Consider the following 57,410-nt stretch of genomic DNA (forward strand, 5'->3'; position numbering starts at 1 on the left):
ATCGTTTAAATTACTAAAAAATCGCGCATAATTATACGCTTTAGTGCAAGATAAGCAATGCCGCCTCTTAGTGACGGCATTGTACATTAGGATAAATCTGATTCAGATCAACGAAGCAACTAAAGAGTTAACCTACGTAGCCCTTCATTAACCTGTGACTTATTTATACAAGGCTTTTACGCGCTATATAAAGTTTTAAAGCGGGTAAAATAGTCGGGGAAGGTTTTACGTGTACAACCCGGATCGTTTATTGTTACCGGAGTATCGCTTAACGCAACAAGCGAGAAGCACATGGCAATGCGATGGTCGTTATACGTGTCTATCTCAGCATGTTTTAGCGAGTCAGTCGGCCACACTTTAATATAGTCATTCCCTTCTTCCACTTTCGCACCCAACTTTTGAAGCTCGGTGGCCATAGCCGCAAGACGGTCTGTTTCCTTAACACGCCAGTTATAAATATTAGTCATGGTAGTTGGACCTTCAGCAAACAATGCCGTAGTCGCGATGGTCATGGCCGCATCTGGAATATGGTTCATATCCATGTTCACGCCTTTAAGCGGCGCACCCGTTATTTCAACATACTCATCGTTCCAAACCACCGTTGCACCCATGGCCTCAAGTACATCAGCAAAACGAATGTCACCTTGAATGCTGTTCTGGCCAATTCCGGTTACGCGTACCGTCCCACCTTTAATGGCACCGGCTGCAAGGAAGTAAGATGCTGACGATGCATCGCCTTCAACCATAAATTTACCCGGCGCAATATACTTAGCGTCACCAGAAATCGTGAACGTTTGGTAGTTATCATTTTTAACAGTAACGCCAAACTTCGCCATGGTATCTAACGTTATATCGATATAAGGCTTAGAAACCAACTCACCTTTTATGCGAATAGTCACATCACCAGAAAATAACGGCGCAGCCATTAAAAGGGCTGTTAAAAACTGGCTAGATACACTGCCGTCCACCGACATTTCGCCACCGTTTAAAGTTTTACCTTTAATTTGAAGCGGCGGGAAACCTTCGTTTTTGAGATAGGTTACTTCAGCATCAGCTTCGCGCAGCGCATCCACTAAATCACCAATTGGACGCTCTTCCATGCGTGGTTCACCGGTAAGTACTGTGTCGACATTACTAGCAGCAAGTGCCGCGCACAAAGGTCGCATTGCTGTACCGGCATTGCCTAGGAAAAGCTCTAAGGGTTCAGCTACGTTGAACGCGCCTCCGTTACCTTGTACAACGCATTGCGTTTTGTCTTCGCTCAAGCGATAGTTAATGCCTAATTTAGTGAGTGCATTAAGCATATGCTCAATATCTTCGCTATCAAGCAAGTTAGTTAATTCAGTTTCACCTTCAGCTAACGCGGCTAGTAGTAGTGCGCGGTTAGACAGACTTTTTGAGCCAGGTACATTGACCTCTCCCGATACTTTTGCAATCGGGTCTAATGTTAACTGCTCCATTTTATCCATTCACTCTTTCAAATTCGCGCATAAATTCAACTAGCGCAACAATGCCCTCTACTGGCATTGCATTATAAATACTGGCACGCATGCCCCCTACTGAACGATGCCCTTTAAGAGCAAGTAACCCTGCTTCTTGTGACTGTTTAAGGAACAATCCGTCAAGTTCAGAATTGGCTAAATGAAACGGCACGTTCATTTTTGAACGGTTGTCAGGGTGAACTTTACTTGAATAGAAGTCAGAGCTGTCGATGGCTGAATATAATAACGCCGCCTTTTCAGCATTGCGTTTAGCCATAGCGTCAACGCCGCCCATATCTTTAAGCCATTCAAATACAAGCCCCGCTAAGTACCATGAGAACGTTGGCGGTGTGTTGTACATAGAGTCAGACTTTGCCGCTAATGCATAATCGAAGATAGACGGCGTTTCTTTACGTGCTTTGCCAACCAGGTCTTCGCGAACAATAACAACTGATAAGCCGCTTGGGCCGATATTCTTTTGTGCCCCAGCGTATATAACGCCATGCTTTGCTACATCTAACGGCTGTGACAATAAAGTCGAAGACATATCAGAAACCAGCGGAACCTTGCCCGACTCTGGTAGCCAATCAAAAGCGATTCCATCAACGGTTTCATTTGGACAGAAATGGTAATACGCGGCAGATTGATCAATCTCGCTCAGCTGAGGCTGCGCAACGTAGTGACAGCCGTCTTTTTCAGACACTTCACCCACCACTTTGGCGTGGTTGTATTTGTTTGCTTCGTCAACGGCACCTTTAGACCAAGAACCGCTGACTAGGTGAAGACTGGTATCGTTAGCGTTGGATAAGTTGAGTGGTACAGCGGCAAATTGCCCACGCCCACCACCGTGCGTGAACAGCACATGGTAGTTGGAAGGAATGGACAATAAATCTCGCAAATCTTGCTCAGCTTTTGCCGCTATTTCAATGAAGTCTTTACCACGATGGCTTACTTCCATTACAGAGCAGCCTAGATCGCGCCAATTTGTAAATTCTGATTGTGCTTTTTCCATGACTTCTTTTGGAAGCATAGCCGGGCCAGCACTAAAATTAAAAACCTCTTTCATCGCGTTTTTCAACACCTGTAGATAATTACCGTTTAACTCGCTTTGTTTTGAACGTTTTGCGGGTCTATTAGGTAAACAAGCGGCTTAAGCCGCTTGTTTGAAAGAACACTGATAATGCGCAAGTATGAATACCTGCGCCTTATCCCTACTCTTCTGTCGTTGAGCCGTCACCGTCTTCTGCGGTGTTCTCTTGCTCTTGAACAGCAGTTTCTGCTTGTTCTGGCGCATCGTCTGAAATGATTAGGTTACCGTCTTCATCGAATTCTTGTAACTCTTCCACTTCTTCAATGCGTTGTAACCCTACAACGTGCTCACCTTCTACTGTACGTATTAAGCGAACGCCTTGTGTGTTACGGCCTACTACTGACACTTCACCTACACGGGTACGAACCAGTGTGCCTTGGTCACTAATAAGCATAATTTCATTGGTTTCGTCTACTTGAACCGCGCCAACCACTTTACCATTACGCTCAGACACCTTAATTGATACAACACCTTGTGTCGCACGGCTCTTAGCAGGGTAATCTTCAAGCGGAGTACGCTTACCGAAACCATTCTCTGTCGCTGTCAGGATTGGGCCGTCGCCTTTAGGAACAATAAGTGATACTACTTTTTGACCATCTTGCAGACGTATACCGCGAACACCTGTGGCTGTTCTTCCCATAGGACGAAGTGCCAGAAGCTCTTCACCTGTTTCTGGGTCGCGCTTAACTTCACCGGTTTCGCTGTCGCGAAGCTTCTCGTTGAAGCGAACCACTTTACCTGCATCAGAGAACAACATTATGTCGTCATCACCGTGAGTGATATCAACACCAATCAGCTCATCCCCTTCGTTCAGGTTAACGGCGATAATACCGCTTGAACGTGGGCGAGAATATAGGCTCAGGTCAGTCTTTTTAACCGTACCGTTTGCCGTCGCCATAAGTACAAACTTGCCTTCTTCAAACTCTTTAATAGGAAGAATAGCAGTAATACGTTCGTTTTCTTCAAGCGGTAGGATGTTAACAATTGGGCGTCCGCGCGCGTTACGGCTAGCAAACGGCAACTGATATACTTTCAACCAGTACAAGCGACCGCGGGTTGAGAAGCAAAGTATGTGATCGTGGGTATTCGCTACCAATAATCTTTCGATGAAATCTTCATCTTTCATCTTGGTTGCTGATTTACCACGGCCACCACGACGCTGTGCTTCGTAGTCTGTAAGTTTTTGATATTTCACATAACCTTCGCGAGAAAGCGTTACTACAACATCTTCTTGCTCTATAAGATCTTCAATATCAATATCGTGACTTGCTGCCGTAATTTCAGTACGACGCTCATCACCAAATTCATCACGTACTTTTTCAAGTTCTTCTTGAATCACTTCCATCAAGCGCTCTGGGCTATTTAGGATGTGAAGAAGTTCTGCGATGATCTCTAGAAGTTGCTTGTACTCTTCAAGGATCTTCTCGTGCTCAAGACCCGTTAGCTTGTGTAAGCGAAGGTCAAGAATAGCTTGCGCTTGCTGTTCTGTCAGGTAGTACTTGCCGTCGCGAATACCAAATTCTGGCATTAGCCAATCAGGGCGTGCAGCGTCATCGCCTGCACGCTCAAGCATTTGCGCTACATCACCTAAGTCCCAACCTTGTGCTACAAGCGATTTCTTGGCGTCTGCTGGGCTTTGTGACGCTTTAATCAACTCGATAATTGGGTCGATGTTCGCAAGCGCTATCGCCAAACCTTCAAGAATGTGAGCACGGTCACGGGCTTTACGTAATTCAAAAACAGTACGACGTGTTACTACTTCACGGCGGTGAAGAATAAAGCATTCTAGCGTTTCTTTGAGGTTGAATACCTTAGGCTGACCGTTATCAAGCGCAACCATGTTAATACCGAATACCGTTTGAAGCTGGGTATTCGCGTATAAATGATTAAGTAGGACTTCAGCAGATTCGTTGCGTTTAACTTCGATAACAATGCGCATACCGTCTTTATCAGACTCGTCTCGCAGTGCAGAAACGCCTTCGATGCGCTTTTCTTTTACCAGTTCAGCAATCTTTTCAATAAGACGCGCTTTGTTAACCTGGTAAGGGATCTCGTTAACAACAATGGTTTCTTTACCGTTGCTGTCAGTTTCAATTTCCGCCTTAGCACGAAGATAAATTTTACCGCGACCTGTGCGATACGCATCTTCAATTCCCTTGCGCCCACTGATCATAGCTGCCGTTGGGAAATCTGGACCTGGGATATGTGTCATCAAGTCGTCGATGGTAATAGACGGATCTTGAATTAACGCTACGCAGCCGTTGATCACTTCGGAAAGGTTATGTGGCGGAATATTCGTCGCCATACCAACCGCAATACCCGATGAGCCGTTAACAAGAAGGTTAGGCACCTTCGTTGGTAATACTTCAGGAATATGCTCTGTACCATCGTAGTTAGGTACGAAATCTACGGTCTCTTTATCTAAATCGGCAAGTAACTCGTGCGCAATTTTAGCCATGCGAACTTCGGTATAACGCATCGCAGCAGCAGAGTCGCCGTCTACCGATCCGAAGTTACCTTGACCGTCTACTAGCATATAGCGAAGTGAGAACGGTTGGGCCATACGAACAATAGTGTCGTAAACTGCAGAGTCACCGTGAGGGTGATATTTACCAATTACGTCACCTACCACACGGGCAGATTTTTTGTATGGCTTGTTAAAGTCGTTTTTCAGTTCGTTCATTGCGAACAGCACACGACGGTGCACTGGCTTCAAGCCATCTCTTACGTCAGGCAAGGCTCGCCCGACAATAACGCTCATCGCGTAATCAAGGTAAGAGTTCTTTAACTCTTCCTCAATATTAACGGGGAGGATTTCTTTAGCGTTATCAGACATAAACTGCTTAATCCCTTTATCTTGGTTTGTTCTGCGTTATCCAGCACTTCGCTTCACATCATTGTGAAAACAAGGCGTGGGAGCGCACTGTTATTATTATGTGGGTCATAATCGTGCTTCGAGTGTACCACTTGATGACAGAATTATGTAGCGCTTAATTACGCTTATTAATCAACTAAAAGGCAAGCGATTATTTTTCGTTCGACCCTTCTTATAATTTGTCTATTTCTGTTTAAAAACAGTGAAACATAACCTCGATTTACGATATCTTAAAAAGAGATAGATTAAGGATTGTTTTACTCATGACGAACGTCGATCAACAAGAAATCAATAAGTTCTCTGAACTCGCTTCACGCTGGTGGGATCCAGAAGGCGAATTTAAGCCATTGCACCTTATTAACCCACTTCGCTTAGACTTCATTAATCAACACAGTGAAGGCCTGTTTGACAAAAAAGTCGTCGATATTGGCTGTGGTGGCGGTATTTTAGCAGAGTCTATGGCGCGTGCAGGCGCGACGGTAACAGGTTTAGATATGGCAGAAGCCTCGTTAGAAGTAGCGAAGCTGCACGGTTTAGAATCAGGTGTAAAAGTTGACTACGTATGTTCAACTGCCGAAGCATTCGCAGAAGCAAATGCAGGACAGTTCGACGTGGTAACCTGTATGGAAATGTTAGAGCATGTACCCGACCCTGCTTCTGTTGTACTGGCCTGTGCTAAGTTGGTTAAGCCTGGTGGCCATGTTTTCTTTTCTACGCTTAACCGAAACCTAAAGTCGTATCTGATGGGGATCGTAGGAGCGGAATATATCCTTAAACTGGTTCCAAAAGGCACCCATGATCACAGTAAGTTCATCAAACCATCTGAACTTATGGCGATGACCGATCATGCTGGTTTGCTGCCTCGAGATATGACAGGTCTACACATGGACCCAATTTCTCAAGGCTTTTATCTCTCTGCGAATAATGTCGACGTTAACTACTTACTATATACAGTAGCGCAAAATTAATTTAACACTATATATTGGGTTGCGGCGATATTTTAAACACCATATATCGTGTTTATATAAAAACTATTTTCTAAGAATAAATTAATTTTTATGTCGAAGAAATAATTAAAAATGCTTGCAATCCAGATATTTTACGCTTGTAGAACGCTAAAAAGTTAGTTGTTACTAACATAAATTTCATGCCAGATTGAGTGCTTGAAATACCACCAGATATTGGGTTGCATTAAGACTAAAACCTCACTATCTTGTGTTTAATTCAGCACGTGATCCCAATGCAGATTTTCTGGGATCGCACAGATCGCTAACGAGATTATGGCAATGCCATATGCAGTGTGTGACATCAACCTCGCTGAAAATATAAATGCAGTGAAAAAATTAAATGAGCAGTCTCTACTTTGTACTTTCGGTATTGGTTTAGGCCGCTTTCGTGTGTGTTGTTATCTGGCGTGAGCCAATGGTGATAATCTCACTCACACTCAATAAATTAAAAATGAAAATGGGCATTACATAGCCCACGCATCAAGCGCTAACAGACAAACGGCCAGTAACATGAACAACAACTTATTAGTCACCAAACGCAACGGTGAAAAAGAGTCCATCGACTTAGAGAAAATCCACAAAGTCGTGACATGGGCAGCCAAAGGACTTAAAAACGTTTCAGTTTCACAAGTTGAAATCAAGGCACAAATCCAGTTTTATGACGGTATCAATACTAGCGAGATCCATGAAACCCTGATCAAATCAGCGGCAGATCTTATTTCTACCGATGCGCCAGATTATCAATACCTGGCTGCGCGCTTGGCCATTTTCCACCTTCGCAAAAAAGCCTATGGTCAATTTGAGCCGCCTGCCCTACTTGAGCATGTAGGTAAAATGGTTGATATGGGCAAATACGATAAGCACCTGCTTGAAGACTACACGCCTGAAGAATTCGCTGAAATGGACTCGTATATCGACCATTGGCGAGACATGAACTTCAGCTACGCTGCAGTTAAACAGCTCGAAGGTAAATACCTGGTTCAAAACCGAGTTACAGGTGAAATCTACGAAAGTGCTCAGTTCCTATATATCTTAGTGGCGGCATGCCTTTTCGCAAATTACGATAAAGCGACGCGTATGGACTACATCCGCCGCTTCTATGATGCCGCTTCAACATTCAAGCTGTCATTGCCTACACCTATTATGGCTGGCGTACGTACGCCTACTCGCCAGTTTAGCTCATGTGTACTTATCGAAACCGGCGACAGCTTAGATTCAATCAATGCAACGGCAAGTGCCATTGTTAAATACGTAAGCCAGCGCGCTGGTATCGGTGTAAATGCAGGCCGTATACGCGCACTAGGTAGCCCTATTCGCGGCGGTGAAGCATTCCATACGGGTTGTATTCCGTTCTACAAATACTTCCAAACAGCCGTTAAAAGCTGTTCACAAGGTGGTGTTCGTGGTGGCGCTGCTACGCTGTTCTACCCTATCTGGCATATGGAAGTTGAATCACTGTTAGTGCTTAAGAACAACCGTGGTGTTGAAGAAAACCGTGTACGTCACTTAGATTACGGCGTTCAGTTCAACAAACTAATGTACCAGCGCATGATGAAAGACGGCTATATCTCACTATTTAGCCCGTCTGACGTTCCAGGTCTTTACGATGCATTCTTCGCTGACCAAGAGAAGTTTGAAGAGCTATACGTTAAATACGAAAACGACGACAGCATCCGCAAAAAGCAAATTAAAGCCATGGAGCTATTCAGCTTGTTCATGCAAGAGCGTGCAAGCACAGGTCGTATTTATCTACAAAACGTTGACCACTGTAATACGCACAGCCCGTTTAACCCAGAAGTTGCACCAGTTCGTCAGAGCAACCTGTGCCTTGAAATTGCGCTACCTACTAAGCCGCTTCAGCACGTTAATGATGAGAACGGTGAAATTGCACTATGTACGCTGTCAGCGTTTAACTTAGGTGCGATTAAGTCACTGGACGAGTTTGAAGAGTTGTCTGACCTTGCAGTACGTGCGCTAGATAACCTGCTTGACTACCAGGACTACCCCGTTCCTGCTGCATATAATGCTACGATGGGACGTCGTACGCTAGGTGTTGGTGTTATCAACTTTGCATACTACCTTGCTAAAAATGGCGTTAAGTATTCTGATCACAGCGCGAACGGTCTAGTTCACCGCACGTTCGAAGCAATGCAGTACTATCTACTTAAAGCGTCGAACAATCTTGCGAAAGAAAAAGGTGCGTGTCCTAAGTTTAACGAAACCACCTATTCTCAAGGCATCATGCCAATTGATAGCTACAAGAAAGATCTTGATAGCGTATGTAATGAACCACTTCATTACGACTGGGATGCACTTCGTGAAGAAATCAAAACTCACGGTTTGCGTAACTCTACGCTGTCAGCATTAATGCCGTCAGAGACGTCTTCTCAGATTTCAAACGCGACAAACGGCATTGAGCCACCGCGTGGTTTTATCAGCATTAAGTCGAGTAAAGATGGTGTTCTTAAGCAAGTTGTACCTGAGTACGAAACGCTAAGAGACCAATACGAGCTACTTTGGGATATTCCTTCAAACGATGGTTACCTACAACTTGTTGGTATCATGCAGAAGTTTATCGACCAAACTATCTCAGCGAATACCAACTACGATCCAAGCCGTTACGAAGGTAACAAGGTACCAATGAAGCTTCTTCTTAAGGACCTTCTTACTACGTATAAACTGGGTGTTAAAACACTTTACTATCATAACACTCGCGACGGCGCGTCAGACACATCTGCTCTCGATGCTAAAGCGAGCGAGCCTATGCCACGTCAAGAAGAAGTGGTTGTAGAGGAAGATGATGATTGTGCAGGTGGTGCGTGTAAGATTTAGAACACGCCCCCTCTTTAAATGGCAAATGCATAAAAGGAGTTAACTGCATTTGCCATTAACGTTTCGCAGCAAGAACACAAACAATAATACGCGTTAATCATTAAGTTTTTAGTTAGGCCATCATGAAATACACTACGTTTAATCAGCAAAGTACTAATCCATTGATCGAGCCGATGTTTTTCGGTAACCCCGTAAACGTTGCACGCTACGACCAGCAAAAGCATGCCATATTCGAAAAGCTTATTGAGAAGCAAATTAGCTTTTTTTGGCGCCCTGAAGAAGTTGACGTTTCTCGCGACCGTGTTGATTTCCAAAAATTGACCGACCCAGAAAAGCACATCTTTATTTCAAACCTTAAGTACCAAACCCTGTTAGATTCGGTGCAAGGCCGTAGCCCGAACATCGCGTTCTTGCCTATTATTTCACTACCAGAGTTAGAAACTTGGGTTGAAACATGGTCTTTCTTCGAGACTATTCACTCACGTTCGTATACCCATATTTTGAGAAACTTGTTCTCAGACCCAAGCGAAATATTCGAAGATATCGTAGTGAATGACGAAATTAAGCGACGTGCTGCTGATATTTCTAAATATTACGATGATCTCATTTTCGCCACTCAGCTTTGGCAGACACAGGGTGAAGGCGTACATACAGTGAATGGTGTTGCACACACTATCAACATGTATGAGCTTAAGAAGAAGCTTTACCTATGCATGAACTCGGTGAACGCACTGGAAGCAATCCGTTTCTACGTGTCTTTTGCCTGCACATTCGCTTTCGCTGAACGGAAGCTGATGGAAGGTAATTCTAAGATTATTCGTTTGATTGCCCGTGACGAGAATCTACACTTATCTTCAACACAGCATATCCTTAATTTGTGGGCTAAGGGTAAAGATGACCCTGAAATGGCGCAAATTGCAGAAGAATGTAAAGAAGAAGCGCGTGCTATCTTCATGAACGCTGTCGAGCAAGAAAAGCAGTGGGCTGACTACTTGTTCCAAAACGGCTCAATGATTGGTTTGAATAAAGAAATTCTTTGCCAGTACGTTGAGTACATTGCGAATCAACGTATGTCTGCTATTGGTCTAGACACCCCGTTTGAGATAAGCAGTAATCCACTTCCATGGATGAATAACTATTTGAATTCAGACAACGTGCAAGTGGCACCTCAAGAGTCTGAAATCAGCTCTTATCTTGTTGGTCAAATCGACTCTGCCGTGAGCGAAGACGACTTTGCTGATTTTGAGCTGTAAAACTACAGCTTAATGAGCAGCAACGATAAATCACTCCGCATCGACGTTGTCGATGTGGGGGCGATTATTTCCCCTTCTGATTCCACTATCTTAAACGCCCTTGAAGCAGCGGACGTTCATATTCACTACCATTGTCGTGAAGGCTTTTGTGGTGCATGCCGCACAAAGCTAATTGAAGGCGAAGTTGAGTACACCACAGATCCCCTCGCCTTCATTGACGACGATGAAATTCTTCCTTGTTGTTGCGTGGCTAAATGCCCGCTAAAAATAAAAGTACCGCTGTAAAATTTTCATTCATCGCTCTCACTATCACTCTCACAGTGTTTCTGCGCGTTAGAGTAATCCACTTCAATAGTTTTACGTAGCAACTTAACACTAATCAAACGTAAGGATAATGTTATGAGCGAAGTTTCTGGAAAAGTTGTCATCATTACAGGTGCAAGTAGCGGGCTTGGAGAAGCAACGGCGAAAATGCTTACGGATAAAGGTGCTAAATTAGTGTTGGGCGCCCGCCGTGAAGACCGTCTTAAAAAACTTGTAGATGAAATTGAATCTTCAGGTGGCCAAGCTACTTATCAAACGGTAGATGTCACGAAAAAGGATGACGTCAAGGCGCTTGCGAAAGCGGCCATAGATGCCTATGGGCGTATTGACGTGCTCGTCAACAATGCTGGTCTTATGCCACTCGCTCCGCTTGACGAGATGAAAGTTGACGAGTGGGATCAGATGATAGATGTAAACATAAAAGGCGTTATGTATGGAGTAGCAGCTGTATTAGGACAAATGCGAGAGCAAAAAAGCGGGCATATTATCAATCTTTCCTCTGTGGCAGGTCATGTTGTGTTCCCTGGAGCAACGGTTTATTGCGCAACTAAATTCGCTGTTAAAGCAATAAGTGAAGGCATTCGCAGGGAGTCAAATGGTGAAATTCGCTCTACCAACATCTCACCTGGTGCAGTGGCGACAGAACTTACTGACCACATTTCTCACAAAGACTCAAAGCAAATGGCAGATGATATGTATGACGATGCTATCGATGCAGATGCTATTGCACGTGCAGTAACGTTTGCCATAGAGCAGCCTGGCGACGTAGACATAAACGAAATGATCATCAGACCTACCCGTCAGGAACTCTAATACAGCTCATTTCTAACGTAATGGTATTGATTGGCCATCTAATGATTAAGCCTGCAAATGCAGGCTTAATTTATTTCTCAATTTAAAGTACTTTTTCGATGGCATACAATTCTTCATCAATGACCTGTAAGCGAGATGCTACAACGGCTCTCGCGTCGTTTACGCCTTTATTATAAAACGATGCGCCCATTTCTTTACTAATGAAGTCCAGAAGAAATTCTCCGTCAAATTGACCAAGTTCCACGCTTAATTCATCATCAAAATATCGTTGCAGTTTAGCGACTAGCGCGTCTTTTTCCTCACGGGTAAATGCAATATCGCTCATTGTCATCCTTCATTCGTCACTTATAAAATGTCACGTTCTTTGTTTTAGACTCAACTATCGTTTTTCTTGCTCGTTAGCAATTATAAACGTTTTAACGTTAACACACCGCACGCCTAATTTTAGATTTTTTTAGCATGTAGACTCGGCCTGGTATGATTTTCGTATACACCTTGTAGACTTCTCTATTTTTAATTGCTGATTGTCTAAAAACAGTTATTTTAATGCAGAGTCTACATGCCCTTTTGTTCAAAGCACTATCGCAATAGTTTGCGTAGATAATTACATCAAAATGGGGCATCGCTTTCACGTAATTTGCGAGGTTAACAATGAAAGTTCTACCTATTATCGGAATAACAACCGTACTAGCAGCAAATAGTTTACCTGCTTGCGCCAACCCTAACCCTCATAAAGATAAATCACTCCCTCCGGGTATAGAGAAGAAGTATGAACGAACAGGTGAATTACCGCCGGGTTGGGAAAAAAAGCTAGCCGTTGGAAATCGTTTAGATCGTGATATTTACAACCATGCCCGCATCATTGTGCCTTTGGGAGGAGACGGGTTAGTAACAGTTCGCATTGAAAACAAAGTGGTACGCCTTATTCAAGCCACAAGGGAAATTGTAGAGATTTTAGATTAAGCCTGCTCATATCTGAAAGAGAGCTTCTGATATGGAGCTCTTAGCTCACTTTTACTTATGGCTTACTATCAACATTTGAAAATTGACTTGCCCTCACTCGACAGTAGTATCTAGAATCAACCATAGTTTTTTAGTTGGGTAGCCATCATGTTACTCCTGCAACACATCACGCAGGATATACTAGAGCCAGTTATTCTTTGTTGTACATCAAGACTCAACAATCCCCAACTTAATGACTTGTTTAACACTTCTATAATAATGGCGGCGTTTCATTTTCTATGATGAAAGTACAAACGGCCCCAATTGCAATAAAGAAATCAGGAACAAAAAATGGCAGCTAACGCACTGTTTAAGCCTTACTCAAAGGGCAACTTATCGTTAACCAACCGAATTGTTATGGCCCCCATGACTCGTCAATTTTCGCCTAACGGCGTACCTACCAACGATGTAGCTGGTTACTATAAACGCCGAGCTCAAGGTGGCACAGGTTTGATTATCACCGAGGGCACTACAGTAAACGATAAAGTCGCTACGATGGATGCAAATATCCCTCAATTCCATGGCGATGAAGCGCTAGCCGGTTGGAAAAATGTGGTAGATGAAGTTCACAGTGTCGGTGGGAAAATTATGCCTCAACTATGGCACGTGGGTATGGCGAGGGTAGCGGAAAAAGCGCCTTATCCTGAACTTCCAAGTGCAGGGCCTTCAGGTTTATTCAAACCAGGAAAACAGGGCGCTGAACCTATGACCGTTGAACACATTGAATCCGTGATTACTGCCTTTGCACAAGCAGCAGCAGATGCCAAAACTATCGGTATGGATGGAATTGAGATTCACGGTGCTCATGGTTATCTAATCGACCAGTTCTTCTGGGAAGGCACAAACCAGCGAACTGACAGTTGGGGCGGTAACATGGAAAATCGTGGACGATTTGCGGTTGAAATAATTAAAGCCATACGTGATGCAACCGGTCCCGATTTTCCGATCGTACTGCGCTATTCGCAGTGGAAACAACAAGATTACACCGCTCGTTTAGCGCACACGCCCCAAGAACTAGAACAGTTTCTTCTTCCGCTAAGTGAAGCTGGAGTAGATGTTTTTCATTGTTCTCAGCGCCGCTATTGGGAAAACGAATTTGAAGGCAGTGATTTAAACCTTGCAGGCTGGACGAAAAAATTAACTGGCAAGCCCACCATAACGGTAGGGTCAGTTGGGCTCAATGACGACTTCTTCGGCGCATTCAAAGGGCAAGATTCCAGCACTCGCTCAGTCGATGATTTACTTGAACGTTTAGACGCTGGCGAATTTGATCTGGTTGCTGTAGGAAGAGCGCTACTACAAGATCCGAACTGGGCAAACAAAATAAAAGAAAACCGCACCAACGAACTAGAGCAATACTCTGGTAAAGCGTTAGCAACGCTGTCTTAAGCCCGATTAAATTAAGCACTAGCGCGGCAAAGTTGCGCTAGTGCCTCTCCCAAAAGGACTCAAAGTCTGATTTGCTGAGCGGTTTTGCAATGAAATAACCCTGCGCATAATCACAGCCCATGCTTTTTAGAATATCGTATTGTTCTTGTGTCTCGACACCTTCCGCTACTACCTTTATTCCGAGTTTATTCGCCATCACAATAATAGCTTCGCACAGCACCTTATCATTGCTAACGTCAGTCATCGACTTCACAAAGCTCCTGTCAATCTTGATAAAGTCTGTAGGAAAGCGCTTTAAATAAGAAATAGAGCTGTAACCTGTACCAAAATCATCCAACGCGATATCAACGCCTGCTTGCCTAAACTGGAAAAGCTTCTTGGACACCATCTCATTGGCTTCCATTAATAAGTTTTCCGTGACTTCAAGAAGTATAGAACGCGCAGAGATCTTCTGGTCTAAAAGCAGGTTTAACCATTGAGTTATATTAGATTCTAAATTGAAGTAGTGGCTAGGTGACGTATTAATACTCACCTGCAGCTCTTGACGGTTTTGGGCTTTCCATTGTTTGATATTGGCACAGACTTCATTAAATACCCAATTACTGATATCAATGATGAGTCCAGATTCTTCAGCAAGTGGAATAAATTCATCTGGTGTAATTCTCCCCTTCGTGGGATGCTGCCATCGAAGTAACGCTTCAGCTTTCATCACTTTCTGGCTACTGAAACATGCAATTGGCTGGTACTCAATAAACAATTCTTTGTTCTTAACTGCATAACGCAAATCATTCAACAAGGTCATTCTCTTTATTGCTGCAGTTTGCATGTCGTGGGTATAATACTGATAGTTGTTTTTACCGAGATCTTTAGCACCGTACATCGCTTGGTCGGCATTCTTTAACAGGCCTTTGACATCTTTTGCGTCGTCCGGATATAAGGTGACACCTAGGCTCGCGCTAGTATGCACACGTTCCAGCTCTAAACTATAAGGTTTTACGATCTCGCCAAGTAGCTTTTGTACGACCAGTTCTATAGAACTTAGGCCTTTAATGCCGTTTAGGATAATGACAAATTCGTCACCGCCTAATCGGGAAACGGTGTCATCTGAACGCAAACACTGCTTTATTCTTCTGGCGCACTCAATTAAAAGCTTATCACCTATATCGTGACCAAGCGTGTCATTAATATCTTTGAAATTATCAAGGTCCAAGAATATCACCGCTACCTTATCGCTCTCTCTATCGGCAGCCTTAATGGCTAACTGTAAGTGATCCAACATAAGGTTTCGGTTAGGAAGTCCTGTCAAAGAATCAAAGTTAGCTTGCTTCCATATAAGTTGATTCGCCAGCTCTCTTTCAATAGCGATGCTAGCGATATGCGCGAACTGTTCGATTAAGCGCATTTCGTCCGCTGTCGGTACTGCTCTTTCTCTATGATAAATTGCAAAAGTACCAATAGCGTCACCATTAGCTCCTTGTATTGGCTGTGACCAACAAGAGCATACACCAGCGCGCAATGCTAAATCTTTCCAATCGGTCCAAAACGGGTGCGTACTGATATCTTCAACAATGGTCGGTAAGTTCGTCGCGGCTGTATTTCCACATGATCCCCTGCCTACACCAAACTCAACGCCATCGATAGCGTCGTTATAAAAGTCGGGTAAAGAAGGCGCAGCACCCTTTTTCAGCTTGCCATCTTCTAATAGCAGGATACTGCAAACTTGATCTGTGTATTCGGCCTCTATAGCATTCACAATGTCGTGGAGTACGGTATGCAATGACTCTGCATTTACCACTTTCTCTAAAATAGCGCTCCTCACACGGGTGATTTTTTGTGTTTGAGCTAGCTTAAATTGGTACTCTTCCAACTGAGTTGAGAGATCATTGAATTCTTGTCGCTGTAGTTCCGACTCTACAAGTTTTGCAAGCTGCTCTAATTGCTGTATTTGAACGCAATTGAATATTTTTGGATTATTATCCGACACACATAGCGTTCCCACCGCAAACCCTTCTATCATCAGCCTAACACCCGCGTAAAAACGAATGTGAGGATGACCAACCACAAAAGGATTGCTTTTGAAGCGAGGGTCCTCTTGAGTATCTGGAACGACTAAGGTTTTGTCCTGCGCTATAGCATGGGCACAAAAGGCGACATCCCTTTCTGTTTCAGTCATATCGAGATTAATAGCCGACTTAAACCACTGCCTACTGTCATCGACAAATGTGATGGATGCGAATCTACAATCAAAAATGCTACTTGCTAGTCGAGTAATACGGTCAAAGCGTTCTTCTGGTGGGGTATCGAGCACTCTCAGTTTGTTGAGTGCGGCTAGCCTCTCATGTTCATTTACAATAGTCGGGGGTGTGCGCACAACTCACTCCTAAATCCAACACGGTCGAATTGCGCACATTGTGCAACACGCTTTCAATAGCGTGGTTAAGCCAGTTGGACATTATTTCTGCCGCTCTCTTTGGCTTTATATAATGCGTCATCGGCTTCCGATAGTGCTGACTCAATAGTGTCATGATGTTCTTTTACATAAGATACACCCGCACTAACAGTGATATCAATAAACTTCCCATTCACATCTAGAGGGTTTTTACTTATTCGATCTCTTAACTTTTCAGCTAACTTGAAGGCGCCTGCGCGGTCGGTATCAGGCAATAAAAGTACGAATTCCTCACCGCCAATGCGCGCTACGCAATCTGCATTACGCGAAGACATTTTTAAAATTTTTGCTACGTGTTTAATCGCTTTATCACCCATGTCGTGGCCGTGAGTGTCGTTGATACGTTTAAAAAAATCGATATCGATCATCACCACTGACAGCGATCGCTTGTAGCGGTGACTAGCCGCTATTGCTTGTTGGGAAACAATCTGAAATGCCCGTCGATTTAGTAAACCAGATAGGTAATCAAAATTAGCGTCTCGCTGGAGCTTAGTGGCAAAACGACTTACCTTTGCCACCATTGGACGAAATATGAAAAACGCTTCAACTAATATGGTGAGAATAATGATGCCCAACACTACGTTTTGTGCATTTCTAAGGTCGTTTACTTTTTCCAAACTCTCTTTTTCATATTGCCCAACAATGTTGTGTAACGGTGTTAGCAGGTCGCTTTCTGCGAGTTGTAAAAACATCAAACTTCCGTTAGAAAACTGGACAGCGCCAACATTACCATTTTCTGAAAGTGCGGCCCTTATCTCGCCTTCAAATAACTTTATTTTCTTATCTACATCAGAGGGAGGCATAAAATAGAGGTTATACAGTTCTTCAGAAAGTGGGCTGGGTTGACCTTTTGATAATGCTTCAAAATGTGGTGCTAGCAGAAACTGATGGTTTTGCTTCATTTTCTCAATCGCAGCTATAGAGAGTCTTTTTGATTTTTGAGCGCCAGTTTGCAAGTAATCGACCGCAAACATACTGGCTCTTTGCGAAAGCATGCGTTGCTGACCACTTACGTTAACAATTTTGCCAGTATTGTTCTGCTCTGAAATGACTTCATCTAACATGAAGTGAACAACCAGAGACAGTACCGCAATCACTGAAAGCGAAATAACATAAGTTAGCGTTAACAATCTGCCTGGATTTCTTATCGTTATTGGATCTTCTGCGTTCATAACTGCGTTCCCATTATTTAGTGATCTACTACGTTAGCACTGTTGGAAAATTCAAATATTGCTCTTTAGTCTAGAAATATGCGTTAACGCTCCCCCATTAAACTTTATAGAACTATTTCGCCACGGCGGAAAATAACGCTTTTTCTGTTTTAAACGTAGCGTATAAAACGCTATTTTTTTATAACCAAGTAGATGCCACCCAACGTAGCTATTGAAGCAACCAGGATCTGCATTGTGAGTGGCTCACCAAGCGCTATCCACCCCATCAGCGATGCTATGACAGGCACGCTCAGTTGCACTGTCGCGGCGGTGGTTGATTTGATAAGGGGAAGCGCGCTGTACCAAATAGCGTATCCGCAACCCGATGCAAACACCCCTGATGCAAGCGCGTAATAAACACCCTCGCTATCTAAGACAAAATTATCTGCGCCCACGAAGCAAACCACACCAACCAAAGGAACACAGAAAAACGCGGCATAGACAAAATTACCCGATGTAGATAAAAGGGCTGAGCTACTTTTTTTACCCAAAAGCGAATAGACGCCCCAAGCCATACCCGCCAAAACCATAACCGCGCCAGCTAAAAGAGGCGGTGCTGCCGCGCTAGGCAACAGTAAGATAACAAGGCCTAAAAATGCCAACACAAACCCCAACCACTGCCATTTTTTAAATCGCTCGCCATTGAACAACCCTACGGAAATCATAGTGAGTTGCACGGCACCAAATAATAAAAGTGCCCCCGTTCCCGTGGACATTGAAATATAGGCATATGAAAAGCAGATAGCGTAAACGAACAACGAAATGCCACCGAGTACGCTGGCGTTGGTTTTTAGGCCATGAAAAAGGCCTTGAGAAGGCACGCTCTCACTTTTGCGACGTAGGAAATAAGAAGACAAAAGTAACAACGCTATCGCCCCGCTCGCTAAGCGTAAGATAGTAAAACTAGCAGGGTCTATATCGGTGTTAGCAAGAGCCATGCGGCAAAGTAGCGAATTAGCAGCAAATGCAATCATGGCAATAGCGACCAATACAAAGGTTTTCAACAAACCGAATCTCCCTAGTTTTAAACGCAAAAATGCTTAGCAGTACACTAACTTATCCCGTAATGCATCGAAAAGTAAATGCTTAAACGCAAGAGACAATATTTTACAACGACGTAGACAGGTCAAACTGCCTAAAACGAAAAAGAGGACCGAAAGGTCCTCTTTAAATTAGTTATTACTTGATGAGAGTTTTAAAGCGATAAGCCTAAGCGCTCAGCCACTTCAATATAGGTCTCGACTACAGAGCCCAAACCTTGTCTAAAGCGGTCTTTGTCCATCTTTTTACGGGTTTCTTTATCCCACAAGCGACAGCCATCTGGTGTGAACTCATCACCTAGTACGATATTGCCATCTTTGTCGACACCAAACTCTAGTTTATAGTCTACAAGCAACATACCCGCGTCATCAAAGAGTGCTTTCAAAACACTGTTAACCTTGAAGGTCAATGCTTTCATTTCAGCAATTTGCGCTTCGGTTGCCCAACCAAATGATAAAATATGGTAGTCATTTACCATTGGGTCGTGAAGTGCATCATTCTTTAAGAAAAACTCGAAAATAGGTGGGTTAAGCTCTTTGCCCTCTTCCACACCCAGTCTGCGAACTAAAGAGCCAGCAGACAAGTTTCTCACCACACACTCAACAGGGATCATGTCGAGCTTCTTAACCAAAGACTCAGTGTCAGAAACCAGCGCCTCAACTTGCGTTGCAATGCCTGCTTCTTCAAGCTTTGTCATAATAAAGTGATTAAACTTGTTGTTTACTTCACCTTTGCGTTCTAGCTGTTCAATCTTCTCACCATCAAACGCCGAAGTGTCGTTTCTAAAGTGAAGAATAAGTTTATCGCTATCATCAGTGTAATAAACAGTTTTTGCTTTACCGCGGTAAAGCTCGTCGCGTTTTTCCATTCTCAGTCTCAGTTATATATCAAGGTTATCTTCTGACATGACCTCAGCAAATGCACTGTAAAGGTCGGAAACCTGATTTGCTTCAAACGGTACACTTTCATTATTCATGAAGGTAACTGACGTGCGATCCGCACCCGCTCTTGCAACTTTCAAACGATAGTCACCTTTCTTTAGCAACTCTTTATCGCTTGAGAATAAACCATCCCACCAACTACCTTGATCACCATTGTAAGTGACAAATAATAGGCCGTTTGATTTATCTAAATCTTTAACGTCAAAACCAAGCTTACGCAGTACTAACAGCATTCTTGGCCACGCTACATCATACTTAGCTTCTACGATATACGCCGCGTCACCATCGGCATTAAAGCCCATCTCGGTATTGATACCCTGACGGATACGAGCAATTCTTCGTGTCTCTGCTAGCTGAATTTGGTACTCATAGTGACCAACAACTTGGTTCAACACCTCAACTTCTTCGCGACGTTCTTCCATTGAAGAGACTTCTGCAACCACGTCGTTGCCCAATGTTTGCATATAGTCCTTTAATTCAACAGTAAGCGCAGCACTACGGCCGTGAGGTTTAACGTCTAAGCTGAATTCAAAACGTCGACCGATTTCGCTTTCTTCATCTATAAAGCTATACCAAGGACCTTCGACTTCTCTAGTTATCACCATCCAGTCAGTAACCAGCACTTTCTCTTCTGGACTAAAGCTATCTACACCAATACCTTGTTCATCTAAGAAACTTAAAAGCGAGTTCCAAATTGCTTGGCTTAGCGGCTGACTATCGTCAACCTGGTCAAACCAAATGGTTGCTGAACTCTTACCTTCCTCAATGTGAGAACCCGTAACTAAAGGTAAAACTAATGCTGGCGAGCGAACCATCAACGACTTGCCCACCAAATTTGAATCGGCCTCTTGACCTAACTCAGGTAATACAAAATCACGAGAAAAAGCAGGTGCATCTAAGTCAGAAGGTACTTTTAGCGATTCTTGTTCTTTAGTTTTTAAGTATTCGTAGCTGCCAGACGCGGTCTTTCTATCTATTTGGCTTGAACAACCTGCAAGTGCAACCATCGCTACTGAACTTGCTATAGCCAGCGTTCTTTTCATCTGTGTTCCTTATTAACCAGAAATCAATGCGTATTTTTTTAGTAGTTCTTCGATACGTTTTTGGCTTGATAGTTCCGGTAAAACCATAGGTAATCGCATAACTGCGCTTTCCATCATGCCCATTTTATACAATGCCCACTTCGGCATTACTGGATTTGGTTCAATAAATAGCTCGCTATGAAGCAACTTAATGGTTTCATCGATATCGCGACATTTATCAAAATTATTTTCTAGCGCAGCCTCACACATTTGTGCGATTGCTTTAGGCACTATGTTAGCCGTTACGGAGATAACGCCGTGGCCGCCTTCACACATAAACTCGCAGCTTGAACCGTCGTCGCCGCTAAGTAAAACAAAGTCATCGGGAACCAAAGGCTGAGTAGCCTTAAGGCGTGCGATATTACCGGTTGCGTCTTTAAGACCAACGATATTTTTGTGCGTTGCTAATTTAGCCACCGTTTCAGGCAGCATGTCGGCTACGGTGCGGCCTGGCACATTGTAAAGAATAACAGGTAAGTCACTAGCGTCTGCAATTGCATTAAAGTGCGCGACCATACCCGCCTGTTGAGGCTTATTGTAATAAGGTACTACGCTTAGGAAACCGTCTATACCTGTAGAGCCTAATTGCTCTGTAAGAAAAATAGCCTCTGCCGTAGAGTTTGCGCCACTGCCGGCAATAACCGGAATTGCTCCCGATGCCATAGCAACGGTTTCTTTAACCACATTGATGTGTTCATCAAAAGGTAGCGTTGCTGACTCACCAGTAGTTCCAACCGACACTATACCGTGGGTGCCCTGCTCTACATGAAACTTCACAAGTTTCTCTAAAGACTTGTAATCAATATCGCCGTTTTCGAACATCGGCGTGACGAGTGCTACGTAACTACCAGTAAACATAATCTCTCCGAAAAATGTGAGCGCACATGGTAAATATGTCGGTGCTTAAACACAAGTAATAGCGCAAGTAAAATGACAAGAATTTGACAATATCTTATTCAAAGGCAAGAAAAAGGCGCTGACTTATAAAAAAACTCTGTGCTAACATCCCGACATTGTTAACATTGAAGTGAAGTAGATGTCGAAACACCAACTTATCGTCACCATCTTGGGGACAGACAAAAGTGGCATTTTAAGCGAAATTGCAACGACGGTATCAGAAGCTCAGTGCAATATTCTAGATAGCAGGCAAGCCATTTACGGCAAAGAGTTCTCGTTGACCATGATCATAGAAGGAACGCAAAGCGCTATCACAAAGGCTGAATGTATTTTACCTTCGCTATTTCAGCGTCTTGACCTGCTTTCTATGATGAAGCGCACTAGCCATCACGAAAAGCAAAACCTTGCCCATCTTTTTAATGTCGAGTTTAGTGGCGAAGATGCAGCTGGCTTGATTAAAGCGGTGACCGGCTTTTTTGCCGAGCGTCATGCAATGATAAGTGCATTTAGACAACGCACATTTAAAGACAAGACATCGGGTAAAGACAACATGCGCTGCAAATTTGTTGTTTCTCTTCCCTCTAATGAAATTGTAGACGCACTAGAATCTGATCTAATGTCCCTGTTCACTTCGTTAAATGTGACAGGCAAAGTTGTAGACAAACAAAAAAAGGATCCCAATGAAAACGTTACAAGCTGGTGATAAAGCCCCACAATTCTCATTGCAGAACCAAGATGATGAAACCGTATCTTTAGCTGATTTCGCAGGTAAAAAAGTACTGGTTTATTTTTACCCTAAAGCGATGACGCCTGGTTGCACAGTACAAGCCCAGGGCTTACGCGACGTAAACGAAGAACTAACGGCGAAAAATGTGGTTGTGCTAGGAATTAGCCCAGATGCAGTTAAACGCCTGCCTAAATTCATCGAAAAAGAAAACCTAAACTTTACGTTGCTTTCTGATGAAGACCACGCCGTTGCCGACGCTTTTGGTGTGTGGGGACCTAAAAAGTTTATGGGTAAAGAGTATGATGGCATTCATCGCCAAACATTCCTCGTGGATGAAAACGGTGTTATTGAGCACGTTTTCAACAAGTTCAAAACAAAAGAACACCACACCGTAGTACTTGATTATCTAAACAGCTAAACCGGTATAGAATTTAAAAAGCCCCGATAACATTATGTTTTCGGGGCTTTTTTATACTTACTCAATTCGTATCAGTGTTTACCTATAACGCCTATTTGAATCAGTACTCGTTTTGAATCTCGTACTGGATGGCGCTGACTGGTTCGCCAAATGGGAATAACTACTTTGCCTCTTCGGGTACAATAACGGGGTTACTAGACCACGCTGTAATTACCGCCTTCACGAGGGTAGCGAGAGGAATAGCGAAAAATACGCCCCAGAAACCCCAAAGACCTCCAAACACTAATACTGCAACGATTATATAAAGCGGATGCAAGCTAACCGCCTCCGAGAATAGCAGCGGTACCAACAAGTTACCGTCTAACGCCTGAATAATGCCGTACGCTATCATTAAATACCAAAATTCTGGTGAAATACCCCACTGAAACATAGCGACAACGGCCACGGGTATAGTAACCACTGCTGCACCTATGTACGGAATAAGTACTGAAAATCCCACCAATACGCCAAGCAAAATAGCATAACGTAAGTCCATCAATACAAACGTTACGCAGCTCACCGCGCCCACAATTATAATCTCGATCACTTTGCCGCGAATATAGTTGGCAATTTGAGAGTTCATTTCGTGACCAACTTGCGTAATTAAGCGTCGCTCCTTAGGCAGCAAGCGAGATATGCTGTCTAAAAAGAAGAGCTTATCTTTTAGCATGAAAAACACCATAAGCGGTACGAGGATAACGTAAACGAGCAACGCAGCTAAGTTGGCGATATTACTAAACGAAGCAGAAATAAGGGTTTCGCCCACCTCTACCAATTTGTCATTTAAACCTTCCATCATTTGATGGATTTGATATACCTGAACGTAATCTGGATATTTGTCCGGAAGCGTTAATATCCATTCTTGTGCTTTCTGCCATATTAGCGGCGTTTCTTGAATCAAGTTAACGCTTTGCTTGGATATAATTGGAACAAGGCCAATTAAGGTTAATATGGTTATAGTGAGAAAGCCGAGCATTACAACGACGCAGGCGAGCGTTCTACTTACGCCGACATTTACCAAGCGACAGACTGGCCAATCGAGTAAATACGCAATCACTGCTGCAACCAACACAGGCATAATTAGCCCGCCCCACAATAGCAACACTGCCGTGGTCAAAAGGATCAAGATAAGCAACATTGCTGCATCAGGATCAGAAAATTTGCGTCGGTACCAACGACCAAAAACGCTAATCATATAAACGCCTAGAAATTACTAAGAATAGGACACGCATCATAGTTGATAGCGCTAGCACTTAGCAATAAGTAGCACTTAAGAATCTTTCAAAATCAAACTGGTATGATGTTTTTACAGTATAAGCATTAATGTGTAGAGTGGTTGTTACAACAGTAAAAGAATAAACTGGATGCGTTTGTGTCGCATTGGTATAACTGACGTGTCATAGACGAGATGGCATAGGCGATATTGCCTTGTGTCTTCGAAAATGATGCATATAAGAAAAAAATAAAATTTGAAACTGTTTAGCAACTTAGCGCTCTAAGGATTAAGCAGTATTAACCGTATACAATGATTGTAGGTTCATGAGAAAAAAGTTTTCAGCATCTTTGGTTGCCCTTTCCTTCGTGCTCACATCGAGCCTCACGGCTGTTGCACAAGATGCCAATTACAGCAATAAAAATGCGTTACCTGAAATAGGTGTTGTTGCGTCAGACGCCATATCGCTTGATAAAGAGATGATTGTAGGCGATGCCGTAATGCGGCAAATGCGCGGTCAAAGTCCTGTAATCTCAGATCCGGTGCTGGATGAATATTTACAGGATGTTGGCAACCGATTGGTTGTCCATGCTGACAACGCCAAATTTCCTTTTGAATTTTTCTGGGTAAATAATGATGCCATTAACGCATTTGCGTTTTTTGGCGGTCACATTGGTGTTCACACGGGTTTAATGCGTCGTGCTGAAAATGAAAGTGAACTGGCTTCGGTGCTAGCGCACGAAATTTCTCACGTAACTCAACGCCACATAGCGCGACGTATGCAGGCGCAGCAGCGCTCATCTCCCCTAGCCTTGGCGTCACTTATCGGCGGGGTGCTAATTGCTATGGCCAACCCAGAAGCGGGAATTGCGGCCATGCAGGCGGGAACCGCAGCCTCTGCACAATTGCAAATCGACTATACCCGTTCAAATGAACAAGAAGCCGATAGAATTGGTATCGCAATGCTTGCTCGTGCGGGCTTCGATCCGAGTGCGGCTGCTTCATTCTTTTCTACCATGGCGGAAGAGTACCGCATGGTTTCTCGTCCACCCGCAAGGCTGCTCACTCACCCTTTAACCGAAACCCGTATTGCTGATGCGAGAAATCGCGCTGGTGACTACCCTAGACGCTACTTACCCATTAACAAGCAATTCGAGTTGGCTAAAGCACGTATAAAGGCACGCTACTCGTTTAAAGCTGATTACGCTGTAGAATATTTCGAAGCGGCCGTGGCTCAAGACGTACAGCGCAGTAAAGAAGCGTCATTATATGGTTTAGCGCTTGCTTATATGCGCGCCGAAAAAATCGAAAAAGCCAAAGACATTATGGATGAGTTAATAGCAAAAGATAGAGGAAACCTCTTTTATCTCGACGCTATGACAGATATCTATATTTCTCAAGGTGAGCCTTTAAAAGCCGTTGAAATGCTAAGACCTCACGTTACGCATAACCCTAGAAATCAAGTATTGGCGCTGAACCAGGCCAATGCTTACATAAGCGCAAACAAATATGAAGAAGCGGTGTCTCTACTTAAAGATTTCCTGCTGGTTAAAAAAGATTATCAACTGGCACATCAGTTGATGAGTGAGGCGTATCAAAAGTCGAAACGTTTCTCGCAAATGCATCAGAGCAAAGCGGAAGTATATGCATTGTATGGTGCTTATAACCGCGCGGTTGACGAACTTCAATATGCGTATAATTTCGCAGGCGATGATCACCTTGAAAAACAAAGAATCAGAGCGAGAATAAAACAATTTCGCGACCAAGAAGAGCGTTTACAACGACTCTAGACCATCGCACTTCCCTGCTATTCGTCAGCGCCTTTTAATTCAGCTAGGCGCTGACGCAGATGCGCTGCCGTAATTTCTCCCATTATCGTATCTTTTATTTTCCCATCAGGTCCAAGAATAAAGGTCGCTGGCAAATAAGGGGGTTTTTGCATGGGCAGTTTAGTGTCTGGTGAACTTATAATAACAGGCAAATCAATATCAAACTTCTCAGCCATGGCTTTGAGTTCAGGCTTCGTTTTAAGGTCGTAGTTAATAGCAAAAAGACGGGTATCGTCAGGTAGCGACTGATTAAATGTGACGAGCTCAGGCATTTCTCGTAGACATGGTGCACACCATGGCGCAAAGTAATTTACCACAACCCACTTCCCCTCAAGATCTTGCCAAAGGTAAGCAGTTCCATCTAATGTTTCAAAGTCATGTTGAAGACGCTGATACGTATATGCACCGGCAAACGCAACAAGCGCTAACAGCACTAGAAAGAGTATAGGCTTTATTTTTCCTGCATTGCTTTTTGGCTGTGACAACAACATATAACCTTCTAACTTTGACTATTTTTTCATAGTGCCAGATTCTTACTTCGCGCACTAACATAAATTCAACCACGCTTTTTAAGCACCGTTTTCCAGAAACGATGCTGTAAACAAAGAATAGTACGAATTTATTACCCGTTATCGGTAAACTGCTTGATATTCTATGGCAAAAACGCAATAGTTCGCGCCAATTCATATAATCATGAACAAGAGTATTTATGACAGACATTACCATTATTCACAATCCTCGCTGTTCAAAGAGCAGACAAACCCTAGCATTACTTGAAGAGCAAGGTATAGCGCCTGTTATTGTTGAGTACCTAAAGCAGCCTCTAGACGCAAAAGAACTGAAAGAGATATTTAAAAAACTTAACCTTGGATCGGTTAGAGATATGATGCGTACTAAAGAAGCAGAATATAAAGATGCTAACTTAGGTGACAGCGCACTGTCTGACAATGCGCTTTTTGAAGCTATGGCTCACACGCCCAAGTTGATAGAGCGTCCAATTGTTATTAGCGGCGAGAAAGCCAGAATTGGTCGTCCACCCGAATCTGTTTTGGAAATTGTATAGTGCAACCTGTTCTCGTACTTTATTACAGCCGCAACGGCAGCACAAAGCGATTAGCTGATGCCATCGCCCAAGGTGTATCGTCATTAGGTGCTCCTGTGATAGTACGTACAGTCAAGAGTATCAGCGATGCAGCTAATGACGCGGCATCTAGTGCTGTACCCGAGGTTTCCCTTCAGGAACTCGAACAGTGCAGTGCCCTGGCGTTAGGTAGTCCTACGCGTTTCGGCAATATGGCAGCGCCAGTAAAACACTTTTTGGATTCTACAAGCAGTCAATGGTTAAAAGGCGCGTTGATTGACAAGCCTGCGTGTGTATTTACATCTTCTTCTTCCATGCACGGCGGCCAGGAATCCACATTACTTTCCATGATGGTTCCGCTTATCCATCACGGCATGGTGATTTGCGGGCTACCTTACAGTGAGCCTGCGCTACACAACACCACAATGGGTGGCAGCCCTTACGGTGTAACACACGTCGCTCATCACAGTTTGAGTGCACCAGAGCAATTGAGTGCAGATGAAAAAGCGCTATGCATTGCTCAGGGTAAGCGACTTGCAATGTTCGCTAAAAAGCTAGCTGACAACGCCTAACAGTTACGTTATTTGGCGCATAAAACGTAGACTTTATAAAGAACATTAAAAAACAAATTGTTTCGGAGACATTACCATGGCACCAGATACGCGTTTTTATCGCTATCTCGCACTTATAAGCCACACCGGGTTAATCGTATGGATAACACTGTGGCAATTTACATTTACTAAAGAGCATACTTACTCTCCTTTGTTTATTGCCTTGTTTTATATTTTACCTTTATTGTTACCTTACTGGGGTATATTAAAAGGCAAGCCATATACTCACGCATGGGCCAATTTTGTCGTTTTGTTTTACCTCATTCACGGATGCACTGTGGCATACGCTGTACCTGATGAACGTTGGTATGCAGTGGTAGAGATTATTCTATGCACGGGTATGTTTGTCGGCTGTAGTGCGTTTGCTAGAAAACGTGGTCGTGAATTGGGTTTGGGCCTTAAAAAGCTTAAAGAAGAGATGCAAGAAGAAAAAGCACGCTTTGAGCAAGGTCAACAATGACCATGTAATACACAGCGAAAACACATGCTGCCAAGGGGTTAATATGACACGCCATTTGCCTGAACTTACATTAGTAATCGCATCATTATCGTTACTTGCAGCATGTGGAGGTTCTGGTTCAGGCGATAGTTCAGCCCCAAGCACTCCTTCCATTCCTCCAACCATTAGCATTTCAGGCCCTACAAACGCCGTTGTAGGCGATGCGGTCGACTTTGCTGTCGCCTCGCCTACTGGCCACGCTATTGTAGATATCGATTGGCAAGTCTCAGGCGTATCACAGCAGCCTCTCAGTGCTCACACGCAGGCTATCGGCTTTGATGTTACCTCTTCAGGTAGCTTTGATATCGCCGTAAACGTTAACTTAGAAAATGGCACAACGCTTACAGACACCATAACGTTACAAACGAACGAAAGTACCGCGCCAATTGCCGCATTACGATTGGGTCATGAGGCATCCGAAGGCGGCAGAGTTTCTCTTCGCGTTGACACCGTTAACTCGCAAGGGTTAACAATCTCAAATATCACGTGGCAACAAACGTCTGGACCAATCGTCAATGACTTCAACTTTGATGATGGCGATTATTCTCATTCGATATATTTTCAAGCGCCTCAAGTCAGCAACGACACAATCATTGAAATAAAAAGTACCGTTACACTCTCAAATGGCGAGGTGTTAACCGATAGCGCGCAAGTTCTAGTGAAAAACATCGACATTAACAATAGCGGCCTTTTTGTAGATGACGAGACAAGTATTCCCGAAACGGTAAGCGCGCATATGCAGCCCTATAGAGCCGACAGCCCTTACGCGTCGGCACTTGTTGATTGTGTTTATAACAATCAGGTTTCAAACAGCTGTACGTTCTCTCAGCTACCACTGATTGGCCAAGTCACCGAAAGCCCCACTATCGATGATATTTTAGATAGAACATACGTCTCGCATCCGTGGATGGGCGATGCATTTAGAACGTATTTAGAAACTTCAGCAACCCGTGATGACATGCTTAAGTTACTACGCGCAACTAACGCGATTGTGATTTCTTACGATATCCGCCCGTCATTTTATTGGGTTGCCACTGGTGCCATTTACTTAGATGCCAACAACTTTTGGCGCACACCGCAAGAGCGAGACACGCTAAATACTCGCCCAGATTATAGAAGTGGTTTTGGTAGTGATCTCGATTTTACGACGTCATGGCGCTACGTAAAAAACGGGGCCTATTATTTTCCTAATATCAGCACAGCGAACGTAGCAGATAGACTTCCACGTGATGTGAGCGACGTAGAAGCAGCATTAAGCTATTTGCTATACCACGAGCTAGCTCACGCCAATGACTTTTTCGACTACACCGAATGGCAACAACTCAGCAATAGCGCGAGCCCACTGTCGTCTTATAATGACAGCTCTCCCATTTCTACGGGGCTAACAACTTCATTGCCCCTTACGTCGTCACAACTCCATGCTTTGGCCGAAGTTCGATACGGCGGCGCAACCGCTTCAAGCGCGCAGCGAAATTATACCGCGCTACAAGTGGCAAATTGGTTTGAGGATGATGGTGCGGTTGCTTTCTATTCTTACTTTACGGAACGAGAAGATCTCGCCATGTTATTCGAGCGCTTCATGATGCTTTACCGGCTTGAGGCAGAAGCGGATGTAGGCGTATTTACAAGAGAGACACTGGAAGACGGCAGTTTCATTCCCACTTGGGCTCAGAGAAACCGTGTTAATGATGATAACGTTACTATGCGCGTAGATTACGTATTAAGTAGAATTTTACCCGAACTCGATGTACCTGCTATTCAAGCGTCACTTCCAAGCCCTTATCTCCTTCCGAACGATATTACCTGGCGGGACTCTGCGTCTAGTACAAATCCAAACGTACAGTCTGCGAGCGATAAGTTAATGCTACAGAAAGGCGGAAACAATTCGGTTACTTCCGATGGAACTCTAATGACGGTAGCAGAAGAATTTAGAACCACATCAAGCGCTCATAGTTTAAGAAAAGAACAATAAACGGCAACACAGCAGCGCTTTGACTAACGCAGGTTAAACTCGCGCTTTGGCTAACTTAAGTTAAGCTCGCGCTTTGGCTATCTTAGGTTAAGCTCGCGCTTAGACTATCTTAGGTTAAGCTCCCGCTTAGACTATCTTAGGTTAAGCTCCCGCTTAACCATGCCCACGGATAAGCGTTTTTGTTCTTGGAGTGAGCGTGTGTCTAAACGGGCTAATAGTGACATGAGGCTTTTTAGGTCTCGTTCACTATGGTGCAAAAGAAACTGTAGTGCTTGGTTTGATAGCTTTAATCCACGTTCCGCTGCACGTAAGCGCACGGCTTCTTCACGACCATTGTCATCCAGTTGGTTTACGTGATAAATAACCCCCCACGCCAAGCGAGAACGCAAGTCAGGTAAAACAAAAGCCGGGTTAGATGGGCCTAGGTGACTAGAACAAAGTACCATGGTTTGTTTAGTCTCAATCACTCGGTTTAACAAATCGAACAACGCTTCTTCCCAACGTAAATCGCCCGCTATCGCGTGAATGTTGTCTAATGCGATTAACGAAAGATTCTCTAGGCCTTCGAAAATATCGAGCGACCACGCTTCGTAATTATTAAGATTTAAATAAAGGTGACTAACCGATTTTTCGGCTAGTTGATGACAAGTGGCAAACAATAAGTGACTTTTACCGATAGCGGTACTGCCTAGTAAAGTAAGCAAAGGCAGCTGAAGCGATGCTAAAGGCCCCAATTCAGGAGCCTCGCGCCAGTGTGGCAGCGCATCTGCAATCTGCTCAAGGACTGAAACTACTTCTTCGTTACCCGTATTGACAAAACTATCGAAGTTTTCGTCAACAGGTAGCGTGACAGGCAAAGGCAGCTGCATGCTAAATTAATTGCTCCAATAGAAACTGTGTCCTTTCACGGTTTGTCCGTACGAATCGGTTACGGGGCGTAATTTGCTTTCTAGTTTTATACTGTTAAGTAAATCGTCCACCGTTCCAATTAATGTAAGTGAGTACGTGGCAACAGAACCAGATTGCTCTACTAGTGTAGCGTTTTCAATCACACTTAAACTATTTAAATAGTCAGTAGCGCTGGCGTAACTTTTTACCGAGCCAATATTGGCAATCGATACCTTGATAACTTCTCGCTCAGACGCTTCGATTCCTACGATGGCATAAAGCGACGATAAGTAATTTGAGTAGGCATCGATTAACTGATTGCCAAGAGCTTCGGGCGAATCACCGTATATGCTGCCATAGCTAACCTTACCGCCACCAACGAACACCCAGTCTAGTGCATAGTCACCTTCATCGGCACGCTTCGCATAGTTGGCAAACTCGTTCATGGTGAACGGCATCGTTGTGCTCTCTTCCTGCGCCAGCTCCTTCGCCGAGGTTCCGTCAGCATTATTTAAGTTTTGGTTTGTAGCGTCATAACCGTCGTTTAACTGAGCATCAACACCGTTATTCATCGCACCAGACTCAACGTTATCTGAAAAAGTGCGCTGTGCGTCCGTATTATCTACACGCGGATTTCGCTCATCGAAACTTTGTTCATCAGTTTGTGCTCTAAACTGTGCTTCTTCATCTAGCACGCTATCAAGAGATTCTACTGTGCCAGAAGGCACAACATTTTCCGGCAAATCAGGAATTGCACTCGCGTCATTACGATAAACTCTGGCACCAATAATGTTGTCGACGCTATAGCGTGTAGATGCTTTGCGCAAAGGCTCAACAAATCGTCCCCACACATCATAGGTAGAAATATTTACATTGTCGGTAAGGTCCATTAGAGGCAAGCTTAATGGAACGCCTCGTTCTTTCGCCGTTTGTTTGAGCGTATGTTGTAATTCTGTATTGAGAGATTCGTCTAAGATGATGCGAGTTTCGTTTTCGTCTTCCTGCGCAAGCCACACTATCGTTTCAGGGCGTCTATCACCCCAGAGCGGAAGCATTTCACGCTGAAGAAGTTCATTGAGTTTTGCTTGATCGAACTCCGCAACGTAATACGTTCTACCTTTGTCAAAAGCAAATCGATAGGAACGAAGCAGCGATTGAGGCGACGATAACGCTGCTCTAACACCGGCATTATCGAGCACGCTTGTGCTGCCCGACATCTTCACAAAAACCTGCCTTAATGCTTTTTTAAGCGCGTTTTGTTGGGTGCGCTGAGTTTGATCTTCAACTTGAATCTGCGCTTCGTTGACCACAACGCGTTGAGCCGCATTTATAAAGGGGGCGTAAGTCAGCGCAGCAAGAAATGAAATGCCCAGAATGCCTTTCAAGCTAACTCTCGTTAAATTAGTTCCATTGGTGTTACGCTTTACTGCCGTTAACATTGACACTCCATACTCTCTTAAAATCAATTCCTTACCTATCGAATCGTCAGTTAATCTCGTTTACCTATATACGGTAAACTTGGACTAACCTGCGCGCAATTCACTCTACTTTTTAGAGCGAGACATTTTATCAAGCAAGATGTTCACCAAAAGATAGCCTTCTATTGTCTTTTATATTGGGTTTAATTTCACCCCTAAAATAAAAAAGATCAAAAAGCGCATAAAATAGCCTTCACAAATTGGACTTGTGACGACTTGCTGGTAGAATCCGCGGTTTTCTACCTCTTAGTTTCAGGGCCCAACCGTGAGCGAAAATAAAACCTCTTTAAGTTACAAAGATGCAGGCGTAGATATCGATGCAGGTAATCAACTTGTTGAACGCATTAAATCTGTTACCAAGAAAACCCATAGACCAGAAGTAAAAGGTAACCTGGGTGGTTTTGGTGCACTTTGTGAACTGCCTACTAAATATAAAAAGCCGCTACTTGTTTCAGGTACTGACGGCGTGGGTACAAAACTAAGAGTTGCTATGGATGCTAACCGTCATGACGGTGTTGGTATCGACTTAGTAGCAATGTGCGTAAACGACCTTATTGTTCAAGGTGCTGAGCCCCTATTCTTTCTAGATTACTACGCAACTGGCAAGCTTGACGTTGATGTAGCCGCGTCGGTTGTTACCGGCATCGGCGCCGGCTGTGAGCAAGCAGGTTGTGCTTTAATTGGTGGTGAAACAGCCGAAATGCCTGGAATGTATCACGATGGCGACTACGATATTGCAGGCTTCTGCGTAGGCGTGGTTGAAGCTGATAAGGTTATTGACGGCACTAACGTTAAACCAGGTCAAAAACTAATTGCACTTGGTTCATCGGGCCCTCACTCAAACGGTTACTCATTAGTTAGGAAGATCATTGAAGTTAGTGGTGCAGATGTAAACGCCGACCTAAACGGCAAGCCTATCATCGACCAACTTCTTGAGCCTACTCGCATCTATGTTAAATCGGTATTGGCATTGCTTGAAGAAGTACAAGTAAGCGCTATTTCTCACATCACGGGCGGTGGTTTTTGGGAGAACATCCCTCGCGTGCTACCTGAAGATGCGAAAGTGGTTATTGATGAAAGCACCTGGGAATGGCCTGCAATCTTCTCTTGGTTACAAGAAAACGGTAACGTGACTCGCCACGAAATGTACCGCACGTTTAACTGTGGTGTTGGCCTTGTAATCGTTGTTGACGAAAGCGATACCGATGCTGCACTGAATATTCTTAAACAACACGGTGAAAATGCTTGGGTTATTGGTGATATCGCAGCAAAAGATGGCGAAGAGCAAGTAGAGATCAACGCGTGAGTAACAGTGTAACCAAACTATGCGTACTTATTTCAGGTAATGGCAGCAATTTACAAGCCATTATCGATGAAATAAAAGCAGGCCGTCTGAATGCGGAAATCAGCGGCGTGATCAGTAATCGCCCTACTGCTTATGGTCTGGAACGCGCTAAAGAAGCCGGGATCAATGCGGTTTGCTTAGATCATACAGGCTTCGATTCACGAGAGTCTTATGACTGGGCGCTCAAAGCACAAATTGAGGCTTTTGGCGCAGACTGTGTTGTTCTTGCGGGCTTTATGCGTATCTTAACACCGGAGTTCGTCGACAGCTTTGCTGGAAAATTAGTGAACATTCATCCATCTTTGTTGCCGAAGTACAAAGGTTTGAATACGCATCAGCGAGCTATCGACAATGGAGACAAGGAGCACGGCGTTAGCGTGCACTTTGTTACACCGGAGCTCGACGGCGGCCCTGTTATCATTCAAAGCCGCGTACCTGTGTTTGAAGACGACACAGCAAGCGACCTGGCCGAGCGTGTTCAAGAACAAGAACGTCGTATCTATCCGCTTGTGCTATCTTGGTTTAGTGCAGGCCGATTATCGATGCGAAACAATAAGGCAGTTTTAGATGAGCAAGAATTACCAGAATCTGGTTATGCAAGCGACTAAGCCTTTTGCTTTAGGCGCACTGTTAGCAGCATCGCTTTCAGTAGCCGCGCAAGCAAACCCTAGTACAGAAAATACTGATAGCGCAGAGCTACCGCTTCAGCCCTACAAGGCAACCTATACCGCATACAAATGGGGTGACGACGTAGGCGAAGCGAATATTGAGCTCTCGAAATTAGGTGATCAACAGTATTCTCTAATTTACACGTCAAAAGTGTCTAAGTTTTTCTTGTCTGACAAACGCAGTGAACATTCTATTTTTACTGTTAATGATAATACCGTCGTACCCTCTGAGTACTACTATAATCGTTCTGGCACAGGGCCTGATAAAGAGCTTAAGGTAACGTTTAGTCATCAGGGACAAGGCAAAATTGCAGTCGAGAATGGCGAAACATTTGATTGGAACGGTGAATTTGATAACCAAATTTATCGTATTGACCTTGCAAAGCAGTTAGCGGAAGGTAAGACATCGCTAGAATACCACTTCGTGAATTATCGTGGCGAACTTCGTCACTACGGCGTTCAAGTGGTGGATGAAGAGGTATTGTCTTTACCTTTCGGTAAAATTGAAACTGTAAAAGTTAAGCTTATTCGCGACTCAAATAAGCGTGAGACGTTTGCCTGGTTTGCGCCATCACTTAACTACACGTTAGTTCGTCTGCAACAGTTCAAAGAAGGCGATGAACAGGGCGATATCAAACTGAAATCGTTTGAGACGCAGTAAAGCGTAAAGATAAACCGTTTTTTGTCTCAACAACTTTTTCACAATTGTTGAATAAAGCACGTTATGAACTAGCATTCAGACGTGCTTTTTTATTTACACTGTTGCTGTCTCATCCTCACGTAACCTCTTCTCGTTTCGCAACACAATTCACATTCTAAATCAGTATTTATAAGCAACGACTATACTTATAGAGCGGATAACGCACTACCCTATTATTTATGTCGTTGTTAATAGAATATTCATGTAAAAATCTTGATCTTTGCCCTATTAAATAATAGGTTTACAGCATGCTGGTCTGACCTCGATCTGTGACTGCTTTTCATAAAGCAACTCACTATGCTCGAGTTAAGACTAGCGTAACGTTTAACGCCTTTCAGGAGTGGAGTATGGCAGATTTTATATGGTTTTTACTGGTCGTTCTGACACTAGCGGTAGCTAGTTATCAGCGAACCAGCTTGGTAACAGCGGTTGCCATGGGCGCAGGTGTTATGATTTTAGGCACCCTTTTCGGTGACATCGGCCTGCTTGGTTGGGTAGTGTTCCTTGCTTTAACACTGCCGTTCACGCTTGCAAATATCAGACAGCAGCACATCTCTAAGAAGCTGCTAGCCTTCTACCGCAAAGTTATGCCTGAAATGTCGAGCACTGAGCAAGAAGCTATCGACGCAGGTACGGTATGGTGGGACGGTGATATTTTCAGCGGCAAGCCAGACTGGGATAAATTACACCGCATTCCGAAAGGTCGACTCACTGCTGAAGAGCAAGCATTCTTAGACGGTCCTTGTGACAAAGTGTGCTCAATGGTCGATGAATGGCAAATAAACCATAAAGATGCTGATCTTTCACCTGAAATTTGGCAGTTCCTTAAGGAACACAAATTTTTCGCTATGATCATCAAGAAAGAGTATGGCGGTCTAGAGTTTTCGGCATATGCCCAGTCTCGCGTTCTTCAAAAACTTGCAGGCGTAAGCGCGGTGCTATCAAGCACAGTCGGTGTACCAAACTCATTGGGCCCGGGCGAATTACTTCAGCACTATGGTACAAAAGAGCAACAAGATCATTATCTTCCCCGTCTTGCTGCCGGTGAAGAAATCCCTTGTTTTGCATTAACCGGCCCAGAAGCTGGCTCTGATGCAGGTGCGATCCCTGATGTTGGCGTTGTATGTAAAGGCGAGTGGAATGGCGAAGAAGTGTTGGGTATGCGCCTAACGTTTAACAAACGCTACATCACCCTTGCGCCTGTTGCTACGGTTATTGGTCTTGCCTTTAAACTTCAAGATCCTGAAGGTCTTCTAGGTGATAACAAAGAGCCGGGCATAACATGTGCCCTTATTCCTCGCGACACTAAAGGTTTAGAGATTGGTCGCCGTCACTTCCCACTCAATACGCCATTCCAAAATGGCCCTATTAAGGGTGAAGATATTTTCGTTCCAATCGATTACATCATTGGTGGTCCGAAAATGGCAGGTCGCGGCTGGCGCATGCTGGTTGAATGTTTGTCGGTAGGTCGCTGTATTACCCTTCCTTCATCTGCTGCTGGTGGTGCTAAATCAGTATCTCTTGCAACGGGTGCATATGCACGTATTCGTCGCCAGTTCCGTATGCCTGTAGGTCATATGGAAGGTGTTGAAGAAATGCTTGCGCGCATTGGTGGTAATGCATATTTGATGGATGGCGTAACACGCTTCTCAACGGTGGGTGTAGACCTTGGTGAGAAACCTTCTGTTATCTCGGCTATCTGTAAGTACCACTTAACCGAGAAGATGCGTCAAATCATTAATGATTCGATGGATGTTCACGGCGGTAAAGGCGTTATGCTTGGGCCAAACAATTACCTTGGTCGCGGCTATCAAGGTGTACCAGTATCAATTACGGTTGAAGGCGCAAACATTCTAACCCGTAACATGATGATCTTTGGTCAAGGTGCAATGCGTTGTCACCCTTACGTGCTTAAGGAAATAGAAGCTGCGTCTATCGAAGACAAGAAAGAAGCGTTAAAAGCGTTTGATAAAGCGGTATTCGGTCATATTGGCTTTGCGGTAGCTAATACTGTTCGCAGTATTTGGTTCTCGTTAACCAATGGCGCATTCAGCAGCGCACCGTTCACTGACGAAACGGCGCGTTACTACAAGCTACTTCAAGGCTACAGTGCAAACTTAGCACTACTAACCGATGTCTCTATGGGTGTGCTTGGTGGTGATCTTAAGCGTCGCGAGCGTTTATCAGCGCGTTTAGGTGACATCCTAAGTGGCCTTTACATGGGTAGTACAACGCTTAAACGCTTCGACGAAGAAGGTCGTCTAAAAGAAGATTTACCGCTTTTACATTGGGCAATGCAAACTACATTGCACGATATCGAGACAGCAATTGATGACTTCTTGGCTAACTTCCCTAACCGCGCAATCGCTGCAGCGCTTCGCGTTATGGTGATTCCGTTTGGCCGACGTATTGGTAAGCCTTCAGACAAGACAGAACATGCTATTGCACAAATGCTTCAAACGCCTTCAACTGCACGTAGCCGTTTAGGTTATGGTCAGTACCTCACCCGTGAGGAAGGAAGCTTGTTTGGCGATCTTGAGCAAACTCTTGATGATGTACTAGCAAGTGAGCCTATCTTCGAACGTATTTGTAAGCACAAAAAAGCTAAACTACCGTTTACCCGTTTAGATGTGCTTGCTGACGAAGCGCTAGCAGAAGGAATTATTAACGAAGAAGAAGCGAATCTACTTCGTAAGACTGAAGCTGGAAGACTTCGCACTATCAACGTCGATGATTTCGACCACGAAGAATTAGTAGCGAAGGTTAATTCCAACACCACTGCTAAGAAACGAGGTGGCAAAGCTGCTTAATTTCATACCCAAACAAAAGGGCCGCTCTCGCGGCCTTTTTCGTCAACGATGCATTCTATTTACATCACTCACCTACGTATTTTCTAGCCTTTGCTTGGCCGATCAAACAACCTGCGGAAATACCGAACAGGCGAGAGAACTCTCTTTATTAATTGCTAACGACAAAGGTCAACAACGTTCGGTACTAAAATGTAATCCTACGCTTGTTATGCTGGCTGAAACAAAAGCCAAAGACATGGCTGAGAGAGGCTTGGTGTCTCACTTTTTGGGCGGCAGTCCGAACACTCGCATTCGCAATGCTGGTTTAACGTTACCAGAATATTATGGCGATGCGATGAGCAATCAAGTGGAGGCCCTTGCTGGTGGTTATATAACAGCTGATGACGTGTGGTACGCACTTAAAACATCGACTTCACACCGTCAACACTTGTTAGCAGAGTTACCTTTTTATCAAGAACAAGATCAAATAGGTATTGCCTTTTACAAAGATTACTCAACGCCTCATGTTGAATACTGGGCTATATACTTGACCAAACTGATTGACACAGAAACGTCTAACAATGACTTAAAGGATGACACAACAACTACGCTTCTAATAAAGCGTCAAAAGAAGTTTGACCATGTCCCTGATAAAGGTCTTGGGATCGTCACGGAAAGTGGTGAAATTATTTTACAGCCAAAAAAACCGGATGATTAATCCGGTTTTTTATTAGTACTAGATAAATACTTAGTTTAGCTAAGTTGGAGTTTATCCATCAACAATACGGCTTGCGTACGCGTGTTGATCTCTAGCTTGCGAAGAATGGCACTAATGTGTGCTTTAATGGTTGCTTCCGTAACGTTCATCTCGTGAGCGATTTGCTTGTTCATTAAGCCTGCGCGTAAGTAAGAAAGCACTTGAATCTGTTTAGGTGTAAGTTCACGGAAGCGCTGAAGTAGAACTTTAAGTTCATCGTCAACTTTCTCTAGTTCTTCTTCCATACCTTCTGGAAGCCACTTTTTGCCACCAATAATGTCTACAATAGCCTGAGCAATTTCTCGTGTTTGCGACACTTTGGGGATAAAGCCCTGAGCGCCTAGGCTCATTACTTGAGCGACAACCTCAACAGTATCGCTGCCCGAAACAACACCAATAGGGATATTCGGGTATTGTTCACGCAGCGTGATAAGGCCGTTAAAATATTCACCGCCAGGCATATTAAGGTCAAGAAGGATCAGCTCAACACCGTCGAATTCGTTTAGCTTCGCCATCGCATCATCCAAGCTTCCTGCTTGAATTATCTGTGCGTTTTCAAAGTAAGGTTCCAACGCGCCGCTCAAAGCTTCGCGAAACAATGGGTGATCGTCTGCTACTAGAATTCTTGTCATTAGCGTTACTGCTTCCTTATTGTATTATGAGTATAGATTAATACTTTAGATCATTAACGAAAAGCCCTAAACCAGAAAAATCACGCAAAATATAACAAATTTGGTGTTTTCCATTGGCATTTACGTATCAAACGGTAAAATTGCGCCCCAAATTAGTTAATTGAAGACCCACTGTGAAGAAACACGACAATATATACGCAAAGGCACTCAATAAAGTAGATGACTTTAAATTTGACGAGTCTGTCGTTGATGTGTTTCCCGATATGATTCAGCGCTCAGTGCCTGGATACGAAACCATTGTTCACACCATAGGCGAATTGGCTAAAATTGCCGTTACGCCCAATACCGTCGTTTATGATCTTGGCTGTAGCTTAGGTGCTGCAAGTTTATCTGTGGCAAGAGCTTTACCTAACGATACATGTGAAATTATTGGTGTGGATGCTTCAGAAGCAATGGTAGAGCGCTGCAAACGCGTCGTACAGACCTTCACACTGCCAAACCCAATTGTTATTCAGCATGGGTTTGCACAAAGTGTAGAAATTAAGAATGCCTCTTTGGTTGTGATGAATTTCACTTTGCAATTTATCCCCCCCGCTGACCGCGAAGCGTTATTAAAGCGCATTTACGACGGGCTTAACCCCGGCGGTATGTTGGTGCTATCAGAAAAAATACGCCACCCTACCCTTACTGGCAATGAACTGCTGGTAGATTTACATCATCAATTTAAGCGCGACAACGGTTATAGTGAACTAGAAGTGAGCCAAAAGCGCGCCGCGTTAGAAAAAGTTATGCTAACCGATACATTTAACGAGCATGATACTCGCTTGAGAAAAGTCGGGTTTACCGATGTTGTGATGTGGTACAAATGTTATAACTTCACGTCTATGGTTGCCATTAAAGGCTAAACAAATCTCGCTACGTCCGTCTTTCCGCAACGCCAACACATATTAAGAACAGTATGAGCAAATTAGAACAAACTTGGTTTACCGATTGCTACAAATCGTTAATAGACAGCCCGCTATCACATTGGCTTCAAACGCTGCCGGCACAAATGGACACCTGGCAGCGAACTGCTAAACACGGTGAGTTTGATAAATGGTGCCGTTTACTTTCGAAGCTGCCGACTACGTCGCCGAGTTGTGTTGATTTAGCCTCAAGCGTTTCCATTGGCACCGAAAATGACGTAGATGAATATGTCCAAAAACAAATTGAAGGATTACTAAAGCAGTTTATGCCCTGGAGAAAAGGGCCATTTAATCTTCATGGAATTCATATTGATACAGAGTGGCGTTCGGACTGGAAATGGGACCGCGTAGCACCTCATATTAGTTCGCTGAAAGACCGAAACGTTTTAGACGTAGGTTGTGGTAGTGGTTATCACATGTGGCGCATGCTGGGTGAAGGTGCCAATAACGTAATAGGTATAGATCCTACCCAACTGTTTCTTATTCAGTTTCACGCCATTAAACAATTTATTAGTAAAAGTAGTGCGCCTTCCGAGAATATCCATTTTCTACCGATGGGCATTGAAGACATGCAGCCATTGAGAGCTTTCGACACTGTGTTTTCTATGGGTGTACTTTACCACCGTAAAGACCCAATGGCGTTTCTGCAGCAACTTAAAGACCAGCTAAGAAAAGGTGGCGAACTGGTTCTTGAAACCCTTGTTGTGGATGGTGATGAAAACACAGTATTGATGGCGGGTGAACGCTATGCACAAATGCGAAATGTGTGGTTCTTACCGAGCACTGCAGCCCTATCTGTTTGGTTAGGCCGCTTAGGCTTTGAAAATATTCGCGTTGTAGATATCAACCACACCACCCTAGATGAGCAGCGCGCAACGCCTTGGATGGAAACGCAATCTTTGAAAGATTTTCTCGATCCGGAAGATATTACTCGCACTATCGAAGGTTACCCTGCACCACAAAGGGCCGTTATTGTCGCTAACAAGAAGTAAGTCGTAAGACCACGCCTCTGTTACCCTATTGGCACAAATGTTGTTATCTTAATCAAGAAGAACGTGCGAATTCTGCATTGATTAAGGTGACAACATGGATATACATGGCTTTCTAACGACGCATCAATTGCCAAGTACCTATGCAGAAACTGCACAAAAATGGTTCACCCCATTATGTGAGCAACTGCTTAAGCACCAAGACGGTGCAACACAACCATTTATCGTGGGCATAAATGGCAGTCAGGGTTCAGGTAAATCAACTCTGACCAGTTTTATCGAGTCCTTCCTTACCTCGGTCCACAACAAAAAAGTGGTATCACTCTCAATTGACGATTTTTACTACGACCAGTCGCAGCGAAATGCGCTAGCAATAAAAGTTCACCCGCTTCTAGCAACTCGTGGTGTACCGGGTACTCATGACATTCCTCTAGCGTTAAATACGTTTCGCAGTTTAGAAAAAGGCACGCGTACATCGCTGCCCCGCTTTAACAAAGCTACAGATAACCCGTTCCCCAAAGAACAGTGGCCTGTAATCGAATCTTCACCCGATTTCATCATACTTGAAGGATGGTGTGTGGGCGCTATTGCGCAAACATCTAGCGAACTTAAACGGCCAGTAAACCACCTTGAAGAAGTAGAGGACCCATTGGGCATTTGGCGCTCTTTTGTAAACACTGAACTAGCAGGCGATTATCAGACGTTGTTCGACAAAATAGACTACCGCATTATGCTGAAAGCACCGAGTTTCGACTGTGTGTATCAATGGCGGTTAGAACAAGAACATAAACTCGCCCAAAAAGCGTTAAAAGATAGCGATGGAGTGATGTCTGATGAAGAAGTGGCAAACTTTGTGCAACACTACCAACGCATCACTGAACACGCATTAAGTCACTTGCCTGAAAAGTGCGACACCGTGTTTTATCTAGATGAAACAAGAACGATAACTAAACAGGACGTAAAACGATGACGAAAACGCTTGTTTTCACCGATATGGACGGCACGCTGTTAGACCACCATACCTACTCTTTCGAGGCGGCGAAACCGGCTTTAACGGCATTAGAAAAAAAGGACATTCCCGTTATTCCCACTACCAGCAAAACCTTTGCTGAATTACAACCGCTGCGCGAGAGTATTGGTTTAGACGGGCCTTTTATTATTGAAAATGGCGCCGCTATTTTCATCCCTCATGGCTTTTTCAAACAAAAACCCAGCGGTACGGTTTGGATAGATGGCTACTGGTGTAAGGCGTTTATCTCAAACAAAAATTACTGGATTAAGCTACTTGAAAAAATAGGTAGCGAATTTGACGGCAAGTATAAACAATTCTCAAAAATGTCGATTCAAGAAATTCAGGAATGTACTGGGCTTGACGAAAGGTCAGCGTCACTTGCTGCCAAACGCCAGTTTGGCGAGCCGGTTTTGTGGCTTGGCACTGACGAAGAAAAACAACGCTTTTTAAAGGTAGTAAAAGATCGCGGTGCTTTCCCTCTAGAAGGCGGCCGCTTCATTCATATTTCAGGTAATTGCGATAAAGGCCAGGCTCTCAAGTGGCTGGCCAATGAATATCAAAAGCAACATACCACCAAAGTTAACACTATTGCCCTTGGCGATGGTAAGAACGACGTTGCAATGCTTGAAGCAGCGCACGTCCCCATTTGCATTTTATCACCGGTAAATCCTCCACCTGCTGTAAAAAAAGAAGAGGTCTATACCAGCACCCTAACCGGCCCTGAAGGCTGGAACGAAATGCTTACTCAATTGCTATCCCTATGATCAGGAGGACACATGGCTGATTTTTATCAAAATGGTGTGGTTACTACGTTACATAACTTAGCTCGTCGTCCTACCGAAGAGCTTGAAGCAGAGCTTCTACAGTTTTCACAGAAGCGCCCTATGGCACTTATTTTACCGTCGCTCTTTTCTGAATTAGAAGGCGACGCACTTCCACATATCGTCAACGAATTAACAGACGTGCCCTACTTATCAGAAATTGTCATCGGTCTGGACCGAGCCAATGAAGAGCAGTACAAACACGCACTAAAATTCTTCGGCAAACTTCCTCAGCATCACAGAGTGCTATGGAACGACGGTCCTCGCCTTAAAGCACTTGATGAAGAGCTTCAGGCTCAAGGCTTGGCGCCAAAGGAGTTAGGTAAAGGCCGAAACGTTTGGTACTGCATGGGCTACGTACTAGCATCGAATCGAGCAGAATCTGTTGCACTACACGATTGCGATATTGTTACCTATAACAAAGATTTGCTCGCAAAGCTTATCTACCCTGTAGCCAACCCAATGTTTAACTACGAGTTTTGTAAGGGTTACTATGCGCGTGTGGCTAACGGCAAAATTAATGGCCGTGTTTCTCGACTTCTTGTTACGCCATTACTTCGTGCATTAAAACGCATAATGGGTGACAACGAATACTTGGAGTTTATGGACAGCTTCCGCTATCCATTAGCGGGTGAGTTTTCGTTTAGACGCGACGTACTAAACGATATTCGCATTCCAAGTGACTGGGGCTTAGAAATTGGTGTGCTGTCTGAAATGCACCGCAACTATTCGCACAACCGCCTGTGTCAGGCAGATATATGTGATATTTACGACCATAAACATCAGGATTTATCGCTTAATAACGACCAAGGTGGTTTATCTAAAATGTCTATCGACATTACCAAAGCCATTTTCAGAAAACTTGCCACGCAAGGCTATACGTTTAGCAACGAAATGTTCCGTTCAATTAAAGCCACCTATTTCCGTATTGCACTAGACTTTATAGAAACCTACCACAATGACGCCGTAATGAATGGCTTGAACTTAGACATTCACAGCGAAGAGAAAGCAGTAGAAATGTTTGCCAGTAACATTATGAAAGCGGGGCAAAACTTTTTAGAAAACCCTATGGAAACGCCGTTTATACCAAGCTGGAACCGCGTGACCAGCGCGGTACCCGATATTTTAGAACGACTATTAGAAGCGGTTGAAGCCGATACTGCAGAATATATGGAGTAAGTAATATGGCATGGGACCATCTCCATGACAAAGTAAAACACCATTTAGAAAGCATTTATGCCGATGTATCGCTGGACGTCTCGTATGAGACGCTAGCGACTGAGTTAATGAACACTATAGGCATTCAGCAGCAAACGGATATTGCTTCACCTCAGTCTCATCACAATTATTGGGATGAAGATGACATTATCATGATTACCTACGGTGATAGTGTCATTGACGAAGGGGAGCGTCCGCTGGTTACGTTAAATAAGTTTTTGCACCGCTACTGCAAGAACACCGTTAATAATGTTCACATCCTGCCCTTCTTTCCGTACAGCTCAGACGATGGGTTTTCGGTTATCGACTACTCTACGGTGAATGAAGCACTAGGGTCATGGGACGATATTGAAGTCATTGCTGAGGATTATGGCTTGATGACCGACCTAGTTATCAATCACTGCTCTGCAAGAAGCGTGTGGTTTGATAACTTTGTGAAGGGTGAAGGACCAGGATCTGACTTTTTCTTCACAGCAGATCCATCCGATGACCTCTCCATGGTAACTCGCCCTCGTGTGTCGCCTTTGCTGCGAGAGACGGAAACCGCCAACGGTACAAAGCATGTATGGTGCACGTTTAGTCACGACCAAGTTGACTTTGACTTTAGAAACCCCAAGGTGTTGTTAGCGTTTATCGATATCATCAAGCTGTATATTGATAAAGGCGCTAAAATCTTTCGCTTAGACGCAGTGGCATTTCTTTGGAAAATTGTAGGTACAAACTGCATTAATCTATTCCAAACCCACGAAGTCATACGTTTGATCCGAACGCTGATTGAACATGTGGATCCTTCCATCATAATCATTACCGAAACCAATATTCCCAACAGGGAAAACCTAACGTACTTTGGTAATGCTAACGAAGCCCATGCTATCTACAACTTTTCGCTTCCGCCGTTACTTGTAAATACATTAGTAACGGGTGATTGTACGTATTTGAAAAGCTGGATGATGAGTATGCCACCGGCGCAAAACGGCACAGCCTACTTTAACTTTATCGCTTCGCACGATGGTATTGGCTTGCGTCCGGCGGAAGGCCTACTGTCAGATGAAGAAATTTCAGAGCTTGTGCATACAATGCAGCACTTTGGCGGCAAGGTGTCGTGGCGCGCTTCTGATCACGGTCAGCAAAAGCCTTACGAGATAAACATCACCCTGTTCGACGCGCTGCAAGGAACCACCAAGGGCCCTGATAAGTATCAAGTGGACCGATTTATTTGTGCTCACGCCATAATGTTAGGTATGGAAGGTATACCAGGAATTTACATTCACAGTTTACTCGGCACATCCAACGATTACGAAAAAGTCGCTAATACAGGACAAAATCGTTCAATCAACAGAAAACGTTGGGACTTTAACGAGTTAGAGGCTCTGTTAGACTCGCCCTTTTCACAGCATCACAAAGTACTCACTCGAATCTCGCAGCTTATACGTATACGTAAAGCGCAGCCTGCATTTCACCCCAATGCAACGCAGTTTACTTTGCAGCTTGGTAACCAATTATTTGGCTACTGGCGACAAAGTCTCGATAGAAAGCAAAGTATTTTCTGTATTAGTAATATTTCAGACGAAGAACAAACAATTTTGCTGTCTGACATAAATCTTATTGGCACAGATAATTGGATTGATCTCATCACCCGTGACGAGATAGCCCTTTCTAGTGGTTTCTTACAAATGAAGCCTTATCAAGTGCTTTGGATCAGCAACCAAGATTTTGAATGAATCTTTGAGCTTATAACGCCAGTCGACCAATAAATCTACCGCGGTAAGGATACTGCGGTGGTATGCTTGTCACACGAGTTAGCAAATCAAAAGTTTGTAATGCAAGAAATTAATACCTTTTTTTTCGATTTAGACGGAACCTTGGTAAACTCTGTTCCTGATTTGGCAACAGCGTTAAACCAAACATTAAACGACTACCAATTACCAACTTATAACGAGCAGACAATTAGACACTGGGTTGGAAATGGTGCTCGTGTTCTGGTGGAACGCGGATTGAGCGGCAACGCAGAGATCAGACACCATTACACATCAAACGAGATTGATGCCGCTTTAGAAAAATTTCTGTTCTATTACCGAACGCTAGAAACTAAAAGTACAGTGCTGTACGACGGCGTGTTCTCAACACTTCACGCGCTAAAAGAACAAGGGTTCACGCTAGCATTAATCACTAATAAACCTTCGGAATTTATTGAGCCTATCCTTTCATCGTTCTCAATATTCTCGTTGTTTTCGCTTACCATTGGCGGTGATAGTTTACCGGAAAAAAAGCCTTCTTCCCTTCCCCTTCTGCACGCCTGTGAAAAGCTTGGTGTTTCGCCCTCACAGTGTGTAATGGTTGGAGATTCTAAAAATGACATTGTTGCCGCAAAAGCCGCGAACATAAAAAGTATAGGGCTTACCTACGGGTATAACTATGGTGAGAACATCGCAAAATATAAACCTAACTGGGTTTTCGACGACTTTGAAGAGATATTAACGTTCGCTTCTTAATTCATCTGACATAGCCGTTGATGAAACTTCAATTGCGTCGTTTACGCATACTTTCTTTTATTTCACGCTTTAACCTTTGGTATAAGGCCTGTTTTTCTGTAATATCCGCGTGTTAAATCATTTCATGGAGTTGTTGGTATGTCATCTAAATGGCTTTCACTAGAAGAAGCCCTCACTAAAGCATTAGACGCTGCAAAAGCGATAAACGACGTTGAGCAAGTGAGCATTTTTGACGCCAACAACCGCATCTTGGCCCAAGATGTAACTGCCCACGTTGATGTCCCGCCATGGGATAATTCAGCAATGGATGGCTATGCCGTAAATGCAGAAGATCTTAAACACAGTGGTAAACTCGAAGTACAGGGTGTAATTACAGCTGGCATGAGTGCTGATGAGCCGCTTGAAAAAGGCAAAGCATTTAAAATAATGACGGGGGCCCCGGTGCCTGCCAATGCTAACGCCGTTGTAATGGTAGAGAATACCGAAAGTCATGATGGCGCGGTTTTGATCAATAAAATTCCATCGGCGCAAGAAAATATACGTAAAAAGGCCAATGATATCGCCAGTGGCGATACACTAATAAGCAAGGGCACGCGCCTTCACGCCGAACACCTTATGCTGCTGTCCTCCCAAGGAAACAGCAAGGTGGCAGTATTCAGAAAACTTCGCGTTGGTGTAGTCGCGACTGGTTCTGAACTTGCTGCACCTGGCGAACCCTGTAAATCGACACAAATTTTCGAGTCTAATCGCGTTGGTGTAAGCAGCATTTTAAGCAATGAAAACGTAGAGCTTGTTGATTTCGGCATTGTAGAAGACGACGAAGCTTCTTTGCGTAAACTCTTCATTGAGGCGAGCGAGCGTGTAGATGTAATGGTAAGTAGCGGTGGTGTATCTGTGGGCGATGCCGACTATGTAAAAGATATCATCGCTGAATTGGGCACTATCGACTTTTGGAAAGTCGCAGTTAAACCGGGTAAACCCTTTGCTCTGGGTAAAATAAACAACACGTTGTTTTGCGGTTTGCCGGGCAATCCTGTGTCTTCATTTGTTACCGCAAAATTATTGGTTGTGCCTGTTATCAAAAAAATGCAAGGACAAGTACAACCGCACGAGCCGTTCTTTGTTAACGCTAGCATTACGACACCTCTTAAGCGACGTGCAGGCCGCCGAGACTTTCAGCGTGCAACCATGGTAAGAAATAATCAAGGTGAATGGGAAGTCACACCATTTAGGTCACAAAGCTCTGGCGTTATGACTTCAATCACTTCTGCTAACTGCCTAATGGTAGTACATGAAGATATAAGTGAGTTAAAAGTTGGCGATACGGTTCCGGTTATACCGCTACATTTTTAACAAGTTCGTTGTTGAAACGCTGCTTCGTTAAGGCTTTTAAGCTCGTTTTTATTTTCTGCATTTTTATCGCCCTAGGCGACCCATATAGAGACACATTACCGTGAATAAGAAACGCTTTCTTTTAGAAGGAAGAGACATTTTAAAACTAGCATGGCCATTGTTGGTTGCGCAGATTACTCAAATGCTAATGGGCGTTAGCGATACTATTATGGCTGGGCGTTACAGTGCAACCGACATGGCAGCGGTAGCACTAGGATTTAGCATCACCGTGCCACTGCTTTGCTTTATACAGGGTATAGCGCTGGCACTTCCCCCAATTATTTCACGGTTGCAGGGAAACAAAAATTTAAGTGGTATTGCCGACGCAAGTCAGCAAGCTGGTTATCTGGTTTTCTTTGTGGGATTAGCGGTAGCAGGCTTAATTCCATTTACTGAAAGCATAGTCGCGCTGTTCCCTATGGCGCCCGAGCTATTTAGCATTACCGTAGACTACGTACTTTATGTGCTGTTCGCTATGCCTGGATTTGCACTTTACCAATGGCTTAGAAACTATTGTGAAGGCTTGGGTAAAACCAAACCCACTATGATTATTACGGTTATCGGGCTGATGGCGAACATTGTAGGGAACTACCTGTTTATCTATGGTGTAGGCCCATTACCAGCTATGGGCGGTGCGGGTTGTGGTATTGCAACGGCCATTGTGATTTACACTATGCTTATAGCAACCGTTATCTATGTTCGTTTTGCCCCTGCCCTGCAAAAGTACAATTTGTTTGGACAGTTGTATAAACCTAACATGGTAACCATAAATCGTACCTTCAAAATGGGTTTGCCCATTGCTATGACTATCCTGTTCGAAGTGACGCTGTTTTCACTGGTTGCATTGTTATTAGCCCCTTTTGGTGCCACAACGGTAGCGGCCCACCAAGTCGCACTGAACTTCTCGGCCCTAATGTTCATGTTTCCTATGAGTATTGGTATGGCAGCAGCAATTCGCATTGGCTATCGCATAGGGCAAAATAACCCACGACAGGCAAAAATTGCAGCTCGAACCGCTATTCTGATCGGTTTTTTCACCGCTGCGTGTACGGCTAGCTTCACTCTGCTAGCAAAGGGGTTCATTATTGGCCTGTACACCAGCGACGAAGCCGTATATACCTTGGCAAATGCGTTATTGATTTATGCGGCGTTATTCCAATTGTCTGATGCGGTTCAGGTGATTTCGGCTAATGCATTACGCGGCTATAAAGACACAACAGCGATGTTTATTATTACCTTTGTGTCCTACTGGTTAATAGGTCTACCTACAGGCGTTATTTTAGGTAGAACAAACTGGATAACGGCAGAACCAATGGCCGCAGCAGGGTTTTGGATTGGCTTCATTGTAGGATTGAGTGCTGCAGCTGTTATGCTAGGTGCACGCCTTCTTTACATCCAAAGGCCCAGTGCTGTGCATCGTATCGCGAATGCATAATACCAATCCGCATAAGCACGCTGAACGTTTAAACCGTTCAATTGAACCAAAGCAGTTACCCCCTGCTTTTTAGTTTGTCCCAGTCTTGTGGCGTGTCTATATCAAATTGTGCGTTAGGTATAGACACAGCCGTTACCCTACCTAATTTCGCATACTTCTTAATAACCGGCTTAGCCCCCATATCGCCACTTAGCGCTAGCAGTTCACTAAATACCGCTTCAGGAAAGATAGCAGGTACGGTTAATCGACTATTGTTCTCTCCCTGCTTTTGCCATTCACTGCATACTATGTGATTAGGGTTCGCATAAGAAGTGTTGATAAGGCGAACGAAGTCTTGTGCATCAAGACTCGGCAAATCGGCCAACGTGAATAGCACATGAGTAGGTCTTGTACACAAGCCCTTTGCTGTCGGGGATACTGATTTCGACAGTGATGAAAGGCTTAAAAGGTGCGTGAGTCCAGTGCGAATACTTGATGCAAGGCCTTCATCCCAATTAGCGTTGCGAACGATACTGATGGGTAGTTCAGAAACCTTACATAGAGAGTGCTTTAGCTGCGTATTTACGGAATCATGCCATTTACCCGTAACAACGGTAATGGGTAATTCACTGGTTAACGCTAAGTCATTGCGCGCACTAACTACCTCCCCCACACTGTGTTGTACAAGAGAAAGCGCAGAAATTGGGTGTTCCGATAAAAGCTTATTACCCTTGTAGCGAGCGCTCTTTCCGCCCGCCAACACCACAAGAGCTACGGCATAGTTTTCCGACTTCAATTCAACATCCGTTATATCAAAGAAATAAAACGTTACACGTCAAAGGGCTTAGCGGCTTCTGCTAAGCCCTTTAATAGCAGCCGTTAACCCTTCAAGCGTTAGCCCATACATTCTGTCTTCCATTATTTCACGAATAATTTTGATAGACGAATAATACGGCCAGTAATTCTCAGCTTGCGGATTAAGCCACACAGCGTTGTTAAAGTGGTTCAATAAGCGCTGCATCCACACACTGCCCGGCTCTTCATTCCAATGCTCTACACTGCCACCTGGATACGTTATTTCATACGGTCCCATGGTAGCGTCACCTACGAAAATAACCTTGTAGTCTTTTGCGTAGCGATGAATGATATCCCAAATAGGAATGCGTTCTTTATTGCGACGAAGGTTATCTTTCCACACCTCCTCATACACGCAGTTGTGGAAATAAAAGTACTCTAAGTATTTAAACTCGCTTTGCACCGCAGAGAAAAGCTCTTGAGTACTTTTTACGTGTGGGTCCATAGAGCCTCCCACATCAAAAAACATCAACACTTTTACCGCATTGTGACGCTCTGGTGCCATGTGTATATCGAGTAAACCGCCTTTTTTAGCTGTCTCACCTATGGTTGTTGGCACATCTAGCTGCTCACTTGCGCCGGTGCGAGCAAACTTGCGTAGCTTCCTAAGAGCCACTTTTATGTTACGCGTACCCAGTTCTACATCAGAGCTTAGGTTTTTAAACTCGCGTTTATCCCATACTTTTACTGCCGAATACTTTCTGTTTCCCTTTTGCCCTATTCTCACGCCTTCCGGGTTGTCACCATAAGCGCCAAAGGGCGATGTTCCGCCGGTGCCCACCCATTTATTTCCACCTTGGTGACGCTTTTCTTGTTCTTCTAAGCGCTTTTTCAACGTTTCCATCAGTTCTTCAAGGCCACCGGCTTTACGCAGCGCCTCACGCTCTTCAGGGCTTAAATTTTTTTCAATTTCCTTACGCAGCCATTCTTCAGGGATATCTTTACCGAATAGATCGACAGATTCGACACCTTCAAAATATTCAGCAAACGCCCTGTCGAACTTATCGTACTGAGTTTCGTCCTTCACCATTATGGTACGCGACAAACTGTAGAACGCTTCGATATCGGCATACACCACGTGCTTTTCAAGCGCACTAAGCAAATCCAGCAACTCGCGCAGCGTGGTTTTAACCTGATATTTTCGCAGTGTATAAAAAAACTGAATAAGCATTAGCGACGCGCCATAAAGACCAGTTTTTCAAACAAATGTATGTCTTGTTCGTTTTTAAGCAGTGCCCCGTAAAGTGGTGGAATAGCAGCTTTTCCGTCTTTTGAGTGAAGCGCTTCTGGTGGAATATCTTCGGCAACCAAGAGCTTAAGCCAGTCGATAAGTTCAGAGGTAGAAGGCTTTTTCTTAAGCCCTGGTACATCTCGAATTTCAAAGAAAGCCTTTAACGCTTCATCAAGCAGCTTTTTCTTTAAATCTGGGAAATGTACGTTAACGATTTCTTGCATTTCCTCTGGATTCGGGAACTGAATGTAGTGGAAGAAACAACGGCGCAAGAAAGCATCTGGCAGCTCTTTTTCGTTGTTCGATGTAATAATAACAATCGGACGCTGCTTCGCGACTACACGTTCTTGTGTTTCATAAACGAAGAACTCCATCTTATCGAGCTCTAGCAGCAAGTCGTTGGGAAACTCAATGTCAGCTTTATCAATTTCATCAATTAATAGTACCGGGCGCTTTTCTGCGCTAAAGGCTTCCCATAATTTACCTTTTACGATGTAGTTGCTGATATCGTGAACGCGATCATCACCAAGTTGAGAGTCGCGAAGACGTGACACTGCGTCGTATTCGTACAAACCTTGCTGTGCTTTAGTGGTTGATTTAATGTGCCACTGAATTAGTTCGGTGCCTAAACTCTCGGCCAATTCTTCAGCAAGCATGGTTTTACCTGTGCCCGGCTCGCCTTTAATTAAAAGCGGACGCTCTAGCGTAATAGCTGCGTTAACCGCCAGCTGTAAGTCTTTGGTTGCGATATAATTAGACGTGCCACTAAAAGCCATTATTGTTGTACTCCGTATAATTTTTCGTCTTTGCAATTTTAACTATAATATCAAGGCCTTCTCATGATTGCCCATAGATATAACATATAGCTAAAAAGCACTTTGCATTTTACTGATTGGGACCAATGATATAGGGGTATGACGAAATCCCCTAATTCAGGCTGTGAATTATTAACTATCACACGCGTTGAATTATTAACTATTAAAAAGGTCGTACAGATCACGACAGACGGGGTTTCCTATAAAATAAGGAACGAGGTAAGGATTTATAATGAACGTATTTGACGACAATTCCCTATCTATTGGCCGCACGCCACTAGTTAAGCTAAATCGCGTAACATCAGGTAATGTATACGCAAAAATTGAATCGCGTAACCCAAGCTTCAGCGTTAAGTGCCGTATTGGCGCAAACATGATTTGGGATGCTGAAAAGCGCGGTGTCCTTACCGAAGGTAAAGAAATTGTAGAGCCGACCAGTGGTAACACAGGTATTGCTTTGGCGTTTGTTGCAGCGTCTCGCGGTTATAAGCTAACGCTAACCATGCCTAGTAGCATGAGCCTTGAGCGTCGCAAACTTCTAAAAGCTTTGGGCGCAAACCTTGTTCTTACTGAAGCGCCTAAGGGCATGAAAGGTGCGGTTGCCGCTGCACAAGAAATTGTGGCATCAGATCCAGACAAATGCGTATTGCTTCAGCAGTTCGACAATCCGGCTAACCCAGCTATTCACGAAAAAACCACTGGCCCTGAAATTTGGGAAGATACAGACGGTAAAGTAGATGCATTCGTAGCTGGTGTAGGTACGGGTGGTACAATCACGGGTGTAAGTCGCTACCTTAAAAATACGAAAGGTAAAGCAATTACTTCTATTGCCGTTGAGCCAACAGACTCTCCAGTAATTACCCAAGCGCTTGCGGGCGAAGAATTAACCCCTGGTCCACACAAAATTCAAGGTATTGGCGCAGGTTTTATTCCAGGTAACCTAGACCTAGACCTAATTGACGAAGTTGAGCAAGTTACCAACGAAGAATGTATGGACATGGCGCGCAAGCTAATGACCGACGAGGGTATTCTTGCAGGTATTTCTTCTGGTGCAGCCGTTGTTGCCGCTAAGCGTTTTGCTGAACGCCCAGAAAACAAAGACAAAGTGGTTGTAGTGCTTCTAGCAAGCGGCACAGAACGTTACCTAAGTAGCCCTTTGTTTGCTGGTGCGTTCGACGAACAAGAAGAAGTTCAATAACCACCAAAATGTTTCAATTATTTAAAAACGAGGCCTAGTGCCTCGTTTTTTTTATGCCTACTCTTTTCTATTTCTCCTGAAGTTTTATGGACACAAACACCTGAGTTTTACGCTCTATTACTTTGCTTTTGTGCGCAATATTGTGAATAATCAAAGCATAGATTAGCGAAGCGGCGAGCACATTGACTTCGTTGAGATATAAAACTATCAATAAGAAACGGACCTCTTTACATTAAGGTAATCCAAATGAAAACGCGTATGTGGTACGCCCTTTTCGGGCTTTTTACAGTGTTGATTTTATCCGCTTGCGGTAAAAAGGAAGAAGGCATCGGGCGGTACGGCATGCTTGATGAAAGTACCCCTGAGTACACCACCGTAGCGTTTCTCAAAAGTGTTTATGAAGATGACAACCTTGATACAGCAATTCGACTATCAAGCAAAAAGCTGTCTCGTATATTAACGAGATACCACACTAACAGTAACGTTCAGCGCCACCTCTTAAACCTTAAATATGACACCGTCACCATCACGCCTCAAAGTGCAGGCCGAGTTGGCCGCAACGAGTTCGCAGAAAAATCGACAATCACCGTATTTTTAAGTGGAACATACAACGACGACAAAATTGAAGACTTGCGTAGCCTAGACTTGATTAAAGAAGACGGTGAATGGAAGGTTAATAAAATTCATCCAGATGCCTATTTATAACGTGTAGATAAACGCTGTTTTTATGGCCAGCAACGTAGCTTTTTACATATGAAGAAAATAAAAAGGATGTTTTCCGGCTTTTATGCTTAAAAGCGTTTATTTTTTGTTTAATGGGTTGTTTTAGGGTAATAATTTCAAAACGCTCATAAGTGATATACGGATAGTTTCCACCTTGCATAAAGGATTTTTTCTGTACATTAAATTGTTATGTGCTTATGGAAAAACCTACACATTTACTCACTAATAAACCAATTTTCATTTTAGGAATTCCAGCTCTAATACTTATTCTTCTGGCTGTTCTATTTCAATTTGCAGTAGTCACAGGAATCGAAAAAGGCACTCTAGAAGGAAAGGTATACTCTATTTCTCAACGTCCACTTGGAGGTGGCAACCAAAATGTTCGTAAAGTAGATCTAGCTAAGGTGAAAATTCTGGACGGAACGTTCATTATGGTGAGGTGTGAAAGCTATTGTCAGTTAGACCAAGAAATCAAAGTTACAGTTTACAAGCCTTTATTTAGCAGCGAACTTAGGTATGTTTATGAGCGCACCTAACAAACAAATTATGGCACTCGCTGCCGCTCGCTGGGACGCTAACATATGGGCTGCGTCACTTCGTTCCTAATTTTAGCCCATATGTTATCGCCCCTTAGTGGGGTGTTAGAAGGCGTCAACCTAAACTTCGTTTGGCTGTATAAAAATCCCAATGCAACTACCCTTACCTTTCTTCACTAGCATCGCTCTGGCTTTTGATAGTTTTAATGTCGCCGCTTTAACTTCAACGGTTGCGCATTAGGCGCTTTATCGCCAAGTTCTTATTCACCGCCAGCAAGCGCCAATGCGTTTGTTAGTTCAAATGGCGGCTTGCCTCAGCTAAATCAAAAACATCACCGCGCTGTCGTTTCACTTGTTTGCTTAAACAATCAATCGTATGCTGGCTTCAATAGTTTTTAAATAGGCCAACGGAACAGGCTCCGCTTCTAACAAAGCGCTAAAGTCGTTCCCTTCGGTCACTGGGACGCTTACACGCGGGGCAACTTCGTTATTATGCCCCACGTGCAATCGCCCCTTAGCTTAGCGTTATGTTGCAAGGAACATCAATTGAGTTTCAGATGTAAAAAGTGTGGTTGCTCTATACACCCAACGGAAGTCAAAGTTCCGGGTAATTATTCCCATTACAAATGCCCCGTATGTGGAGTTAGTGTCTCTCTTGGAAGATCTAAAGGTGTTTTGGCCCTTTTAGGAATTGCATTTTTAGTTTGGGCTTTTTCGTTTAGCCTTTATCATTTAACTCACTAGAGTGCGCTTTTCAAATGGTTAATTGGCGAACAAAATAGTTCAGGGATGTCTTAACGTTGAGTAACATAACAAAAAAATCATGTCGCCCGCAGGCGGGCTGGGACACAAACATGCAGGCGGCTTCGCCATTGTAGCCTGCCTGTTTGTGCCCCATATTTAGGTGTTATGTGCTTCTACACTTTTCAGCGAACAATGTGCTATTGTTCAAAAGCAGAACAATAGTAATAGGGAACAGAACATGGATTGGTTAATTATTGGGTATATAACCTTCTCAATATTTATTGTCGGACTAACGGCTCTCTACATCAACAAGCCTCATTTATTTCAAGTCACATATGTTCAATGGCCATGGCTCCATAAACTAGCTTTTGCATTTGCATGCGGTTTTCTTCCTTTTGCGCTGTTTGCAAATTGGTATTGGTTTATTCTTGGCATCACATTAACTTTGTTTATATACGTCATCTTACACCGCCAAAAATACTTGGCTTTTATCAAACTGCGCACATAACAAACACATTAAGCCGCTTCGCTGGGACAGTAACACGTGGGCTCTGTCGCTTCGCTCGGATTTTAGCCCACGTGTTACTGCCCCTTATGTGGGTGTTAGGTGTCAGGGATGAAAACGATACTACTGTCATTTTTTATCATTGTAATTGTTGGGTGCACATCAGTAGCCAAACCTACTATTCACCTCCATTCAAACGGAGTTAGTGAAGCAAAGCTAACTAACTTAAGAACCAAATTAGAAAAAAGTGGATATACCGTAGTAAGTGGCAATCAAGACTTCTCTCACTTTTTATTCACGCCACTCATAGTTGTTCCAAAAAATTCAAGGTTCAGTACCCCAGAAATTCAACAACAGATAACCAACACTTTAGGCTCCATCCCAATTGTTAAACGTGGTAACTTTAAAAACCATAACTATTCGGGCGACCACATTGGCGTGTATCTTCGAGGAAACAATGCCACCTAACAAAAAAATTAAGTCACTCACTTTGTTCGCTGGGACACATACACGTGGGCTGCTTCGCATTATAGCCCACATGTCTGCGCCCCTTATTTAAAAGTTATGCATCAAGGAAAAACAAGTGGAAGTTTCATTCTTAGCAGAGCAAAGCCATCATTCTAAGTCCATTGCACAGTGGTATTACGATGAATGGGCTAAGAATTACAACGTCCCGTTCAATACAGTTTTTGAAGACGTGAAAAGCAAATCAAACTCAAAAAAATGATGTTCCTCTCTGTTTTGTGGCAACAGAAAATAACGAAGCCATTGGCGCTGTTGAACTGAAACTCTATGAAAATAAGCAATACGACTATAAACATTGGTTAGGTGGTTTATTTGTTATTCCAAGTTATCGACGTTTAGGTATCGGGAGAAAGTTAATTCAGCTTGCATTAGATCATTCTCAAAAATTGGGTATAGGAGTCCTTTACTTACAATGTAAGAACGAGCATTCATCTCTATACCGCTCATTCGGATTTACCCGCATCCACTTGCTATCAGACAGCACTTGCGTCATGGTTAGAGCGGTGTAAATGCATAACACATATGAGCCTCCGGGCTGTCAATGAAAAAAGATAGTCCTTTGACCACTATTTCAAGATCAATACCGTTGCCTTTTTAGAACTCGTTTACTTCGTTTGTCATGGCTGATGTTAGGCAAATCGC

52 protein-coding genes and 1 pseudogene are annotated in these 57,410 nt (G+C 43.8%); 35 read left to right on the plus strand and 18 right to left on the minus strand.

The annotated features are described in order from the left end of the window. Nucleotides 1-176 precede the first annotated feature (176 nt). From aroA to gyrA, 3 genes are all read right to left on the minus strand, one after another. Entirely contained in the window at nt 177-1,460 is a 1,284-nt protein-coding gene (aroA, locus tag QVA83_RS12265; RefSeq protein WP_287498505.1) for a 3-phosphoshikimate 1-carboxyvinyltransferase, read from the minus strand. A gap of 1 nt (nt 1,461) precedes the next feature. Then, a complete protein-coding gene (serC, locus tag QVA83_RS12270) occupies nt 1,462-2,547 on the minus strand; it encodes a 3-phosphoserine/phosphohydroxythreonine transaminase (RefSeq protein WP_069944404.1) in 1,086 nt (361 codons plus the stop codon). A 145-nt stretch (nt 2,548-2,692) separates the two neighbouring features. Continuing rightward, the gene (gyrA, locus tag QVA83_RS12275) at nt 2,693-5,407 is read right to left on the minus strand and encodes a DNA topoisomerase (ATP-hydrolyzing) subunit A (protein ID WP_287498506.1); all 2,715 of its coding nucleotides are present in this window, start codon (nt 5,405-5,407) and stop codon (nt 2,693-2,695) included. Between the two features lie 302 nt (nt 5,408-5,709). Here gyrA and ubiG point away from each other — a divergent pair, with 302 nt between their 5' ends. The 5 genes from ubiG to QVA83_RS12300 all read left to right on the plus strand — a co-directional run bounded on the left by ubiG (nt 5,710) and on the right by QVA83_RS12300 (nt 11,675). Beyond that, nucleotides 5,710-6,414 (plus strand): bifunctional 2-polyprenyl-6-hydroxyphenol methylase/3-demethylubiquinol 3-O-methyltransferase UbiG, encoded by a 705-nt coding sequence (gene ubiG / locus QVA83_RS12280; RefSeq protein ID WP_014949647.1) that lies wholly within the window; start codon nt 5,710-5,712, stop codon nt 6,412-6,414. 549 nt (nt 6,415-6,963) lie between these two features. Further along, nucleotides 6,964-9,285 carry a class 1a ribonucleoside-diphosphate reductase subunit alpha gene (nrdA, locus tag QVA83_RS12285; protein ID WP_014949648.1) on the plus strand — a complete coding sequence of 774 codons (2,322 nt, stop codon included), beginning with the start codon at nt 6,964-6,966 and terminating at the stop codon, nt 9,283-9,285. A gap of 122 nt (nt 9,286-9,407) precedes the next feature. Further along, a complete protein-coding gene (gene nrdB, locus QVA83_RS12290) occupies nt 9,408-10,538 on the plus strand; it encodes a class Ia ribonucleoside-diphosphate reductase subunit beta (RefSeq protein WP_014949649.1) in 1,131 nt (376 codons plus the stop codon). A gap of 12 nt (nt 10,539-10,550) precedes the next feature. Then, nucleotides 10,551-10,823: a class I ribonucleotide reductase maintenance protein YfaE gene (gene yfaE, locus QVA83_RS12295; protein WP_014949650.1), complete on the plus strand. Its 273-nt coding sequence runs from the start codon at nt 10,551-10,553 to the stop codon at nt 10,821-10,823. 114 nt (nt 10,824-10,937) lie between these two features. Next, entirely contained in the window at nt 10,938-11,675 is a 738-nt protein-coding gene (locus tag QVA83_RS12300) for an SDR family oxidoreductase (RefSeq protein ID WP_156078411.1), read from the plus strand. Between the two features lie 82 nt (nt 11,676-11,757). Here the strand turns inward: QVA83_RS12300 and QVA83_RS12305 are convergent, their stop codons facing one another. Beyond that, nucleotides 11,758-12,000 (minus strand): DUF2164 domain-containing protein, encoded by a 243-nt coding sequence (locus QVA83_RS12305; RefSeq protein ID WP_014949652.1) that lies wholly within the window; start codon nt 11,998-12,000, stop codon nt 11,758-11,760. 326 nt (nt 12,001-12,326) lie between these two features. Between QVA83_RS12305 and QVA83_RS12310 the strand changes: the two genes are divergently transcribed. Further along, complete coding sequence (locus tag QVA83_RS12310; RefSeq protein WP_014949653.1) at nt 12,327-12,638, plus strand: hypothetical protein; 312 nt, start codon at nt 12,327-12,329, stop codon at nt 12,636-12,638. Nucleotides 12,639-12,968: 330 nt separating this feature from the next. Continuing rightward, nucleotides 12,969-14,066, plus strand: coding sequence for an NADH:flavin oxidoreductase (locus QVA83_RS12315; protein ID WP_014949654.1), 1,098 nt, complete (start codon nt 12,969-12,971; stop codon nt 14,064-14,066). A gap of 37 nt (nt 14,067-14,103) precedes the next feature. Here the strand turns inward: QVA83_RS12315 and QVA83_RS12320 are convergent, their stop codons facing one another. The 6 genes from QVA83_RS12320 to dapA form a co-directional block, all read right to left on the minus strand. Then, a complete protein-coding gene (locus QVA83_RS12320; RefSeq protein WP_156078412.1) occupies nt 14,104-16,437 on the minus strand; it encodes a sensor domain-containing phosphodiesterase in 2,334 nt (777 codons plus the stop codon). Between the two features lie 65 nt (nt 16,438-16,502). After that, on the minus strand, nt 16,503-17,687 hold the full coding sequence (locus QVA83_RS12325) for a diguanylate cyclase (RefSeq protein WP_014949656.1): 1,185 nt from the start codon (nt 17,685-17,687) through the stop codon (nt 16,503-16,505). Nucleotides 17,688-17,857: 170 nt separating this feature from the next. Continuing rightward, the gene (locus QVA83_RS12330) at nt 17,858-18,733 is read right to left on the minus strand and encodes a DMT family transporter (RefSeq protein ID WP_039227637.1); all 876 of its coding nucleotides are present in this window, start codon (nt 18,731-18,733) and stop codon (nt 17,858-17,860) included. A 188-nt stretch (nt 18,734-18,921) separates the two neighbouring features. Next, a complete protein-coding gene (purC, locus tag QVA83_RS12335; RefSeq protein ID WP_014949658.1) occupies nt 18,922-19,635 on the minus strand; it encodes a phosphoribosylaminoimidazolesuccinocarboxamide synthase in 714 nt (237 codons plus the stop codon). 12 nt (nt 19,636-19,647) lie between these two features. Continuing rightward, nucleotides 19,648-20,751, minus strand: coding sequence for an NlpB/DapX family lipoprotein (gene bamC, locus QVA83_RS12340; protein WP_049588660.1), 1,104 nt, complete (start codon nt 20,749-20,751; stop codon nt 19,648-19,650). A 12-nt stretch (nt 20,752-20,763) separates the two neighbouring features. After that, nucleotides 20,764-21,648, minus strand: a complete 885-nt coding sequence (gene dapA, locus QVA83_RS12345) for a 4-hydroxy-tetrahydrodipicolinate synthase (RefSeq protein ID WP_014949660.1) — start codon at nt 21,646-21,648, stop codon at nt 20,764-20,766. A 178-nt stretch (nt 21,649-21,826) separates the two neighbouring features. Between dapA and QVA83_RS12350 the strand changes: the two genes are divergently transcribed. Together QVA83_RS12350 and bcp are read left to right on the plus strand one after the other, a co-directional pair. Then, the gene (locus tag QVA83_RS12350) at nt 21,827-22,390 is read left to right on the plus strand and encodes a glycine cleavage system transcriptional repressor (RefSeq protein ID WP_156078413.1); all 564 of its coding nucleotides are present in this window, start codon (nt 21,827-21,829) and stop codon (nt 22,388-22,390) included. After that, nucleotides 22,368-22,832, plus strand: coding sequence for a thioredoxin-dependent thiol peroxidase (gene bcp, locus QVA83_RS12355; protein WP_283635230.1), 465 nt, complete (start codon nt 22,368-22,370; stop codon nt 22,830-22,832). The genes QVA83_RS12350 and bcp overlap by 23 nt, the downstream gene beginning before the upstream one ends. A 160-nt stretch (nt 22,833-22,992) precedes the next feature. On the opposite strand, the gene QVA83_RS12360 is transcribed toward bcp, so the two are convergent. Then, on the minus strand, nt 22,993-24,066 hold the full coding sequence (locus QVA83_RS12360; protein WP_069944412.1) for an AI-2E family transporter: 1,074 nt from the start codon (nt 24,064-24,066) through the stop codon (nt 22,993-22,995). Between the two features lie 344 nt (nt 24,067-24,410). On the opposite strand from QVA83_RS12360, the gene bepA reads away from it, so the two are divergent. Continuing rightward, complete coding sequence (bepA, locus tag QVA83_RS12365; RefSeq protein ID WP_014949664.1) at nt 24,411-25,874, plus strand: beta-barrel assembly-enhancing protease; 1,464 nt, start codon at nt 24,411-24,413, stop codon at nt 25,872-25,874. 17 nt (nt 25,875-25,891) lie between these two features. On the opposite strand, the gene QVA83_RS12370 is transcribed toward bepA, so the two are convergent. Further along, nucleotides 25,892-26,404, minus strand: coding sequence for a TlpA family protein disulfide reductase (locus QVA83_RS12370; RefSeq protein ID WP_039227634.1), 513 nt, complete (start codon nt 26,402-26,404; stop codon nt 25,892-25,894). Nucleotides 26,405-26,622: 218 nt separating this feature from the next. On the opposite strand from QVA83_RS12370, the gene arsC reads away from it, so the two are divergent. The 4 genes from arsC (at nt 26,623) to QVA83_RS12390 (ending at nt 30,076) form a co-directional block, all read left to right on the plus strand. Beyond that, on the plus strand, nt 26,623-26,976 hold the full coding sequence (arsC, locus tag QVA83_RS12375; protein ID WP_061485948.1) for an arsenate reductase (glutaredoxin): 354 nt from the start codon (nt 26,623-26,625) through the stop codon (nt 26,974-26,976). Continuing rightward, nucleotides 26,976-27,566 carry an NAD(P)H:quinone oxidoreductase gene (wrbA, locus tag QVA83_RS12380; RefSeq protein ID WP_061485949.1) on the plus strand — a complete coding sequence of 197 codons (591 nt, stop codon included), beginning with the start codon at nt 26,976-26,978 and terminating at the stop codon, nt 27,564-27,566. The genes arsC and wrbA overlap by 1 nt, the downstream gene beginning before the upstream one ends. 76 nt (nt 27,567-27,642) lie before the next feature. Next, nucleotides 27,643-28,065: a DUF2069 domain-containing protein gene (locus QVA83_RS12385; protein WP_039220793.1), complete on the plus strand. Its 423-nt coding sequence runs from the start codon at nt 27,643-27,645 to the stop codon at nt 28,063-28,065. Between the two features lie 43 nt (nt 28,066-28,108). Continuing rightward, the gene (locus QVA83_RS12390) at nt 28,109-30,076 is read left to right on the plus strand and encodes a hypothetical protein (RefSeq protein ID WP_287498507.1); all 1,968 of its coding nucleotides are present in this window, start codon (nt 28,109-28,111) and stop codon (nt 30,074-30,076) included. A gap of 131 nt (nt 30,077-30,207) precedes the next feature. Here the strand turns inward: QVA83_RS12390 and hda are convergent, their stop codons facing one another. Next, the gene (gene hda, locus QVA83_RS12395; protein ID WP_014949670.1) at nt 30,208-30,945 is read right to left on the minus strand and encodes a DnaA regulatory inactivator Hda; all 738 of its coding nucleotides are present in this window, start codon (nt 30,943-30,945) and stop codon (nt 30,208-30,210) included. 6 nt (nt 30,946-30,951) lie between these two features. After that, complete coding sequence (locus QVA83_RS12400; protein ID WP_075178002.1) at nt 30,952-32,403, minus strand: DUF2066 domain-containing protein; 1,452 nt, start codon at nt 32,401-32,403, stop codon at nt 30,952-30,954. 304 nt (nt 32,404-32,707) lie between these two features. Here QVA83_RS12400 and purM point away from each other — a divergent pair, with 304 nt between their 5' ends. The 5 genes from purM (at nt 32,708) to QVA83_RS12425 (ending at nt 38,662) form a co-directional block, all read left to right on the plus strand. Continuing rightward, nucleotides 32,708-33,748 carry a phosphoribosylformylglycinamidine cyclo-ligase gene (gene purM, locus QVA83_RS12405; RefSeq protein ID WP_014976688.1) on the plus strand — a complete coding sequence of 347 codons (1,041 nt, stop codon included), beginning with the start codon at nt 32,708-32,710 and terminating at the stop codon, nt 33,746-33,748. Beyond that, nucleotides 33,745-34,395, plus strand: a complete 651-nt coding sequence (purN, locus tag QVA83_RS12410; RefSeq protein WP_156078428.1) for a phosphoribosylglycinamide formyltransferase — start codon at nt 33,745-33,747, stop codon at nt 34,393-34,395. The genes purM and purN overlap by 4 nt, the downstream gene beginning before the upstream one ends. Next, complete coding sequence (locus QVA83_RS12415) at nt 34,355-35,116, plus strand: DUF3108 domain-containing protein (protein WP_231506486.1); 762 nt, start codon at nt 34,355-34,357, stop codon at nt 35,114-35,116. The genes purN and QVA83_RS12415 overlap by 41 nt, the downstream gene beginning before the upstream one ends. Before the next feature lie 386 nt (nt 35,117-35,502). Beyond that, on the plus strand, nt 35,503-37,965 hold the full coding sequence (gene fadE / locus QVA83_RS12420) for an acyl-CoA dehydrogenase FadE (protein ID WP_014976690.1): 2,463 nt from the start codon (nt 35,503-35,505) through the stop codon (nt 37,963-37,965). Then, entirely contained in the window at nt 37,949-38,662 is a 714-nt protein-coding gene (locus QVA83_RS12425; RefSeq protein ID WP_014976691.1) for a CAP domain-containing protein, read from the plus strand. The genes fadE and QVA83_RS12425 overlap by 17 nt, the downstream gene beginning before the upstream one ends. A 35-nt stretch (nt 38,663-38,697) precedes the next feature. Here QVA83_RS12425 and QVA83_RS12430 read toward each other — a convergent pair whose 3' ends face one another. Then, nucleotides 38,698-39,333, minus strand: coding sequence for a response regulator transcription factor (locus QVA83_RS12430; RefSeq protein WP_014976692.1), 636 nt, complete (start codon nt 39,331-39,333; stop codon nt 38,698-38,700). A gap of 173 nt (nt 39,334-39,506) precedes the next feature. Here QVA83_RS12430 and cmoA point away from each other — a divergent pair, with 173 nt between their 5' ends. The 9 genes from cmoA (at nt 39,507) to QVA83_RS12475 (ending at nt 49,657) form a co-directional block, all read left to right on the plus strand. After that, complete coding sequence (gene cmoA, locus QVA83_RS12435; protein WP_014976693.1) at nt 39,507-40,238, plus strand: carboxy-S-adenosyl-L-methionine synthase CmoA; 732 nt, start codon at nt 39,507-39,509, stop codon at nt 40,236-40,238. Between the two features lie 53 nt (nt 40,239-40,291). Continuing rightward, entirely contained in the window at nt 40,292-41,290 is a 999-nt protein-coding gene (cmoB, locus tag QVA83_RS12440) for a tRNA 5-methoxyuridine(34)/uridine 5-oxyacetic acid(34) synthase CmoB (protein WP_014949679.1), read from the plus strand. Between the two features lie 94 nt (nt 41,291-41,384). Further along, entirely contained in the window at nt 41,385-42,257 is an 873-nt protein-coding gene (locus tag QVA83_RS12445) for a kinase (protein ID WP_014976694.1), read from the plus strand. After that, a complete protein-coding gene (locus tag QVA83_RS12450; protein ID WP_287498508.1) occupies nt 42,254-43,063 on the plus strand; it encodes an HAD-IIB family hydrolase in 810 nt (269 codons plus the stop codon). The genes QVA83_RS12445 and QVA83_RS12450 overlap by 4 nt, the downstream gene beginning before the upstream one ends. Before the next feature lie 12 nt (nt 43,064-43,075). Then, entirely contained in the window at nt 43,076-44,299 is a 1,224-nt protein-coding gene (locus QVA83_RS12455) for a glycosyltransferase family protein (RefSeq protein ID WP_014949682.1), read from the plus strand. 5 nt (nt 44,300-44,304) lie between these two features. Beyond that, nucleotides 44,305-46,059, plus strand: coding sequence for a sugar phosphorylase (locus QVA83_RS12460; protein ID WP_061095214.1), 1,755 nt, complete (start codon nt 44,305-44,307; stop codon nt 46,057-46,059). Between the two features lie 57 nt (nt 46,060-46,116). After that, nucleotides 46,117-46,830, plus strand: coding sequence for a phosphoglycolate phosphatase (locus QVA83_RS12465; RefSeq protein WP_156078430.1), 714 nt, complete (start codon nt 46,117-46,119; stop codon nt 46,828-46,830). 138 nt (nt 46,831-46,968) lie between these two features. Beyond that, nucleotides 46,969-48,183: a molybdopterin molybdotransferase MoeA gene (gene moeA, locus QVA83_RS12470; protein ID WP_061485957.1), complete on the plus strand. Its 1,215-nt coding sequence runs from the start codon at nt 46,969-46,971 to the stop codon at nt 48,181-48,183. A gap of 100 nt (nt 48,184-48,283) precedes the next feature. Next, a complete protein-coding gene (locus tag QVA83_RS12475) occupies nt 48,284-49,657 on the plus strand; it encodes an MATE family efflux transporter (protein WP_061485958.1) in 1,374 nt (457 codons plus the stop codon). Nucleotides 49,658-49,712: 55 nt separating this feature from the next. Here the strand turns inward: QVA83_RS12475 and QVA83_RS12480 are convergent, their stop codons facing one another. From QVA83_RS12480 to QVA83_RS12490, 3 genes are read right to left on the minus strand one after another with little or no spacing between them, the layout of a single operon-like run. Next, entirely contained in the window at nt 49,713-50,432 is a 720-nt protein-coding gene (locus tag QVA83_RS12480) for a nucleotidyltransferase family protein (RefSeq protein ID WP_061485959.1), read from the minus strand. 48 nt (nt 50,433-50,480) lie between these two features. Further along, nucleotides 50,481-51,662: a vWA domain-containing protein gene (locus tag QVA83_RS12485; protein WP_287498509.1), complete on the minus strand. Its 1,182-nt coding sequence runs from the start codon at nt 51,660-51,662 to the stop codon at nt 50,481-50,483. Further along, a complete protein-coding gene (locus QVA83_RS12490) occupies nt 51,662-52,498 on the minus strand; it encodes an AAA family ATPase (RefSeq protein ID WP_039220753.1) in 837 nt (278 codons plus the stop codon). Before QVA83_RS12490 ends, QVA83_RS12485 begins: the two co-directional genes overlap by 1 nt. Nucleotides 52,499-52,769: 271 nt before the next feature. On the opposite strand from QVA83_RS12490, the gene cysK reads away from it, so the two are divergent. The 7 genes and pseudogenes from cysK to QVA83_RS12525 all read left to right on the plus strand — a co-directional run. Then, entirely contained in the window at nt 52,770-53,735 is a 966-nt protein-coding gene (gene cysK, locus QVA83_RS12495; RefSeq protein ID WP_061485961.1) for a cysteine synthase A, read from the plus strand. A 246-nt stretch (nt 53,736-53,981) separates the two neighbouring features. After that, the gene (locus tag QVA83_RS12500; RefSeq protein ID WP_156078431.1) at nt 53,982-54,440 is read left to right on the plus strand and encodes a nuclear transport factor 2 family protein; all 459 of its coding nucleotides are present in this window, start codon (nt 53,982-53,984) and stop codon (nt 54,438-54,440) included. Nucleotides 54,441-54,655: 215 nt separating this feature from the next. Continuing rightward, nucleotides 54,656-54,994: a hypothetical protein gene (locus tag QVA83_RS12505; protein WP_156078432.1), complete on the plus strand. Its 339-nt coding sequence runs from the start codon at nt 54,656-54,658 to the stop codon at nt 54,992-54,994. Nucleotides 54,995-55,976: 982 nt separating this feature from the next. Further along, on the plus strand, nt 55,977-56,246 hold the full coding sequence (locus tag QVA83_RS12510) for a hypothetical protein (RefSeq protein WP_156078433.1): 270 nt from the start codon (nt 55,977-55,979) through the stop codon (nt 56,244-56,246). A gap of 108 nt (nt 56,247-56,354) precedes the next feature. Then, complete coding sequence (locus tag QVA83_RS12515; RefSeq protein ID WP_156078434.1) at nt 56,355-56,711, plus strand: hypothetical protein; 357 nt, start codon at nt 56,355-56,357, stop codon at nt 56,709-56,711. Between the two features lie 115 nt (nt 56,712-56,826). After that, the gene (locus QVA83_RS12520) at nt 56,827-56,970 is read left to right on the plus strand and encodes a hypothetical protein (RefSeq protein ID WP_156078435.1); all 144 of its coding nucleotides are present in this window, start codon (nt 56,827-56,829) and stop codon (nt 56,968-56,970) included. 13 nt (nt 56,971-56,983) lie between these two features. Beyond that, nucleotides 56,984-57,277 (plus strand): annotated as a pseudogene (locus tag QVA83_RS12525) (GNAT family N-acetyltransferase); the annotation flags it as partial. Between the last annotated feature and the right edge of the window lie 133 nt (nt 57,278-57,410).

Origin of the sequence: Alteromonas sp. AO-Serp (assembly GCF_017849675.1) — a bacterium.
Taxonomy (GTDB): domain Bacteria; phylum Pseudomonadota; class Gammaproteobacteria; order Enterobacterales; family Alteromonadaceae; genus Alteromonas; species Alteromonas macleodii.

Bases quoted from the DNA above. Each gene is read 5' to 3' on its own strand.
- aroA (WP_287498505.1), bottom strand. From the start codon at position 1,460: ATGGAGCAGTTAACATTAGACCCGATTGCAAAAGTATCGGGAGAGGTC.
- serC (WP_069944404.1), bottom strand. From the start codon at position 2,547: ATGAAAGAGGTTTTTAATTTTAGTGCTGGCCCGGCTATGCTTCCAAAA.
- gyrA (WP_287498506.1), bottom strand. From the start codon at position 5,407: ATGTCTGATAACGCTAAAGAAATCCTCCCCGTTAATATTGAGGAAGAG.
- ubiG (WP_014949647.1), top strand. From the start codon at position 5,710: ATGACGAACGTCGATCAACAAGAAATCAATAAGTTCTCTGAACTCGCT.
- nrdA (WP_014949648.1), top strand. From the start codon at position 6,964: ATGAACAACAACTTATTAGTCACCAAACGCAACGGTGAAAAAGAGTCC.
- nrdB (WP_014949649.1), top strand. From the start codon at position 9,408: ATGAAATACACTACGTTTAATCAGCAAAGTACTAATCCATTGATCGAG.
- yfaE (WP_014949650.1), top strand. From the start codon at position 10,551: ATGAGCAGCAACGATAAATCACTCCGCATCGACGTTGTCGATGTGGGG.
- QVA83_RS12300 (WP_156078411.1), top strand. From the start codon at position 10,938: ATGAGCGAAGTTTCTGGAAAAGTTGTCATCATTACAGGTGCAAGTAGC.
- QVA83_RS12305 (WP_014949652.1), bottom strand. From the start codon at position 12,000: ATGAGCGATATTGCATTTACCCGTGAGGAAAAAGACGCGCTAGTCGCT.
- QVA83_RS12310 (WP_014949653.1), top strand. From the start codon at position 12,327: ATGAAAGTTCTACCTATTATCGGAATAACAACCGTACTAGCAGCAAAT.
- QVA83_RS12315 (WP_014949654.1), top strand. From the start codon at position 12,969: ATGGCAGCTAACGCACTGTTTAAGCCTTACTCAAAGGGCAACTTATCG.
- QVA83_RS12325 (WP_014949656.1), bottom strand. From the start codon at position 17,687: ATGAACGCAGAAGATCCAATAACGATAAGAAATCCAGGCAGATTGTTA.
- purC (WP_014949658.1), bottom strand. From the start codon at position 19,635: ATGGAAAAACGCGACGAGCTTTACCGCGGTAAAGCAAAAACTGTTTAT.
- bamC (WP_049588660.1), bottom strand. From the start codon at position 20,751: ATGAAAAGAACGCTGGCTATAGCAAGTTCAGTAGCGATGGTTGCACTT.
- dapA (WP_014949660.1), bottom strand. From the start codon at position 21,648: ATGTTTACTGGTAGTTACGTAGCACTCGTCACGCCGATGTTCGAAAAC.
- QVA83_RS12350 (WP_156078413.1), top strand. From the start codon at position 21,827: ATGTCGAAACACCAACTTATCGTCACCATCTTGGGGACAGACAAAAGT.
- bcp (WP_283635230.1), top strand. From the start codon at position 22,368: ATGAAAACGTTACAAGCTGGTGATAAAGCCCCACAATTCTCATTGCAG.
- QVA83_RS12360 (WP_069944412.1), bottom strand. From the start codon at position 24,066: ATGATTAGCGTTTTTGGTCGTTGGTACCGACGCAAATTTTCTGATCCT.
- bepA (WP_014949664.1), top strand. From the start codon at position 24,411: ATGAGAAAAAAGTTTTCAGCATCTTTGGTTGCCCTTTCCTTCGTGCTC.
- QVA83_RS12370 (WP_039227634.1), bottom strand. From the start codon at position 26,404: ATGTTGTTGTCACAGCCAAAAAGCAATGCAGGAAAAATAAAGCCTATA.
- arsC (WP_061485948.1), top strand. From the start codon at position 26,623: ATGACAGACATTACCATTATTCACAATCCTCGCTGTTCAAAGAGCAGA.
- QVA83_RS12385 (WP_039220793.1), top strand. From the start codon at position 27,643: ATGGCACCAGATACGCGTTTTTATCGCTATCTCGCACTTATAAGCCAC.
- QVA83_RS12390 (WP_287498507.1), top strand. From the start codon at position 28,109: ATGACACGCCATTTGCCTGAACTTACATTAGTAATCGCATCATTATCG.
- hda (WP_014949670.1), bottom strand. From the start codon at position 30,945: ATGCAGCTGCCTTTGCCTGTCACGCTACCTGTTGACGAAAACTTCGAT.
- QVA83_RS12400 (WP_075178002.1), bottom strand. From the start codon at position 32,403: ATGTTAACGGCAGTAAAGCGTAACACCAATGGAACTAATTTAACGAGA.
- QVA83_RS12415 (WP_231506486.1), top strand. From the start codon at position 34,355: ATGAGCAAGAATTACCAGAATCTGGTTATGCAAGCGACTAAGCCTTTT.
- fadE (WP_014976690.1), top strand. From the start codon at position 35,503: ATGGCAGATTTTATATGGTTTTTACTGGTCGTTCTGACACTAGCGGTA.
- QVA83_RS12430 (WP_014976692.1), bottom strand. From the start codon at position 39,333: ATGACAAGAATTCTAGTAGCAGACGATCACCCATTGTTTCGCGAAGCT.
- cmoB (WP_014949679.1), top strand. From the start codon at position 40,292: ATGAGCAAATTAGAACAAACTTGGTTTACCGATTGCTACAAATCGTTA.
- QVA83_RS12445 (WP_014976694.1), top strand. From the start codon at position 41,385: ATGGATATACATGGCTTTCTAACGACGCATCAATTGCCAAGTACCTAT.
- QVA83_RS12450 (WP_287498508.1), top strand. From the start codon at position 42,254: ATGACGAAAACGCTTGTTTTCACCGATATGGACGGCACGCTGTTAGAC.
- QVA83_RS12455 (WP_014949682.1), top strand. From the start codon at position 43,076: ATGGCTGATTTTTATCAAAATGGTGTGGTTACTACGTTACATAACTTA.
- QVA83_RS12460 (WP_061095214.1), top strand. From the start codon at position 44,305: ATGGCATGGGACCATCTCCATGACAAAGTAAAACACCATTTAGAAAGC.
- moeA (WP_061485957.1), top strand. From the start codon at position 46,969: ATGTCATCTAAATGGCTTTCACTAGAAGAAGCCCTCACTAAAGCATTA.
- QVA83_RS12485 (WP_287498509.1), bottom strand. From the start codon at position 51,662: ATGCTTATTCAGTTTTTTTATACACTGCGAAAATATCAGGTTAAAACC.
- QVA83_RS12490 (WP_039220753.1), bottom strand. From the start codon at position 52,498: ATGGCTTTTAGTGGCACGTCTAATTATATCGCAACCAAAGACTTACAG.
- cysK (WP_061485961.1), top strand. From the start codon at position 52,770: ATGAACGTATTTGACGACAATTCCCTATCTATTGGCCGCACGCCACTA.
- QVA83_RS12500 (WP_156078431.1), top strand. From the start codon at position 53,982: ATGAAAACGCGTATGTGGTACGCCCTTTTCGGGCTTTTTACAGTGTTG.
- QVA83_RS12505 (WP_156078432.1), top strand. From the start codon at position 54,656: ATGGAAAAACCTACACATTTACTCACTAATAAACCAATTTTCATTTTA.
- QVA83_RS12510 (WP_156078433.1), top strand. From the start codon at position 55,977: ATGGATTGGTTAATTATTGGGTATATAACCTTCTCAATATTTATTGTC.
- QVA83_RS12515 (WP_156078434.1), top strand. From the start codon at position 56,355: ATGAAAACGATACTACTGTCATTTTTTATCATTGTAATTGTTGGGTGC.